At 61.9% G+C, this 54,287-nt stretch carries 58 protein-coding genes and 4 pseudogenes (1 of these 62 cut by a window edge); 35 read left to right on the top strand and 27 right to left on the bottom strand.

What is annotated here, in order from left to right:
- The first annotated feature begins 158 nt into the window (after positions 1 to 158).
- A complete protein-coding gene (locus tag HJC04_RS19275) occupies positions 159 to 2,165 on the top strand; it encodes a BTAD domain-containing putative transcriptional regulator (RefSeq protein ID WP_210628626.1) in 2,007 nt (668 codons plus the stop codon).
- A 346-nt stretch (positions 2,166 to 2,511) separates the two neighbouring features.
- Here the strand turns inward: HJC04_RS19275 and HJC04_RS19280 are convergent, their stop codons facing one another.
- Entirely contained in the window at positions 2,512 to 4,851 is a 2,340-nt protein-coding gene (locus tag HJC04_RS19280) for a glucose/quinate/shikimate family membrane-bound PQQ-dependent dehydrogenase (RefSeq protein ID WP_221146858.1), read from the bottom strand.
- 141 nt (positions 4,852 to 4,992) lie between these two features.
- Positions 4,993 to 6,495 (bottom strand): YdiU family protein, encoded by a 1,503-nt coding sequence (locus tag HJC04_RS19285; protein ID WP_221146859.1) that lies wholly within the window; start codon positions 6,493 to 6,495, stop codon positions 4,993 to 4,995.
- Between the two features lie 259 nt (positions 6,496 to 6,754).
- Between HJC04_RS19285 and HJC04_RS19290 the strand changes: the two genes are divergently transcribed.
- Entirely contained in the window at positions 6,755 to 8,212 is a 1,458-nt protein-coding gene (locus tag HJC04_RS19290; protein WP_221146860.1) for an MFS transporter, read from the top strand.
- Positions 8,213 to 8,246: 34 nt separating this feature from the next.
- Here HJC04_RS19290 and HJC04_RS19295 read toward each other — a convergent pair whose 3' ends face one another.
- Together HJC04_RS19295 and HJC04_RS19300 are read right to left on the bottom strand one after the other, a co-directional pair.
- On the bottom strand, positions 8,247 to 8,771 hold the full coding sequence (locus HJC04_RS19295; protein WP_221146861.1) for a DUF1697 domain-containing protein: 525 nt from the start codon (positions 8,769 to 8,771) through the stop codon (positions 8,247 to 8,249).
- 40 nt (positions 8,772 to 8,811) lie between these two features.
- Positions 8,812 to 10,920 carry a S9 family peptidase gene (locus HJC04_RS19300; RefSeq protein WP_221146862.1) on the bottom strand — a complete coding sequence of 703 codons (2,109 nt, stop codon included), beginning with the start codon at positions 10,918 to 10,920 and terminating at the stop codon, positions 8,812 to 8,814.
- A gap of 254 nt (positions 10,921 to 11,174) precedes the next feature.
- Between HJC04_RS19300 and HJC04_RS19305 the strand changes: the two genes are divergently transcribed.
- Together HJC04_RS19305 and HJC04_RS19310 are read left to right on the top strand one after the other, a co-directional pair.
- The gene (locus tag HJC04_RS19305; RefSeq protein ID WP_064801273.1) at positions 11,175 to 11,564 is read left to right on the top strand and encodes a DUF930 domain-containing protein; all 390 of its coding nucleotides are present in this window, start codon (positions 11,175 to 11,177) and stop codon (positions 11,562 to 11,564) included.
- Positions 11,565 to 11,665: 101 nt separating this feature from the next.
- Positions 11,666 to 12,451: a polysaccharide deacetylase family protein gene (locus HJC04_RS19310; protein WP_221122631.1), complete on the top strand. Its 786-nt coding sequence runs from the start codon at positions 11,666 to 11,668 to the stop codon at positions 12,449 to 12,451.
- A gap of 54 nt (positions 12,452 to 12,505) precedes the next feature.
- Here the strand turns inward: HJC04_RS19310 and HJC04_RS19315 are convergent, their stop codons facing one another.
- Both HJC04_RS19315 and HJC04_RS19320 read right to left on the bottom strand, forming a co-directional pair.
- Positions 12,506 to 13,798 carry an FAD-binding oxidoreductase gene (locus HJC04_RS19315; protein WP_210628619.1) on the bottom strand — a complete coding sequence of 431 codons (1,293 nt, stop codon included), beginning with the start codon at positions 13,796 to 13,798 and terminating at the stop codon, positions 12,506 to 12,508.
- A gap of 18 nt (positions 13,799 to 13,816) precedes the next feature.
- Positions 13,817 to 14,983, bottom strand: coding sequence for an AI-2E family transporter (locus tag HJC04_RS19320; RefSeq protein ID WP_210628618.1), 1,167 nt, complete (start codon positions 14,981 to 14,983; stop codon positions 13,817 to 13,819).
- A gap of 217 nt (positions 14,984 to 15,200) precedes the next feature.
- Here HJC04_RS19320 and HJC04_RS19325 point away from each other — a divergent pair, with 217 nt between their 5' ends.
- A complete protein-coding gene (locus HJC04_RS19325) occupies positions 15,201 to 15,584 on the top strand; it encodes a hypothetical protein (protein ID WP_221146863.1) in 384 nt (127 codons plus the stop codon).
- Positions 15,585 to 15,591: 7 nt separating this feature from the next.
- Here the strand turns inward: HJC04_RS19325 and HJC04_RS19330 are convergent, their stop codons facing one another.
- Positions 15,592 to 16,452, bottom strand: a complete 861-nt coding sequence (locus HJC04_RS19330; RefSeq protein WP_221146864.1) for a VOC family protein — start codon at positions 16,450 to 16,452, stop codon at positions 15,592 to 15,594.
- Positions 16,449 to 16,541 carry a twin-arginine translocation signal domain-containing protein gene (locus tag HJC04_RS19335; protein ID WP_221146865.1) on the bottom strand — a complete coding sequence of 31 codons (93 nt, stop codon included), beginning with the start codon at positions 16,539 to 16,541 and terminating at the stop codon, positions 16,449 to 16,451. The genes HJC04_RS19330 and HJC04_RS19335 overlap by 4 nt, the downstream gene beginning before the upstream one ends.
- 187 nt (positions 16,542 to 16,728) lie before the next feature.
- Here HJC04_RS19335 and HJC04_RS19340 point away from each other — a divergent pair, with 187 nt between their 5' ends.
- The 4 genes from HJC04_RS19340 to HJC04_RS19355 all read left to right on the top strand — a co-directional run bounded on the left by HJC04_RS19340 (position 16,729) and on the right by HJC04_RS19355 (position 19,481).
- Positions 16,729 to 17,148, top strand: a complete 420-nt coding sequence (locus tag HJC04_RS19340; protein WP_210628614.1) for a universal stress protein — start codon at positions 16,729 to 16,731, stop codon at positions 17,146 to 17,148.
- 161 nt (positions 17,149 to 17,309) lie between these two features.
- The gene (gene trhA, locus HJC04_RS19345) at positions 17,310 to 17,978 is read left to right on the top strand and encodes a PAQR family membrane homeostasis protein TrhA (protein WP_210628613.1); all 669 of its coding nucleotides are present in this window, start codon (positions 17,310 to 17,312) and stop codon (positions 17,976 to 17,978) included.
- Between the two features lie 76 nt (positions 17,979 to 18,054).
- Positions 18,055 to 18,606: a GNAT family N-acetyltransferase gene (locus tag HJC04_RS19350; protein WP_409078118.1), complete on the top strand. Its 552-nt coding sequence runs from the start codon at positions 18,055 to 18,057 to the stop codon at positions 18,604 to 18,606.
- A gap of 173 nt (positions 18,607 to 18,779) precedes the next feature.
- Entirely contained in the window at positions 18,780 to 19,481 is a 702-nt protein-coding gene (locus HJC04_RS19355) for a pentapeptide repeat-containing protein (protein ID WP_210628611.1), read from the top strand.
- Between the two features lie 63 nt (positions 19,482 to 19,544).
- On the opposite strand, the gene HJC04_RS19360 is transcribed toward HJC04_RS19355, so the two are convergent.
- Complete coding sequence (locus tag HJC04_RS19360) at positions 19,545 to 19,817, bottom strand: usg protein (protein ID WP_221146867.1); 273 nt, start codon at positions 19,815 to 19,817, stop codon at positions 19,545 to 19,547.
- Positions 19,818 to 20,098: 281 nt separating this feature from the next.
- Here HJC04_RS19360 and groES point away from each other — a divergent pair, with 281 nt between their 5' ends.
- The 5 genes from groES to HJC04_RS19380 all read left to right on the top strand — a co-directional run bounded on the left by groES (position 20,099) and on the right by HJC04_RS19380 (position 26,018).
- On the top strand, positions 20,099 to 20,413 hold the full coding sequence (gene groES, locus HJC04_RS19365; protein WP_210628610.1) for a co-chaperone GroES: 315 nt from the start codon (positions 20,099 to 20,101) through the stop codon (positions 20,411 to 20,413).
- 49 nt (positions 20,414 to 20,462) lie between these two features.
- Positions 20,463 to 22,091, top strand: coding sequence for a chaperonin GroEL (gene groL / locus HJC04_RS19370; protein WP_221146868.1), 1,629 nt, complete (start codon positions 20,463 to 20,465; stop codon positions 22,089 to 22,091).
- Positions 22,092 to 22,185: 94 nt separating this feature from the next.
- Positions 22,186 to 22,608: a hypothetical protein gene (locus HJC04_RS31830; RefSeq protein ID WP_221165067.1), complete on the top strand. Its 423-nt coding sequence runs from the start codon at positions 22,186 to 22,188 to the stop codon at positions 22,606 to 22,608.
- Between the two features lie 86 nt (positions 22,609 to 22,694).
- Entirely contained in the window at positions 22,695 to 23,789 is a 1,095-nt protein-coding gene (locus tag HJC04_RS19375; protein WP_210628607.1) for a glycosyltransferase family 4 protein, read from the top strand.
- Positions 23,790 to 23,807: 18 nt separating this feature from the next.
- Positions 23,808 to 26,018 carry an amylo-alpha-1,6-glucosidase gene (locus HJC04_RS19380; protein ID WP_221146869.1) on the top strand — a complete coding sequence of 737 codons (2,211 nt, stop codon included), beginning with the start codon at positions 23,808 to 23,810 and terminating at the stop codon, positions 26,016 to 26,018.
- A gap of 38 nt (positions 26,019 to 26,056) precedes the next feature.
- Here HJC04_RS19380 and HJC04_RS19385 read toward each other — a convergent pair whose 3' ends face one another.
- Positions 26,057 to 26,278 (bottom strand): hypothetical protein, encoded by a 222-nt coding sequence (locus HJC04_RS19385; RefSeq protein WP_210628605.1) that lies wholly within the window; start codon positions 26,276 to 26,278, stop codon positions 26,057 to 26,059.
- 214 nt (positions 26,279 to 26,492) lie between these two features.
- On the opposite strand from HJC04_RS19385, the gene HJC04_RS19390 reads away from it, so the two are divergent.
- From HJC04_RS19390 to HJC04_RS19405, 4 genes are all read left to right on the top strand, one after another.
- A complete protein-coding gene (locus HJC04_RS19390) occupies positions 26,493 to 26,969 on the top strand; it encodes an Hsp20 family protein (RefSeq protein WP_210628604.1) in 477 nt (158 codons plus the stop codon).
- A gap of 54 nt (positions 26,970 to 27,023) precedes the next feature.
- A complete protein-coding gene (locus HJC04_RS19395) occupies positions 27,024 to 27,533 on the top strand; it encodes an Hsp20/alpha crystallin family protein (protein WP_210628603.1) in 510 nt (169 codons plus the stop codon).
- Positions 27,534 to 27,597: 64 nt separating this feature from the next.
- Entirely contained in the window at positions 27,598 to 27,846 is a 249-nt protein-coding gene (locus HJC04_RS19400; RefSeq protein ID WP_210628602.1) for a hypothetical protein, read from the top strand.
- A 16-nt stretch (positions 27,847 to 27,862) separates the two neighbouring features.
- Complete coding sequence (locus tag HJC04_RS19405; protein WP_210628601.1) at positions 27,863 to 28,228, top strand: SPW repeat protein; 366 nt, start codon at positions 27,863 to 27,865, stop codon at positions 28,226 to 28,228.
- Positions 28,229 to 28,406: 178 nt separating this feature from the next.
- On the opposite strand, the gene msrB is transcribed toward HJC04_RS19405, so the two are convergent.
- Complete coding sequence (gene msrB / locus HJC04_RS19410) at positions 28,407 to 28,817, bottom strand: peptide-methionine (R)-S-oxide reductase MsrB (RefSeq protein WP_221146870.1); 411 nt, start codon at positions 28,815 to 28,817, stop codon at positions 28,407 to 28,409.
- Positions 28,818 to 29,004: 187 nt separating this feature from the next.
- On the opposite strand from msrB, the gene HJC04_RS19415 reads away from it, so the two are divergent.
- Both HJC04_RS19415 and HJC04_RS19420 read left to right on the top strand, forming a co-directional pair.
- Positions 29,005 to 29,220 carry a hypothetical protein gene (locus HJC04_RS19415; RefSeq protein ID WP_210628599.1) on the top strand — a complete coding sequence of 72 codons (216 nt, stop codon included), beginning with the start codon at positions 29,005 to 29,007 and terminating at the stop codon, positions 29,218 to 29,220.
- Positions 29,221 to 29,676: 456 nt separating this feature from the next.
- Complete coding sequence (locus tag HJC04_RS19420; RefSeq protein ID WP_010060045.1) at positions 29,677 to 30,108, top strand: MucR family transcriptional regulator; 432 nt, start codon at positions 29,677 to 29,679, stop codon at positions 30,106 to 30,108.
- Between the two features lie 377 nt (positions 30,109 to 30,485).
- On the opposite strand, the gene HJC04_RS19425 is transcribed toward HJC04_RS19420, so the two are convergent.
- Both HJC04_RS19425 and HJC04_RS19430 read right to left on the bottom strand, forming a co-directional pair.
- Positions 30,486 to 30,908, bottom strand: coding sequence for a SufE family protein (locus HJC04_RS19425; protein WP_210628598.1), 423 nt, complete (start codon positions 30,906 to 30,908; stop codon positions 30,486 to 30,488).
- A 497-nt stretch (positions 30,909 to 31,405) separates the two neighbouring features.
- Positions 31,406 to 31,894, bottom strand: a complete 489-nt coding sequence (locus tag HJC04_RS19430; RefSeq protein ID WP_221146871.1) for a DUF5330 domain-containing protein — start codon at positions 31,892 to 31,894, stop codon at positions 31,406 to 31,408.
- A gap of 452 nt (positions 31,895 to 32,346) precedes the next feature.
- Here HJC04_RS19430 and HJC04_RS19435 point away from each other — a divergent pair, with 452 nt between their 5' ends.
- The 4 genes from HJC04_RS19435 to HJC04_RS19450 all read left to right on the top strand — a co-directional run bounded on the left by HJC04_RS19435 (position 32,347) and on the right by HJC04_RS19450 (position 37,127).
- Positions 32,347 to 33,888: a HAMP domain-containing sensor histidine kinase gene (locus HJC04_RS19435; RefSeq protein ID WP_210628596.1), complete on the top strand. Its 1,542-nt coding sequence runs from the start codon at positions 32,347 to 32,349 to the stop codon at positions 33,886 to 33,888.
- A complete protein-coding gene (locus HJC04_RS19440; RefSeq protein WP_210628595.1) occupies positions 33,860 to 34,813 on the top strand; it encodes a peptidoglycan-binding domain-containing protein in 954 nt (317 codons plus the stop codon). The genes HJC04_RS19435 and HJC04_RS19440 overlap by 29 nt, the downstream gene beginning before the upstream one ends.
- A 106-nt stretch (positions 34,814 to 34,919) precedes the next feature.
- Positions 34,920 to 36,368 (top strand): methyl-accepting chemotaxis protein, encoded by a 1,449-nt coding sequence (locus HJC04_RS19445; protein WP_221122646.1) that lies wholly within the window; start codon positions 34,920 to 34,922, stop codon positions 36,366 to 36,368.
- A gap of 414 nt (positions 36,369 to 36,782) precedes the next feature.
- Entirely contained in the window at positions 36,783 to 37,127 is a 345-nt protein-coding gene (locus HJC04_RS19450) for a DUF1491 family protein (protein WP_210631667.1), read from the top strand.
- Between the two features lie 19 nt (positions 37,128 to 37,146).
- Here the strand turns inward: HJC04_RS19450 and HJC04_RS19455 are convergent, their stop codons facing one another.
- Positions 37,147 to 38,196 (bottom strand): hypothetical protein, encoded by a 1,050-nt coding sequence (locus HJC04_RS19455; protein ID WP_210628594.1) that lies wholly within the window; start codon positions 38,194 to 38,196, stop codon positions 37,147 to 37,149.
- A gap of 815 nt (positions 38,197 to 39,011) precedes the next feature.
- On the opposite strand from HJC04_RS19455, the gene HJC04_RS19460 reads away from it, so the two are divergent.
- Positions 39,012 to 39,179 (top strand): hypothetical protein, encoded by a 168-nt coding sequence (locus tag HJC04_RS19460; protein ID WP_221122637.1) that lies wholly within the window; start codon positions 39,012 to 39,014, stop codon positions 39,177 to 39,179.
- A 51-nt stretch (positions 39,180 to 39,230) separates the two neighbouring features.
- Here HJC04_RS19460 and HJC04_RS19465 read toward each other — a convergent pair whose 3' ends face one another.
- The 3 genes from HJC04_RS19465 to HJC04_RS19475 form a co-directional block, all read right to left on the bottom strand.
- Positions 39,231 to 39,782: a DUF1254 domain-containing protein gene (locus HJC04_RS19465; RefSeq protein ID WP_210628592.1), complete on the bottom strand. Its 552-nt coding sequence runs from the start codon at positions 39,780 to 39,782 to the stop codon at positions 39,231 to 39,233.
- Positions 39,775 to 40,362 (bottom strand): DUF1214 domain-containing protein, encoded by a 588-nt coding sequence (locus HJC04_RS19470; RefSeq protein ID WP_210628591.1) that lies wholly within the window; start codon positions 40,360 to 40,362, stop codon positions 39,775 to 39,777. Before HJC04_RS19470 ends, HJC04_RS19465 begins: the two co-directional genes overlap by 8 nt.
- Before the next feature lie 174 nt (positions 40,363 to 40,536).
- On the bottom strand, positions 40,537 to 42,723 hold the full coding sequence (locus HJC04_RS19475; RefSeq protein WP_221146872.1) for a transglycosylase domain-containing protein: 2,187 nt from the start codon (positions 42,721 to 42,723) through the stop codon (positions 40,537 to 40,539).
- A 194-nt stretch (positions 42,724 to 42,917) separates the two neighbouring features.
- On the opposite strand from HJC04_RS19475, the gene HJC04_RS19480 reads away from it, so the two are divergent.
- A complete protein-coding gene (locus HJC04_RS19480; protein ID WP_210628589.1) occupies positions 42,918 to 43,394 on the top strand; it encodes a YcgN family cysteine cluster protein in 477 nt (158 codons plus the stop codon).
- 6 nt (positions 43,395 to 43,400) lie between these two features.
- Here the strand turns inward: HJC04_RS19480 and HJC04_RS19485 are convergent, their stop codons facing one another.
- Positions 43,401 to 43,961, bottom strand: coding sequence for a TetR family transcriptional regulator (locus HJC04_RS19485; protein WP_221124235.1), 561 nt, complete (start codon positions 43,959 to 43,961; stop codon positions 43,401 to 43,403).
- A 106-nt stretch (positions 43,962 to 44,067) separates the two neighbouring features.
- Between HJC04_RS19485 and HJC04_RS19490 the strand changes: the two genes are divergently transcribed.
- Complete coding sequence (locus tag HJC04_RS19490) at positions 44,068 to 44,982, top strand: SDR family oxidoreductase (RefSeq protein ID WP_210628587.1); 915 nt, start codon at positions 44,068 to 44,070, stop codon at positions 44,980 to 44,982.
- Here HJC04_RS19490 and HJC04_RS19495 read toward each other — a convergent pair.
- Both HJC04_RS19495 and HJC04_RS19500 read right to left on the bottom strand, forming a co-directional pair.
- Complete coding sequence (locus tag HJC04_RS19495) at positions 44,973 to 45,137, bottom strand: hypothetical protein (RefSeq protein ID WP_176439425.1); 165 nt, start codon at positions 45,135 to 45,137, stop codon at positions 44,973 to 44,975. The genes HJC04_RS19490 and HJC04_RS19495 overlap by 10 nt on opposite strands.
- Positions 45,138 to 45,176: 39 nt before the next feature.
- Positions 45,177 to 45,494 (bottom strand): hypothetical protein, encoded by a 318-nt coding sequence (locus HJC04_RS19500; RefSeq protein ID WP_210628586.1) that lies wholly within the window; start codon positions 45,492 to 45,494, stop codon positions 45,177 to 45,179.
- A gap of 30 nt (positions 45,495 to 45,524) precedes the next feature.
- Here HJC04_RS19500 and HJC04_RS19505 point away from each other — a divergent pair, with 30 nt between their 5' ends.
- Positions 45,525 to 45,689 carry a hypothetical protein gene (locus HJC04_RS19505; RefSeq protein WP_221146873.1) on the top strand — a complete coding sequence of 55 codons (165 nt, stop codon included), beginning with the start codon at positions 45,525 to 45,527 and terminating at the stop codon, positions 45,687 to 45,689.
- A gap of 6 nt (positions 45,690 to 45,695) precedes the next feature.
- On the opposite strand, the gene HJC04_RS19510 is transcribed toward HJC04_RS19505, so the two are convergent.
- The 3 genes from HJC04_RS19510 to HJC04_RS19520 all read right to left on the bottom strand — a co-directional run bounded on the left by HJC04_RS19510 (position 45,696) and on the right by HJC04_RS19520 (position 48,240).
- Complete coding sequence (locus tag HJC04_RS19510) at positions 45,696 to 46,076, bottom strand: VOC family protein (RefSeq protein ID WP_210628584.1); 381 nt, start codon at positions 46,074 to 46,076, stop codon at positions 45,696 to 45,698.
- A gap of 164 nt (positions 46,077 to 46,240) precedes the next feature.
- Positions 46,241 to 47,146 (bottom strand): S1C family serine protease, encoded by a 906-nt coding sequence (locus HJC04_RS19515; RefSeq protein WP_221146874.1) that lies wholly within the window; start codon positions 47,144 to 47,146, stop codon positions 46,241 to 46,243.
- Positions 47,147 to 47,295: 149 nt separating this feature from the next.
- Entirely contained in the window at positions 47,296 to 48,240 is a 945-nt protein-coding gene (locus tag HJC04_RS19520) for an AraC family transcriptional regulator (RefSeq protein ID WP_221146875.1), read from the bottom strand.
- Between the two features lie 114 nt (positions 48,241 to 48,354).
- On the opposite strand from HJC04_RS19520, the gene HJC04_RS19525 reads away from it, so the two are divergent.
- The 3 genes from HJC04_RS19525 (at position 48,355) to HJC04_RS19535 (ending at position 51,421) form a co-directional block, all read left to right on the top strand.
- On the top strand, positions 48,355 to 49,320 hold the full coding sequence (locus HJC04_RS19525; RefSeq protein ID WP_210628581.1) for an SDR family NAD(P)-dependent oxidoreductase: 966 nt from the start codon (positions 48,355 to 48,357) through the stop codon (positions 49,318 to 49,320).
- A gap of 108 nt (positions 49,321 to 49,428) precedes the next feature.
- A complete protein-coding gene (locus tag HJC04_RS19530) occupies positions 49,429 to 50,832 on the top strand; it encodes a PLP-dependent aminotransferase family protein (protein WP_221146876.1) in 1,404 nt (467 codons plus the stop codon).
- Positions 50,833 to 51,052: 220 nt separating this feature from the next.
- A complete protein-coding gene (locus HJC04_RS19535; protein ID WP_210628579.1) occupies positions 51,053 to 51,421 on the top strand; it encodes a DUF983 domain-containing protein in 369 nt (122 codons plus the stop codon).
- 2 nt (positions 51,422 to 51,423) lie between these two features.
- Here the strand turns inward: HJC04_RS19535 and HJC04_RS19540 are convergent.
- Together HJC04_RS19540 and HJC04_RS19545 are read right to left on the bottom strand one after the other, a co-directional pair.
- Positions 51,424 to 51,579, bottom strand: a pseudogene (locus tag HJC04_RS19540) (LysR family transcriptional regulator); the annotation flags it as partial.
- A pseudogene (locus tag HJC04_RS19545) lies at positions 51,576 to 51,670 on the bottom strand (glutathione S-transferase); the annotation flags it as partial. The pseudogenes HJC04_RS19545 and HJC04_RS19540, both read right to left, overlap by 4 nt.
- Between HJC04_RS19545 and HJC04_RS19550 the strand changes: the two are divergent.
- Together HJC04_RS19550 and HJC04_RS19555 are read left to right on the top strand one after the other, a co-directional pair.
- Positions 51,667 to 51,924 (top strand): annotated as a pseudogene (locus tag HJC04_RS19550) (DUF1348 family protein); the annotation flags it as partial. The pseudogenes HJC04_RS19545 and HJC04_RS19550 sit on opposite strands and share 4 nt — an antisense overlap.
- A gap of 20 nt (positions 51,925 to 51,944) precedes the next feature.
- Complete coding sequence (locus HJC04_RS19555; protein ID WP_210628578.1) at positions 51,945 to 52,505, top strand: TetR/AcrR family transcriptional regulator; 561 nt, start codon at positions 51,945 to 51,947, stop codon at positions 52,503 to 52,505.
- 9 nt (positions 52,506 to 52,514) lie between these two features.
- On the opposite strand, the gene HJC04_RS19560 is transcribed toward HJC04_RS19555, so the two are convergent.
- On the bottom strand, positions 52,515 to 52,676 hold the full coding sequence (locus tag HJC04_RS19560) for a hypothetical protein (RefSeq protein WP_210631716.1): 162 nt from the start codon (positions 52,674 to 52,676) through the stop codon (positions 52,515 to 52,517).
- Positions 52,677 to 52,832: 156 nt separating this feature from the next.
- Between HJC04_RS19560 and HJC04_RS19565 the strand changes: the two are divergent.
- Together HJC04_RS19565 and HJC04_RS19570 are read left to right on the top strand one after the other, a co-directional pair.
- Positions 52,833 to 53,527, top strand: a pseudogene (locus HJC04_RS19565) (hypothetical protein).
- Between the two features lie 13 nt (positions 53,528 to 53,540).
- Complete coding sequence (locus HJC04_RS19570) at positions 53,541 to 53,846, top strand: Dabb family protein (protein WP_210628576.1); 306 nt, start codon at positions 53,541 to 53,543, stop codon at positions 53,844 to 53,846.
- Positions 53,847 to 54,108: 262 nt separating this feature from the next.
- Here HJC04_RS19570 and HJC04_RS19575 read toward each other — a convergent pair whose 3' ends face one another.
- Positions 54,109 to 54,287, bottom strand: partial view of an MFS transporter gene (locus HJC04_RS19575; protein WP_221146878.1) — the 3' end only. It continues 1,045 nt past the right edge of the window; 179 of the gene's 1,224 nt are visible here — the last part of the coding sequence; its start codon lies off the right edge, out of view; its stop codon occupies positions 54,109 to 54,111.

Here is a 54,287-nt window from a genome sequence, read left to right on the forward strand (position 1 = left end):
TGATGTGCAGGTGGAAATCTCCCATGCGGGCGTTTTCACCCTGTTCGGCTGAGCGTGAACGGGGAAGAAAACTTCGACAAGCCGCCGCTAAATCGGTGTTAAATCCGTCTTTCCCAAATGCTATTCTGCCAACGGCGGTCCAAAGCTGGAGGCTTTCTGTGCGCATCAGGATGCTAGGCGGTCTCGAGGTTATCTCCGGAGAGGGCCGGCAAGTCCGCTTCGCCACGCGCAAGACGTCGCTGCTGTTTGCGGCTCTCGCCCTGGCAGGCCGCCGCGGCTGTCGCAGGGAGGTGCTTTCGGAAGCCTTCTGGCCGGGGCGAAGCGATGAGCAGGCCCGCAACAGCTTGCGGCAGGCGCTGGTCGATATCAGGCGGTCGTTCCCGGCAAGCAGTGACGCCACCACCTATATCGAGGGGGATCAGGAGACGGTGGCGCTGATTGTCGCTCCCGATGAAGTCGACATTTCACTCTTCGACCGGAAGCTGGGGACGGGCTCGAGCGCAGATCTGGCCTCCGCGGCGGATCTCTACCGCGGCGACCTGCTTGAGGGCGAGTCCATTCCGGATGAGTTGGGTGAGTGGTTCGCACCTTACCGGAGCACATATCAGCGCAAGGCGCTGCAGCTCGTGGAACGTTTGAGCCTTGCCCTCTTCGAACCAGGTTCCGCGGAAGAATTGCCCTGCGAAGCGCTTGCCGCGAGACTACTCGCCTCCGACCCGACGGCGGAGGCTGCCCACAGGGCGCTGATGCGGATCCACGCTCTCCGCGGCCACGAGAACATGGCCTTGCGCCAGTTCGAGACCTGCCGGGCTCTCCTGAAGAAGCATCTGGACGTCGAACCCGAAGCGGAGACCTCGTCTCTGGCCGCCACGCTGCAACCGCGGCAGCGACCCGGTGATCGGCGGGCTGCGGCCGCAGTCGAGCCGCAGCTGCAAGTCTTCTCAGCCCCGGCCAAGCATCATGACCGTCCATCGGTTGCGGTGCTGTCCTTCCAAAATTTGAGCGGCGATGCGGAACAGGACTATTTTGCCGACGGCATCGTGGAGGATATCACGATCGCTCTCGCGCAGTTCCGCCACCTCTATGTCATCGCCCGCAATTCGAGCTTCACCTACAAGGGACAGGCCGTCGACATAAAGCGGGTCGGGCGCGAGCTGGACGTGGACTATGTGGTCGAGGGGAGCGTGCGCCGCGCGGGCGACCGGCTTCGTATCGCCGGACAACTCATCGACACCTCGACCGGCGCGTATCTCTGGGCAGACCGTTTCGACGGGACGCTGGCGAACCTGTTCGATCTGCAGGATCAGATTGCATCGAGCATTGTTGGCGCAATAACGCCGAAAGTGGAAGAGGCGGAGATCGAGCGCGCCAAACGCAAGCCGACCGAGAGCCTTGACGCCTATGACTATTATCTCCGCGGGCTGGCGGCCTTCGACCGGACGGTGACCAACAGATCGGTCGTCGACGAGGCCCTGCGGCTGTTCACGAAGGCGATTGAGCGCGATCCGGATTTTGCCATCGCCCATGCCCGGGCGGCGCGCTGCTATGCGACCCGGAAGAGCAACGGCTGGATGGTTGATCCCGGCACCGAGATTGAAGAAGCGACCCGATTGGCGAGAAGAGCCGTCGGACTCGGCTGGGACGATGCAGTCGCGCTCTCCTACGGGGGATATGTGCTCGGTTATGTCGGCGGCGATCTCGATGAAAGCGCTGCTTGTATCGATCGGGCCCTCTTCCTCAACCCGAACCTCGCCATTGCCCTGGGCGTCAGCAGCTGGGTGCGAGCCTGCCTGGGCGAGCCGGACAAGGCCATCGAACACGCCGCTCTGGCCATGCGCCTGAGCCCCTTGGATCCGCGCCTGTTTGCCTGGCAGTTCAACACTGGGCTGGCTCACTTCTGCGCCGGTCACTACGACGATTCCGCCGCCTGGGCGGCAAAATCCCTGCGCCACCAGCCGAACTACCCGAGCGCGATGCGTGTGATGGCGGCGGCCCACGCCATGGCCGGGCGGAGCGCGGAAGCAGGGGAAACGATTGCGCGACTGCACCTGCTGGATCCGGCGCTTCGGCTTTCGAATCTCGCCGACATTCTGCCACCGTTCCGGCGGCCGGATGACCGCAACCGCTATATCGAAGCCCTTCGTATGGCCGGATTGCCGGAGTAGGCATGCGGCGAAGGAGTTCAATCCGATCTTTGCCGAAGTCGGCCGCATGATTGTCGAGATGGTTTGAGGGAGGAGCATGCGAACGGTAGGATCGACAGATCTCCGGTGCGCCCGGAAAACTCCTCCCCAACCCCTCCCCACAAGGGGGAGGGGCTCACCCGCAGCGGGATTCTGCCACTAAAATATGCCGCCACATGCTGAGCCCTCGGGGATGAATTTCGACGGTGCAGCAGAGTAGTCTCTCCCCCTTGTGGGGAGGGGTTGGGGAGGGGTTTTCTCCCAGGTCAGTGTTTTCCTTATACCGCTCAATCGCGTTTGAATGCGGCTCAAGGCCCTGCCTCTCCCATCACGGCAGCGTGTAGGCGATCACATAATCACCGGGCTTGGTGCCGACCGAGCCGTGGCCGCCGGCGACCATGACGACATATTGCTTGTTGTCGTCGGTGGTATAGGTCATGGGCGTTGCCTGGCCGCCGGCCGGAAGGCGCGCCTGCCAGAGCTCGCGTCCGTTCGTCACGTCGTAGGCGCGAAGATAATTGTCGACCGCCGCACCGAGGAAGGCGACGCCGCCCTTGGTCAGCATCGGTCCGCCGATGCCGGGCACGCCGACCTTGAAGGGCAGCGGCAGCGGCGTCATGTCGTGGACCGTGCCGTTCTTGTGCATATAGGCGATCTTGCCGGTGCGCAGATCGACGCCGGCGACATAGCCCCAAGGCGGCGCCTGGCAGGGGATCTGCATCGGCCCGAGGAAGGGACCCATGAAGACACCGTAAGGCGCGCCGTCATTGCGGTTGAGCCCCTGTTCGCTGCCCTTCTCGTCCTGACCTCGCGGCGGAATGTCGGCCGCCGGCACCAGGCGCGAGGTGAAGGCGAGATAGGTCGGCATGCCGAACATGATCTGCCGCTCCGGATCCACCGCCACCGAGCCCCAGTTGAAAGTGCCGAAATTGCCGGGGTAGACGATCGTTCCCCCGAGAGACGGCGGCGTGTATCGGCCCTCATAGCGGTAGCGGTGGAAGTCGATACGGCAGAGGAGCTGGTCGAACAGCGACACGCCCCACATGTCCTTTTCCTTCAGCGGCTCGGGCGAAAAGGTGAGGTCGGAGATCGGCTGCGTCGGCGAGGTATGATCGCCGGTGACCGCGCCGCCGGGCGCCGGGATTTCCTTGACCGGGATGATCGGCTCGCCGCTGCGCCGGTCGAGCACATAGAGATCGCCCTGCTTCGTCGGGCCGACGAGGGCAGGAACCACGCTGCCGTCGGGTTTGGTCAGGTCGATCAGCGCCGGCTGGGCCGGCACATCCATGTCCCAGAGGTCGTGATGCACCGTCTGGCGCACCCAGCGCAGCTGGCCGCTGGCGATATCGAGCGCAACGATCGAAGAAGAGAATTTCTCGACATTGTCGCTGCGGCCGATGCCGATCTGATCGGGCACCTGGTTGCCGAGCGGGATATAGACCATGCCGAGCGCCTCATCGACGCTGAAGACCGACCAGCTGTTCGGCGAATTGGTCGTATAGGTCTGGCCATCGGCGATCGGCGTCGTTACGTCCGGGTTGCCGGAGTCCCAGTTCCAGATCAGCGCGCCGGTCTTGACGTCGAAGGCGCGGATGACGCCGGACTGCTCCTCGGTGGAATAATTATCGTTCACCGCCCCGCCGACGATGATCTTACCGGCCACCGCGACCGGCGGCGAGGTCGAATAATAATAGCCGGCCGGATTGAAGCGCATGCCGGTTTCCAGATGCAGCACGCCCTGATCGGCAAAGCTGGTGCAGATCTTCCCGTCGGCTGCATCGAGCGCGATCAGCCGGGCGTCTGAGGTCGGCAGATAGACGCGCTCGGCGCAGGGCTGGCCGGCGGCGACATCAGGATCGGCATAATAGGTGACGCCGCGGCAGGTCTGGTGCTGCCGGTTGGGATTCATGCCCGAATTGGCGTCGTATTTCCATTTCTCCTTGCCGGTCTTGGCGTCGAGCGCAATCGCCCAGTTATGCGGCGTGCAGAGATAGAGCGTGTCCTTCACCTTCAGCGGCGTCACCTGATAGGTCGTCTCGCTGATATCCTCCGGCCGTTTGACGTCGCCGGTCTGATATCGCCAGGCTTCCTTCAGAGTCGAGACATTCTCGACATTGATCTGGTCGAGCGGCGAATAGCGCTGGCCAAAGGGCGTGCGGCCATATTGATGCCATTCGCCGTCGGGCACGTTCCCGCCGAGGGCGGGGGTGGCGGCGGCCGCATCCTTCGGCAGATCGCCGGCCAGATCGTGCGGGTCCGTCGTCATCGAATAGACGGCGACGAGGATGGCGAGAATGACGGGCACGGCGAGCGGCCATGGATTGGCGCCGTAGGTGATGCCGGTCGGGCTGCGAAAGCCGAGCGGCCGGCGGATCCACGGCGTCAGCAGCCAGAGGCCGAGCAGGATGATGACGCCGCCGCGCGGACCGAGTTGCCACCAGTCGAAACCGACCTCCCAGACCGCCCAGGCGAGCGCTGCGACGACGAGCACCGCATAGACCCAGAGCGCCGCCGCCTTGCGCATTAACAGTAGTCCGGCGGTGATGAGGAACATCAGGCCGGCAAACAGATAGAAGATGCTGCCGCCGAGCGTGATGAGCCAGAGCCCCCCGCCACCGAGCGCGACCCCGATGATGATGAAGAGAATGGAGGTGATGACGAGCGCCATAAGGCTGTCTCCCGCTTGGGTTAGCCGGGTGGGGGATCAGCGGAAAAGTACCGCCGGTCAGGCAGATAGAGCGAGGGAGATGCTATTCAACGGCTGCATTTGCCGCAGGCGGGTGTCACGGTACGGTTGTATTGAAGCCGCTTACGTCCCGCAGAAAGTCTGCAGCACCCGTTCCTCCGGCTTCGGAGGTTCCATATAGACGGTGAAATCCGGCTGGTTTTCGTAGGGCTTCGACAGCACGGTCAGCAGCGCCTCGAACAGCGAGAAATCGCCGCGCTCGACCGCGGCCTCGAGCGCCTGTTCGACCCGGTGATTGCGGGGAATGAAGGCTGGATTGACGCGGCGCATGGCGCTGGCGCGTTCGACCGCCGTCTGCGGATCGCGCGACAGTCTCTCGCGCCACTGCATCAGCCAGGGCCGACAGGCCTCCGGTTCCCGGAAGCTCCTGGCAAAAGCGGGCTCCGCGCCGTCGTCGCCGGCAAGATCGGCGAGCCGCCGGAAGGCCAGGGTGAAATCGGCGCCCTGCGCCTGCATCAGCGACAGCAGCGCCTGGACGAGGTCGAGATCGCCGTCCTCTTGACCGGCAAGGCCGATCTTATCGCGCATGCCGGCCAGCCACGCAGCCTGGAACCGCTCGCCATAGGCCCGGATCACCGCATTGGCCTTGTCGACCCCCTTGTCCGGCTCGGTATCGACCAGCGGCAACAGCGTTTCGCCGAGTCGGGCAAGGTTCCACTGGCCGATGGCCGGCTGATTGGCATAGGCATAACGGCCATGCTGGTCGATCGACGAGAACACGGTCGCAGGGTTATAGACATCCATGAAGGCGCAGGGGCCGAAGTCGATCGTCTCGCCGGAAACCGTCATATTGTCCGTGTTCATCACGCCATGGATGAAGCCGACATGCAGCCAGCGGGCGATCAGCGCCGCTTGGCGCTCCGCGATTGCCGAGAACAGCGCGAGATAAGGTTCTTCGGCCGCCTTCAGTGCGGGATAGTGCCGGTCGATCACATAGTCGGCGAGGGCCCGCACACCGTCGGTGTCGCCTCTCGCCGCGAAATACTGGAAAGTGCCGACCCGGATATGGCTTGCCGCGACCCGGGTGAAGACGGCGCCTGGCAGCACCTCTTCGCGATAGACCGGGTCGCCCGTCGTCACGGCCGCCAGAGCCCTGGTGGCGGGAATGCCGAGCGCAAACATCGCCTCGCTTATGATGTATTCCCTGAGCACCGGTCCGATTGCCGCCCGCCCGTCGCCGCGCCGCGAAAAAGGCGTCGGTCCGGCGCCCTTCAGCTGGATGTCGAAACGATTGCCGCTGCGGTCGACCACCTCCCCGAGTAGGATCGCCCGCCCATCGCCGAGCTGCGGCGAGAAGCCGCCGAATTGGTGCCCGGCATAGGCCATCGCCAGCGGTTCGGCCCCTTCGGGAACGAGATTGCCGGAAAAGATCGCCGCGCCGTCGCGACGCAGCGCGTCGACGTCAAGCCCGAGCTCGGCGGCCAGCGGCTCGTTCAGCTTGATGAGCCAAGGTTCGGTTACCGGTGTCGGCGTTTGCGGCGCAAAGAAGCGCTCGGGCAAGCCGACATAGCTGTTGTCGAATGGAAAGGCCGCGCCGGACCGGATTTTCTGCGGGGTCGAGGTCATTGTTCATAGGTAGGGCCGGGGTGCCCCGCGCGCAAGCCGGTCTTGCGGCCGGATCGATCGGCCGTCACGCAGATTGCGCCGATGCAAGGAATCGTGATCCGCTTTTACCTCTCGTCAAAGCTGCTTTGCCATAAAGGACATAGCCCCGCCATGATCTCGGGCGTATAGCAGATCGTCTCCCCTTGGCCCTGCGCCATGTCATCCCCGCGGCCTTGCTGCTTCCTCTGCTCCGCCGCGCCACCGTGAGTGATTCCGGACGATGTCGGATCAGATTTACCAGGCGCCGATGGTTCGGCGCGCCGCGCCCAATTTCCGGGTGATCGCGATGATCGTCGCGAGTGCGATGCTGATGGAAAATATCGATGCGACCGTGCTGGCGACCGCGCTGCCCACCATGGCTCGCGATTTCGCTGTCAGCGCCCCGGCCATGTCGATCTCACTGACCTCCTATCTCCTCAGCCTGGCGATCTTCATTCCGGCCAGCGGCCGGATGGCCGACAGTTTCGGTTCGCGCACTGTCTTCAGGGCGGCGATTGCCGTCTTCGTCATCGGCTCCATTCTCTGTGCGCTCGCGCCGACGCTGCCCTTCCTGGTCCTGGCCCGGCTGCTGCAGGGCATGGGCGGCGCAATGATGATGCCGGTCGGCCGGCTGGTGCTGATGCGCAGCGTCGACCGCAAGGATATGGTCAGCGCCATGTCCTGGCTGCTGGTGCCCGCGCTGATCGGCCCGATCGTCGGCCCGCCGCTCGGCGGTTTCATCGTTACCTATCTTGACTGGCGCTGGATCTTCTACATCAACGTGCCGGTCGGCATTATCGGCATGATCTTCGTCTCGATCTATATCGACGAGGTGAAGGGCAAGGCGGCCGGCCCCTTCGATACGATCGGCTTCATCCTCTCTGGCATCTCGCTCGGCTCGCTGCTCTTCGGCTTCGAAATGTCGAGCCATGAAGGCGAGGGCGCTTTCTCGATCTTCCTGATATCAGTCGGCCTGCTCTTCGGCCTCGCCTATCTCAGGCATGCCCGCAGGCATCCATCGCCGATCATGGATTTTTCGCTGATGAAGGTGCCGAGCTTCGGCACCTCGGTCATCGCCGGTTCGCTGACGCGCATCACCCAGGGTGCGCAGCCTTTCCTGCTGCCGCTGCTCTTCCAGATCGGATTCGGCCTGTCGGCGGCTGCGGCCGGCCAGATCGTCATATCAACCGCGCTCGGCGCGCTCGCCATGAAACCGATGGCGCGGTTTGTTTTCAGGCGGCTCGGCTTCCGCAGAAGCCTCGTCGTCAACGGCATTCTCGGCACGGCCGGTTATGCCCTCTGCGCCGCCTTCCGGCCGGATTGGCCGATGCCGCTGATTTTCGTTGTCCTGGTGCTCAGCGCCTTCTTCCTGTCGTTCCAGTTCACCGCCTACAACACCATCGCCTATGACGAGATCGAAAAGGAGCGGATGAGCTCGGCCACCAGCTTCTACACCACCTTTCAGCAGCTGATGCTGTCGCTCGGCATCTGCATCGGGGCCTTGGCGCTGCACGGTTCGATGGCCTTCAACAATGTCGAAACGCCGTCGCTGGTCGATTTCTCCACCGCCTTCATCGTCGTCACCATCATCTCGATCACCGCTACCGTCTGGAACCTGCGTTTCTCGCCGACCGCTGGCGAGGAGATCAGCGGCTATAAGGCCAGAGGGATAAAGGTGCCTGGAGAAACAAAGGCTTGACGCGCGTCGCTTGAATCAAATTCTGAGCCAGCCTTCAGTCCTTATCCTCCATGTCAGCCGCCATTTCCGCGAGCTTGCGCACGGTGTTGAGATTGCGCGAGGTCCCGGGCTTCAGCGCCGGCAGCTTCAGTTTCGAGCGGCCGGACCCATTGGGATAATGCACATAGATCTCCCGTCCGGCCAGCTTCGCCTCCTCGCCATCGGGCGCCACCATTTTGTCAAGCGCATCGCCGGACGCCTTTTCGGGCAGGAAGTAGACGAGCAGGAAACTCGGCTTGGCGTCGGGGAAGGGCGCGTCGGCGGCAATCGCCTCGAGTTCTTTCCGGCTGCGCACCATCACGCCCGGCCGCTTGCCCATCTTCTGTCCGAGCGCCGCGTCGAGCTTTTCCTCGACTGCCGTTTCGGACGCATCCGAGCGGAACAGCACATTGCCGCTCTGGATGTAGGTTTTCACGTCGGTAAAGCCGAGGCCCTCGCAGATCGATCTTAGTTCAGCCATCGGCAGCGACCCGGTGCCGCCGACGTTTATGGCGCGGAGGAGGGCGATATAGACGGGCATTTCTGTCTCCTGGGCTGTGCCGTGTGGCATGCCCCAACCCTCACATCTTCCCCGCCACCTTGATCGCAAACGCATACTCGAACGCGATCTCTTCCAGCCGCTGGAAGCGCCCCGAAGCGCCGCCATGGCCAGCGTCCATATTGGTCTTGAGCAGGATCGGCGCTTCGCCGGTTGTCTTGTCGCGCAGTTTCGCCACCCATTTGGCCGGTTCCCAATAGGTGACGCGCGGGTCCGTCAGGCCCCCGAGCGCCAAGATCGGCGGGTAGGGTTTTGCGCCGACATTGTCATAGGGCGAATAGGCGGCGATCTGCTCGTATTCTTCCTTGCTGTCGATCGGGTTGCCCCATTCCGGCCATTCCGGCGGGGTGAGCGGCAGAGTGTCGTCGAGCATGGTGTTGAGCACGTCGACGAAGGGAACGGCGGCGATGATGCCGGCGAACTTCTCCGGCGCCATGTTGGCGACGGCGCCCATCAGCATGCCGCCGGCCGATCCGCCCTCGGCGATGATCTTCGCGTAAGAGGTGAACTTCTGTTGATTCAGATAATCCGCCGCGGCGACGAAGTCCTTGAACGTGTTCGTCTTCTTGTCCATCTTGCCGTCTTCGTACCAGGCAAAGCCCTTGTCCTTGCCGCCGCGGATATGGGCGATGGCATAAACGAAGCCGCGGTCGACGAGCGACAGGCAATTGGTGTTGAAGCCGGCCGGAATGGTAATGCCGTAGGCGCCATAGCCGTAGAGCAGGCAGGGTGCTGAGCCGTCGAGCGGCGTATCCTTGCGATAGAGCAGGGTGACCGGTACTCTCTCGCCGTCCCAGGCCGGGGCGAAGACGCGGCGGGTGACGTAGTCGTCGGGATTGTGGCCGGAGGGCACTTCCTGCGTCTTCAACAATGTGCGCTCGCGCGTCACCATATTGTAGTCGTAGAGCTGCGACGGCGTCGTCATCGAGGAATAGGAGAACCGGATGACATCCGTATCGTATTCCGCCGCGCCCGAAAGCCCCAGTGAATAGGCTTCTTCGGCAAAGGCGATCGCATGTTCCTCGCCGGTCGCCCGGTCGCGGATCATGATCCGCGGCAGCCCGTCCTTGCGCTCCAGCCACAGGAGGTGGCGGGCATAGGCCATGTGGCTGATGATCAAAGTCCCGGGCTTATGGGCGACGACTTCGCGCCAGTTTTCCTTGACCGGATTGTCGACCGGCGCTTCCATGATCTTGAAATCCTTGGCGCCGCCGTCATTGGTCAGGATGTAGAAGACATCGCCGCCTTCTGTCAGCGAATATTCTATGCCTTCCTCGCGCGCAGCCACCAGCTTCGGCTCGGCCGTCAGGTCCTTGGTCGACAGCAGCCGGTATTCGCTCGTTTCATGGTCGTGAATATCGATATAGATGAAGTCGTCGAGCAGCGAGCCGCCGACGCCCATGAAGAAGCCGGCATCGGCTTCCTCATAGACCAGCCGGTCTTCCGACTGCGGCCGGCCGACAATATGGTGGAAGACTTTCGACGGCCGGTGGTTCTCGTCGAGCGCTGAATAGAAGAAGCTCTTGCCGTCTGGCGCCCAGACGCCGCCGCCGCCGGTATTCTCGATCCGGTCCGTAAGATCTTCCCCGGTCGCGAGATCGCGCACCTTCAGCGTGAAGAACTCCGATCCCTTGTCGTCATAGCCCCAGATGCCGCGGCTGTGGTCGCTCGAATGGTCGAGGCCGGCGAGGCGGAAATAGGCCTTGCCGGCGGCTTCTTTGTCGCCGTCGAGCAGCACCGTGCGGATCGTCTCGTCGGCAACGTCGCCGTCACGGGGAATGCGGAAATAGCGCGGCTGTTCGCCGCCGGTGACATAGAACGTGCCATAGGCATAGGCGCCATCCTTCATCGGTACCGAGCTGTCGTCTTCCTTGATGCGGCCGCGCATTTCAGCAAACAGCGCTTTCTGCAGCGGCTTGGTGTCTTCCATCGCTGCGTTCATATAGGCGTTTTCGGCTTCGAGATGCCGGCGGATCTCGGGGTCGAGGATCGACGGATCCTTGAACATCGCCTGCCAGTTATCGGCGCGCAGCCAGGCATAGTCATCCGTGCTGGTAATGCCGTGGCGCGTATCGGAGAGGGGCTTTTTCGGTGCGGCGGGCGGTGTCGGCAGGCTCTTGAAAACGGACAAGGAATTGGCTCCGGTGGGAATGTCGGGTTGGCAAGAGATAGAGGCGCGCCGTCGCCGGATCAAGCGGCTAGGCTGTGCCAGGGGTGCAGACGGCCTTCCAGAGCCGAGGAGACGGCACCGCTCGCCCTGCCTTGATGTCACCACAATATTTAAGGAGGTCCGCTATCACAGAGCGAATTTTGCACGTGCCCAGCCCCCGGCAATCCGCCGGTGGCAGGATGAAGACTGTACAACAGTAAGGGATTTCCTCCGCAATGCCGAAACGCCTTCTCCTGTTTGTATCCCTGGCCGGCTTGGCTGCCCCCGCTTTTGCCGTCGACCCGGCCATCAAGAAGCAGCTGGAAAAACTTGATCCCTCCACCCGCCTGGAACAGAGCTGCGACACGGAAGCGATGAGCCGGATCAACAATGACAGCACCGGCTTCAAGCCCGACAAGGTGATCGCCTATACCTTCAAGGACCCGATCGCCGGCGACAATTCGCTGCAGGCGCCGGGCGCGGTCTTCCGCAGCAAGGGTGATTGGTATCATCTTTCCTACAATTGCATCACCGGCCCGCAGCATATCAACGTGCGCGAACTCGACTATCAGATCGGCGAGAAAGTGCCGCGCGAGAAATGGGACAAATATTATCTCTACGATTGATGCTGCTGCATCCGTCCGGGCTACTACGGTGACATCCGGCCACATGGCGGTATGCAAAAATACCCGCTAGAATCGCCGGATCGAACCTTAGAAGCCCTGATATGAACCGCATCCTCGTCGTTTCGGCGTTCCTTCTGGCCGCGATCTCAGCCGCATCGGCGGACGAGTTGTCGTTGGCGCCGCCAGCTGCTCCGCTCTCGAAGGCGCCGGCGATCAAACTTGTCGAGCCGCATCTGCATATCGCCCGTTCCAACATAGCGGGCCATGCCCGCATCGCGCTCACCTTCGACGCCTGCATGGGGCAGGCGGACGAACGCATCCTTTCGACTCTGGTGCGCGAGCGCATTCCGGCAACGATCTTCGTCACCGCCCGCTGGCTGAAGCGCAACCCGCAAGCCCTTGCCGTCTTCCTGCAGAATCCCAATCTCTTCGAGATCGAAAACCACGGCGAGAACCATATTCCGGCCATCGATACGCCGATGCTCGTCTATGGCATTGCCTCGGCCGGCTCGCCGCAGGCGGTGAAGCAGGAAGTCGAAGGCGGCGCCGCCGCCATGGTCGCATCCGGCATTCCCGCACCGCACTGGTTCCGCGGCTCCACGGCCAAATACGATCTTCCTGCCATCGGCGAGATCCGCGCCATGGGCTATCGCATCGCCGGCTACTCGGTGAACGGCGACGGTGGCTCGCTGCTCGGCGCTGTCATCACCGAAAAACGCATCGCCTCGGCCAAGGACGGCGATGTCGTCATCTCCCACATCAATCAGCCGACCCATGCGGCCGGGGAGGGAGTGGCAAAGGCGCTGGTTGATCTCAAGATGAAGGGCGCGGAGTTCGTTCGTCTGGAGGATGTCGAGGATATGGGCGACGACAAGACGACGGAATAGAGCTGCGGTTGAAGGTGTACCGTGTGGCACGGCACAATAGCCAAAGCGAAGCCTCTACCGCAACGCATCCCCAGTCCCCAACCTATCGTCACCAAACCGCCGTATCCCTGGTCCTTCCCGGTCGAGCGCGAAATCCTCGAACCAGTCGCGATGAATCCCAGCAATCATCGCCCCGACCATCTGGGCGGCGAGATAGGAGAAGGTGATGCCGTTGCCGCCATAGCCGTGGGCGGCGAAGACATGCGGCATCCCGGGCGTCGGGCCGATCAGCGGCAGGCCATCGGCCGTTTCGCCGAAGGTTCCGCCCCAGGCATGGGCGATGCGGGTATCGACTCTCGGCCATAACCGCTTCATCTTCTCCTGGACGGCGCTGATCTTGGCCGGCAACTTTCGGTCCCGCGCTGCGGCATCGGTCGTACCGTCGTCCTCGCCGCCGGCGACGATGCGATTGTCCGCGGTCGTGCGCATGTAGAGGTAGGGATGGCTGTCCTCCCATAGCAAAGCCCTGTCGCGCCAGAACGTGGCGGGGTTCTGCGGCACGGTGGCGAAGGCCCAGCTCGAACGTGTGCGGTGCAGTTTCGGCATGTCGAGGCCCGGCATCGAATAGCCGGTCGCCAGCACGACATGCCGCGCCTCGATGACATAGGCGCCGTCCGTCTCCGCCGTCACGCGATCGCCTTCGCTGTGCAGTGCGGTCACGGAGGCGCTGACCGGCTGCGCGCCGCGCCTGATGGCCATCGCGATCAGCGCCCAGGTGAGCAGCAGCGGATCGGCTTCCGCCGAACCCGGCGAATAGATCGCTCCATCCCGATCGAGCTCGAATTGCGTGAAGAGATCGGGATGTTCGAGATAGACGCCGGGCAGGCCCGCCCGTCGGCGAAGCTGGCGCTCTTCCCTGAGGTCGCGGGCGCCTTCCAGATTGCAGGCGAGATAAAGCGTGTTGCGCGGCCGGAAGCCGCAGGCCACTCCGTTCGCTGCGATCAGCTTCGAAAGACCGGCGACGGCAGCGGCGCTGCGGCGATAGATTCCCGCCGCTCGTTCGAAGCCGTAATAGGCCTCGAGCTGTGTGAGCGTGCTGTCGATTTCCCATTGCAGCATCGCGGTGCTGGCGGCGGTGCTGCCGAAGCCCGGCTCTTCCCGGTCGATGATAACAACGGAAAAGCCACGCGCCGTCAGATGATCTGCGATCAGCGCGCCGGTGATGCCGCCGCCGATCACCGCGACATCGGTCGAAAAGCTCTGCGCCATCGGCCGCCATTGCGGACGTATGGCATTCTTTCCCCAGAGCGAATGGCCGCTGACCATCTGGTCATGATCGGATTCGTCGAGATCGAGATCGGACGCCACTTATGTCTCCTCGCGTGATTACTTCGGCAATTGCGGCTGCGGTTTTTCCTCGATCAGCAGTTCCTCGATGATGGTCATGACGATCAGCGACAGCGGCAGCGCCAGCATTGCGCCGACGGCCCCCCACATCCAGGTCCAGAACAGGATGGCGAGGAAGACGATAAAGGGATTGATTTCAAGCCGCCGCCCCATCACCGCCGGGAAGATCAGGTTCTCCATGACGAGATGCACCGTGAAGAAGGCGGCCGCCGGCACCAGACCGACGATGAAGCCGTCATAGGTGATGATCCCGGCGATCGCGACGGAAAGCGTCATCAGCGTGATGCCGAGATAGGGGATGAAGCTCGACAGGAAGGCGAAGAAGCCCCAGAGCACCGGCGCCGACAGCCCACTTGCATAGGCGATGACGGTCATGACGACGCCAAGCCCGACATAGATCAGCGAGGCGGTGGCGAAATAGAAGCCGAGCACCTGCTCGACGCCATTGATGACGCGGATCGCCGCCAGCCGCTGCGGGCGGGTGCGGAAGGTCATGATGATGGTCTTGCGCAGATTGACGCGGCTGGCAAGAAAGAGCAGCAACGCGGCGAAGAAGATCAGCCCCTGTATCAGTGCCGGCGTCAGGCTGGTTGTCACCACATGCAGCACGTTGCCGGTGTTTTCGAGCAGCGCGCCAATCGACATCGGCCCGCTTTCGAATGTCGCCGGCGTGATGTGCAGCCATTCGATGCGCTCCAGATAGGGCATGATGCGGCTGATCATCCGCTCGATGAAGGCGGGGGCTTCGTTCGCAAGCGTCGCCAGCGGATCGGCAAGCGAACTGACCAGCAGGACGATGACCAAAGCGACTCCGCTTGAAAGAAGGAAAGCGTTGGCAAGCCTTGGCACACCCATTTTGCTGAGGTTTTCAGCGGCGAGGCCGAGGATCATGCCGACGACGACGGCAAGGGTGACCGGAATAAGAATCAGCGACATCATGTAGACGGCGGCAAGGCCGAGGATGGCGAAAATGCCGATGATCGCCCAGGCCATGCTGATGTCGAGCCCGTCCTTCTCAAGCCGATGCACCGGCGGCGACGGCAGTTCCTCCGCTGCCTCCTGCAACGACTGAGCCCAGGCGCTGGTTTGGCGTTCGCCGATGGCGATCTTCTTTGCGTGTTTGCGGATGCCGTTGGCGATGCCCATGTGGTGAGGTCCCCGAAGCCCCATTGCTTCGCCACAAAAACGCGCTGATGCGGTTCCGGTTCCGCGGCCATGGCGCTGTCGTAAAGACATCAGTCCGCCTGCAGGCAAGGGCGCTGATCGCGGAAGTGTCCGCTCCTTCTTCGGCTCGCGCCGATTTGATCCTGCCGCCGGAACAACCTCGCAGGCGCTGGCGTTCGGTCTCGGAAGGAGAGTGCTCATGATTGCAGATCCCGATCAGACGAAAACCACCGAGACCTATTCGACCGATCCCCCTTATGCGGACGAGGCGAGGTTGAAAGCCGCCGATCAGCGGCGTTGGTGGGTCTGGACCGTTCTTGCGGCGGGCGCGGCAGTTCTCATCATTGCCGGCGTGAGCGTTGCGATCTGGCCAAACCCCGGCAACAATGATCCGACCGCGACGGCTTCGACCAGGCCGGATCCGATCAACACGCAGCCCTCCGGTCCCGGCGCCTTCAACAACGACCCGGCCTCCGGCCCTGCACGACCGCCCGAAGCGACAGACCGGTCGCCAACGCCGAGCGGAAACGGCGGCGGACCGACGCAGGTGACGACGCCATCAGGAACCGAGAAGGTCCAATAGCACAGGCTCAGGACGAAAGCGTCAGGCCGATGCCCCAGGGATCTTTGAGGAAGACGCCGCCATCGCGCTTCTCGCTGTTGATCTCCAGCGCGTCGAACCTGGAGACCGCCGCGTCGAGCGTCGCCTTATCGTTGAAACGGATCCGGTAGTCGGAAAGCCCGGTCATATTGTCGGCGCGGGCGGTGGCGCCTCGGCTGTTCCAGATGTTGGCGGCGAGATGGTGGTGATAACCGCCGGTCGCAAAGAAGCTCGCGCCGGGATAACGGGCCATCAGCTTGAGGCCGAGCACGTCCCGGTAGAAGGCGTCGGCCTGCGGGATATCGCCGACCTGCAGGTGCAGATGGCCGATCGCCGTTCCCTCAGCCATGCCGTCCCAGCGATCACTGGGCGCGCTATCGTAGAGCGCCTGCAGGTCCAGACGCCGCGTCGCCATTTCGACCATGCCGTCCTGGTGGAATTTCCATTGCTCGTGCGGCCGGTCGGCATAGATTTCGATGCCGTTGCCCTCGGGGTCGGAAAGATAGATCGCCTCGCTGACGAGATGGTCCGAGGCGCCGTCGAGCACGACATTGTTGTGGGCGGCTTGACGCAGCCAGCGCGCCAGTTCGGTGCGATCGGGCATCAGGAAGGCTGTGTGGAAAAGGCCTGCGGCAGTCCGTGGCGCGACTGTCGCGTCCCTTGCCGTCGTCAGCGTCAGCAGCGGATGACCCCCGACCCCCAGCACTTCGCCGCTCGTCGTCTTCTCGATGACCTTCAGGCCGAGCATCGACTGATAGAAGCCGGAAACCAGGCCGAGGTCGGTAACGACGAGATGCGACTGGTCGATGTGAGCAGGCCGCGTCAGCGCATAGGATGTTTCTGTCATCAATGGGTCTCCTGCCTCTGCAGTTGAAGCGTACCGGCGGTGGCGGCAATCATGCCGCCCGTGGCAAATCCGAGGAAGTCTCGCCGGTTCATGCGCCTGGTCTCCTCGGTTGCCGTACTTGATCTCTATATGGTCTATCCAGATTGTTCACAGAAGGCTTGTTTTTGAGGATGAAGCGTTGAGCAGATGTTGACGATGACCTGCACCGGCTTGATCGGAGTCAATGCGCCCGTATCTTCATCTGAGCAAGCTTATGCATCTCAGTCATGGAGGGAAGCCATGTACAGGAAAATCATCGTGGCGATCGCGCTCGGCAGCCTCGACAGGGGAGAGAACATTCTCCGCAAGGCCGCCTCGCTGCTCGACGCGGGCGGCCAGATTGTCGCGCTCAACGTCGTCGAGGATGTGCCGACCTATGTTGCGATCGAACTGCCAGCCAATATGCTCGAGGACGCCATGAAGGACGGCCGCGAGAAGCTGGAAGCGCTGGTCGCCGCAACCGGGATCGCGGCGACGATCGACATCCGCAACGGCCCGCCGGCCAAGGCCATCATCGCGGCCGCCGAAAGCTACGGCGCCGACCTCATCATCCTCGCCTCGCATATTCCGGATTTTTCCAACTATTTTATCGGCGCCACGGCCGACCGCGTCGTACGGCACGCCAAGTGTTCAGTGCTGGTCGAGCGGCAGAAGATCTGAATCTTCGCCGCTCCATTTTCGAGTGCTCTTCCCAGTCGTCGAGGCGGGGCAGACCTCGCGCGGTCTGTCACGAAGATTTACTGCCCGCGCGATGCGCCGCAGTTGCGCCCCCGCCAGTTCGGTGCGACCATCGCAATCGGGTACGAAACGGGTTGGCGTGCATGGCCGAGTTCAACGGCATTCGCTGGGCTTACGACAGATACGAGTTGATCGCCGACGGCATCGTCCATGGCGTCGGTCTCGTGTTGGCGCTGATCGGCGCCACCGCTCTGATCTTTTACGCCACGGTTTGGAGCTCCCACGGCGCGCTCGCCGCCGCCTGGATCTATGGCGTCGGACTGGTGCTGACGCTTGCCATCTCCTTTTCCTACAATGTCTGGCCGGTCTCGCGCACCAAATGGTTCCTGCGCCGCTTCGATCATTCGGCGATCTTCATCCTGATCGCCGCCACCTATACGCCATTCCTCGAGCGCGGCGCCGACGATCCGCTGCTCTTCTTCATGCTGGTGGCGATATGGCTGTTCGCTGCCGTCGGCATCGTCCTGAAATGCGCCTTTCCCGGGCGCTACGACCGTCTCGCCATCCTGCTTTACCTCGCCATGGGCTGGAGCGGCGTGCTGGTGGCGGGGCCCGTCGCCGCGCGCATTCCCTCCGCTTCGATGCTGCTGATCATTATCGGCGGCGTCATCTATTCACTCGGCGTCATCTTCCATGTCTGGGAGAAACTGCGTTTCCAGAACGCCATCTGGCACGGTTTCGTCGTCATTGCAGCGGCCGTGCATTATTCCGCCGTCTTCGCTTGTTTCAGCCTGCCAATGCCGGGCTTCTGAGCTGCGGCCTGCCCGAGACCGTTCCGCAAGCCTTTCTCTGCCGTATCAGCCGTTTACATCTTTCGAACTGCGGCGTATGCCAACCCGCGCAGTCAATCCGAACCGGGTCATCATGACAGACGCCGTCCTCCTCCGCGACGCCACCGAAGCCGATCTTCCCGCCATCCGGGATATCTACAATCATGCCGTCGAGCACACGACGGCGATCTGGAACGAGACGCTCGTCGATCTCGAAAACCGACGGGAATGGCTGAGCGCGCGCAACGGCCGCGGCTTTCCGGTCATCGTCGCCGACAAGTCGGGTCAGGTCGCGGGCTATGCCTCCTATGGCGACTGGCGCGCCTTCGAGGGCTATCGCCACACGGTCGAACATTCCGTCTATGTCGAGAAAGATCATCGCAGCGCCGGCATCGGCGAGGCCCTGATGCGCGAATTGATTGCGCGTGCGGCGGCCGCCAATATCCATGTGATGATCGCCGGCATCGAGGCCGACAACACCGCCTCGATCCGGCTGCACGAAAAGCTCGGCTTCCGTATTGTCGGCAGATTTTCCGAGGTCGGCACCAAGTTCGGCCGTTGGCTGGACCTCACCTGCATGGAGCTTCGCCTGCCCGGCGAGGCCGATTGACCTACTTGCTCGGGCAAGGCCGACGGAGGATGAGCGCTCGCCGGACGGAGTGACCGGCAAATCATTGCCGGAGCGGTCACTATCTTTTTATTGTATTCTGAGCTGTGTAGAAAAGAGAGGCCGCCTGCTTCGCGAGAGGCGGCGTGATAAGCGTCATGGAGTTCAACAGTTCAATGGTAATGCATAGATCGCCGCTCGGCCTCCTTGCCTTCCTTCTTCTCGCCGCTGCTCCGATTTCCTCGCGTGCTGCCGATTGTGGCAGCACGGCCTCGCCGAAGCTCGACTGGCAGGAATGCACGAAGAAAAACCTGATGTTGCAGGGCAGTGACCTCCAAGGCGCCAATCTCTTCAGCACCGATTTCTCGCTGACCGATCTCAGCGGTTCGAATTTCAAATCCGCCAATCTGGAAAAGGCGAGCTTGGTGCGGGCCTCGCTTGAGGGGTCACATGCCGAAGGGGCCAACTTCGCCAAGGTCGAGGCCTATCGCGCCAGCTTCGCCAATATTGCCGCCGAAGGCGCTTCCTTTGCCGGCGCCGAGCTGCAGCGCGCCAATTTTGCCGGCGCCCGGCTCTCCGGCGCGAGCTTCGAAAAGGCCGAACTCGGCCGCGCCGATTTCGACAAGGCGGTGCTGACGGGGGTGAAATTCTCTTTCGCCAATCTCTCGCGCGCTGACCTTTCCCACGCCACCTTCGAAGGCCCGTTAATCTTCGAGCGCGCCTTCATGTTCTTGACTCGCATCGAAGGCCTCGACCTCTCGGCTGCCGCCGGGCTCGAACAGGCACAGATCGACCTCGCCTGCGGTGACGCCTCGACCAAACTGCCCGCCGGCCTCTCGGCGCCGCCGACATGGCCTTGTCCGGCTGAGCACGAGTGATTACCAGGCGACACTATACGCCTATGGCAACACGCACGTCTCTCTGGGATGGTTCGGTTCGACTTAGTGGAGTTTGAACTCGCCCATGACGCGGCGCCACTTGTTCGGCCCGATCAGCCGCTGGTGGGTGTAGCGAACAGAATGCAACGGCCCGTCGAGGGAGGACTGCCAGAACTCGAGAAACTTATGCATCTCCGGAAAGTCCGGGGCAAGATCGTAATCCTGCCAGACATAGGTCTGCAACACGGATTCAAAATCAGGAATGCGATAGAGGATATGTGCAGTGGTCAGCCCATAGCCGTTCAGCTGACGTTCCAGATCTGAGGAAAATCGCATACTTCATCTCCGTTTCGTGACGCTCGAAAGGTGGCGCAAAATTTTGCAGCCATCAACGGATTTCTGAAACGCGTCCACCGTGTTTATTGTTCCTTTACAGGATGTTAGCAGCCACTTCGCACGAGTGCTAATTTTTTTATGGCGCCCTCTTGAAATGGAAAAACCGCAAAACCAGATCATTGCGCGCAGAACGCTCGATCGAGGTTTTGCACCCGCCCGGACTGGTCATCCGGTCCGGCCAGGGGAATAACATCACTATTGTTTGTCCATTGGAGGAAAACATGTCGTTCCGACCGCTTCATGATCGCATTCTCGTCCGCCGCGTCGATTCCGAGGAAAAGACCAAGGGCGGCATCATCATTCCCGACACTGCCAAGGAAAAGCCGCAGGAAGGCGAGGTCATCGCCGTCGGGCCCGGTGCACGCAACGAGGCCGGCCAGATCCAGGCGCTCGACGTCAAGGTCGGCGATCGCGTTCTGTTCGGCAAGTGGTCCGGCACTGAGATCAAGATCAACGGCGAGGACCTGCTGATCATGAAGGAAAGCGATGTCATGGGCATTATTGAAGCCCAGGCGGCCGAAAAGATCGCCGCCTGAGGCATGTCCGCGCATGAGTCAAAAAGCTGCCTATTGAAGGAGTGAAAGAATGGCTGCGAAAGAAGTGAAATTTCATAGCGATGCCCGTGAACGCATGCTGCGTGGGGTCGATGTGCTGGCCAATGCCGTGAAGGTGACGCTGGGCCCGAAAGGCCGCAACGTCGTGATCGACAAGTCCTTCGGCGCGCCGCGCATCACCAAGGACGGCGTTTCGGTTGCCAAGGAAATCGAGCTCGAAGACAAGTTCGAAAACATGGGCGCGCAGATGCTGCGCGAAGTCGCATCGAAGACCAACGACCTCGCCGGCGACGGCACCACGACTGCGACGGTGCTCGCCCAGGCGATTGTCAAGGAGGGCGCCAAGGCGGTCGCCTCCGGCATGAACCCGATGGACCTGAAACGCGGCATCGATCTCGCCGTCGACGCTGTCGTCGCGGAACTGAAAACTAACGCCCGCAAGATCTCCAACAATTCCGAAATTGCCCAGGTCGGCACGATCTCCGCCAATGGTGATTCCGAGATCGGCCGCTACCTTGCCGAAGCAATGGAGAAGGTTGGCAACGAAGGCGTCATCACCGTTGAAGAGGCCAAGACTGCCGAAACCGAACTCGAGGTCGTCGAAGGCATGCAATTCGACCGCGGTTATCTGAGCCCCTATTTCGTCACCAATCAGGACAAGATGCGGGTCGAACTGGAGGATCCCTATATCCTCATTCATGAGAAGAAGCTGTCGAACCTGCAGTCGATGCTGCCGGTTCTCGAAGCCGTGGTTCAGTCCGGCAAGCCGCTCCTCATCATTGCTGAAGACGTCGAAGGAGAAGCCCTTGCGACCTTGGTCGTCAACAAGCTGCGCGGCGGCCTGAAGATCGCTGCCGTCAAGGCGCCTGGCTTCGGCGACCGCCGCAAGGCCATGCTTGAAGACATCGCCATCCTGACCGGCGGCACCGTCATCTCCGAAGATCTCGGCATCAAGCTTGAGAATGTGACGCTCAATATGCTCGGCCGGGCAAAGAAGGTGGCCATCGAAAAGGAAAATACCACCATCATCGACGGTGCTGGTTCGAAAGCGGAACTCGACGGTCGCACCGCTCAGATCCGCGCGCAGATCGAAGAAACCACCTCCGACTATGATCGCGAGAAGCTGCAGGAACGTCTTGCCAAGCTCGCCGGCGGTGTTGCCGTCATCCGCGTCGGCGGCTCGACGGAAGTCGAAGTGAAGGAGAAGAAGGATCGCGTCGACGACGCGCTGCATGCAACACGCGCGGCGGTCGAGGAAGGCACCCTGCCCGGTGGAGGTGTGGCGCTGCTGCGCGCGGTCAAGGCGCTCGACAATTTGAAGACTGCCAATGACGACCAGCGGGTCGGCGTTGAAATCGTGCGCCGGGCGATCGAAGCCCCGGTTCGCCAGATCGCCGAAAACGCCGGCGCCGAAGGCTCCATCATCGTCGGCAAGCTGCGTGAAAAGAGCGAATTTTCCTATGGCTGGAACGCCCAGACCGGTGAATATGGCGATCTCTACGCGCAGGGCGTCATCGATCCGGCCAAGGTCGTTCGCACCGCACTTCAGGATGCAGCTTCGGTTGCCGGCCTGCTGGTGACGACGGAAGCGATGATCGCCGAAAAGCCGAAGAAGGAAGCTGCTCCGGCCATGCCCGCCGGCGCCGGCATGGACTTCTAAGCGATCGCTCGGCCCGCTCTGCCCTCGGGGCGGGCCGTGCTACGCACTACCGAATGAAACAAGTTCCATCGGTCGACATCAATGGAGCCAAGCTATGAGAAAGGAAAACATCAGCAATTCCATACAGCAGAATGCCGTGGCAGCTATCAGTGCGGCGCATCTGCTTCATCCGGCGAAGCATTTCGGTCACCCGCGTGACGTGCTTGCCGCCGCCGAGATCGACAACGACGAGAAGCGGGCAATTCTCGCTTCATGGGCATCCGATATCTTCGCAGTCGAATCCGTACCAGCCCTCCGCCTTTACCCTGGGGCCGAAAGAGCTGTATCCTATGACGAGATCCTTGAAGCGCTGAAGGCTTTGGATAATGGCGATCGCCCATCCGCGAGGCAGGATACGTCCGCTTCCCTGAGTTCCCACAGGACCCGTCGTCGAAAACCACCCACCCCCCGATTTCCCGGCCTTTGCTTGTGCAGCTATTGGAAAGGAGGACGGCGCCGACCGCTGTTCGAAACCTGACTCTCCGTCTGGCCTGCCGTGTGCCTCTCGAAGACGCAGGCATGATTTTTGCCGACGGCTCTTTGCTCAACTGAGGAGTTTTGCCGATGAAGATCGCTCAGATTGCACCGCTCGCCGAGAGCGTTCCCCCAAAGCTGTACGGCGGGACGGAGCGGATCGTTTCCTACCTTACTGAAGAACTCGTGGCAAAGGGACATGAGGTCACGCTCTTTGCCAGCGGCGATTCCGTCACACGGGCGACACTCGTGTCGTGTGCGGACGTCGCCTTGCGGCTCAACCCTGCGGTCAGGGACCATCTACCGCATCAGGTCGTGATGCTCGAGGAGATCCGGAGGCGGGCGCATGAGTTCGACGTGCTGCATTTCCACATCGACCTGCTGCATTTCCCGCTGATCCGCGATTTCGCCGATCGCACCGTGACCACGCTGCACGGGCGGCTCGACTTGCCGGATCTCAAGCCGTTCTACGCCGCTTTCCCCGATATTCCATTGGTGTCGATCTCCAATGATCAGCGTCACCCGATGCCACCAGTCGACTGGCGCGGGACGGTCTATCATGGTCTCCCGGCCGATCTTCTTCCATTCACGGAGAACCCTAGGGGTAACTACCTGGCCTTCCTTGGTCGGATCTCTCCGGAAAAGCGCCCCGACCGAGCCATTCAGATCGCGGCAAAAGTCGGCATGCCTCTGAAGATCGCCGCCAAGATCGATAATGCCGACAAGGTCTATTGGGAAACCGTCATCGAGCCGATCGTTAAGAGCCATCCGCATGTAGAATTTATCGGCGAGATCGACGAACGTGAGAAAGCTGACTTCCTCGGAAATGCAGGCGCTCTGCTCTTCCCGATCGACTGGCCGGAGCCCTTCGGGCTGGTGATGATCGAGGCCATGGCCTGCGGCACGCCGGTCATCGCTTTCGGCTGTGGCTCGGTTCCCGAGGTCATTGACAATGGCATCTCCGGCATCCTGGTCGACAGCGTCACCGAGGCGGCCGAAAATGTCGAATGGGCGCTGCGCCTCGATCGGCGCAAGGTGCGGGCCGCGTTTGAAAAGCGCTTCACCGCACAGCGAATGGCGTGCGACTATCTCGACATCTATCGCAACCTGCCGGGCGTTCGCATCAAAGCCGCGCCCCTCCGCCGGTCGAATGGTCAAGCGCTCGACCTGCAGGCTGTCGCCTGAGGCAAGGAGGAGGAGACCATGTCGAACGTATCTGCGGACAGCAACCCCGCCACAGCATCGTCAGGCGTGGTGGCGCCCGTCGCTCAGTTCTTCATTCCGGCCGCCGCATCGCTGCAGGAGCGCCGGCCGCGTACATTGAAGCACGGCGATACTTTCGCCGTCTTCGACCATAATGGCGATGCTCTTTCCGGTCCCGGCAGCCCGGAAGGCCTTTTTCACCGGGACACTCGTCATCTCTCGCATCTTTACCTGACGATCAACGAACAGCGGCCGATGCTGCTGTCGTCGACGCTGCGGGACGACAATGCGACGCTGACCTGCGATCTCACCAATCCTGATCAGTTCGATGAGAAAGGAAGGCTGGTTCTGGGCCATGACGTGATTCATCTGCGCAGATCGCGCTTTCTCTGGAATGCCAGTTGTTATGAACGGCTGGCTGTGAGGAATTATGACGAGCGGCGGCAACAAGTTCGCATTCAGATCTCGTTCGGGGCCGATTTCGCCGATCTTTTTGAAGTCCGCGGCACCGCAAGGGCAAGGCGAGGGCGCCATCTTCCCGCCGTCGTAGAACAGGATTGGATCCTGCTTTCCTATATCGGCCTGGACGGTCGCAAGCGGTCGACGCGCCTTTCCTTCATGCCGGAACCGGCCGAGGTTCGTAGCGATCTCGTCACTTATGACCTCCATCTGGAGCCGCACGAGACCAAATCGCTCTTCATCCAGATCGCCTGCGACCATACGTCCGCCGATCGACTGAGCCGTCTTTCCTTCTTCCTTACCTTGCGGGATGCCCGCCGCGCGTTGCGTGCCTCCTCCTCGCGCGCGGCGTCGGTCACAACCTCCAACGAGATCTTCAACGAAGTCGCGCGACGCAGCGCCTCCGATCTTTACATGCTGATCACCGACAAGCCGGAAGGCCCCTATCCCTATGCTGGTATTCCCTGGTTCAGCACTGTTTTCGGCCGCGACGCCCTGATCACGGCGCTTCAGACGCTTTGGCTCGATCCGGAGATCGCCCGCGGGGTTCTCGGTCATCTTGCAGCCAATCAGGCGACGGACGTCGATCCTGCTTCAGACGCCGAGCCGGGCAAGATCCTGCACGAAGTGCGTTGCGGCGAAATGGCCGAACTCGGCGAGGTTCCATTCCGGCGTTACTACGGCAGCATCGACTCGACGCCGCTCTTCGTGATGCTGGCCGGCGACTATCTCAAACGAACCGGTGATCTTGCGACCATCGACCGTATCCTGCCGCATGTCGAAGCGGCACTGACCTGGATCGACGAACATGGGGATCGCGATGGAGACGGCTTCGTCGAATACGGGCGGCTGACGGAAGAAGGACTGATCAATCAGGCGTGGAAGGATAGCAACGACTCGGTCTTCCATGCCGATGGCACATTGGCCCGAGGCCCGATCGCGATCGCCGAAGTCCAGGCCTATGTCTACGGCGCTTGGCAAAGTGCTGCCGAAATCTTCCGGTGGAGGGGCAAGCCGGAACGCGCGGCGAGCTTTCTCGCGCGCGCGGAGGGACTGCGCCGCGCCTTCGACATGAGCTTCTTCGATGAGGAACTCGGCACCTATGTGTTGGCTCTCGACGGGGATAAACGGCCTTGCCGGGTCCGATCCTCCAATGCCGGCCACGCTCTGTTCACCGGTATTGCTTATCCCGAACGGGTCGCACAGGTGACCCGCACCCTTATGAATGCGTCGTCCTTCTGTGGCTGGGGCATCCGGACGATTCCCTCGACTGAAGCACGTTACAATCCTATGAGCTACCACAATGGCTCGATCTGGCCACATGACAATGCCATGATCGCCAGTGGTCTTGCCCGCTATGGCTATCGCGCCGAAGCCGCGCGAATCTTCGAGGGGCTGTTTGCCGCTGCGACCTATATCGACCTGCGGCGGCTTCCCGAACTGCTCTGCGGCCTGCCGCGTCAGCGCGCACGCGGACCGACCTCTTATCCGGTTGCCTGCTCGCCGCAAGCATGGGCAGCAGCAGCCCCTTTGTCGCTGCTGCAATCCTGCCTCGGTCTCGACTTCGATCCGAATAGTTTGCAGATCAGCTTCAGCGTGCCGCGGCTTCCTTCTTTCCTCGATGAGGTGATCTTACAGCGCCTGCTGATCGGCAATTGCTCGGCTGACGTGGCCATCCGCCGGTCGAGACACCAGGTCGTGGTCGATGTCATCAATCGACAGGGCAATGTCAGCGTGCTCACCACGGCCTGATGAAGGACCGTGCAGGAAAGACGGGTCGACCGCCTTTTCTAATCCGGTTCCTCTTCGTCCGACCTCAGCAGGTCAACAAGCGCAGCAACCCTGCCGGTCGGTAGATGCCGCCCTTCACCCACCAGGGCCTCGTCATTGTTGGCCCATGCAAACGCCTCGACAAGCTCGGTTTGGGTTGCACCTGTCGCGATGATCTCGGCCACAAGCGTTTTGTCTGCAGGTCCAAGGACGGCGACGACGTCGTGTGAAGTCATTGTCATAACCATTGCTCCTCGCTCAAGCTCCAAAACATATGGTGGCGTCTTCGAAAAGATCAATTTTTCTCGTTAAGAAATTCGATCCCCTTGAAACTGTAAGACACTGAATTATATCAGTATTGTCGATCGCCCAATAGGGATCGGCAGAAAGTCCAGGAGACGCCGGTCGCTCTTGGCGTCTCCTTGTGTCCATGTTGCTTGCAAGGAGGATATGGCTATGAGGACAAACCTCGATTTCTCTCCCCTGTTCCGGTCGAGCATCGGCTTCGAGCGAATGTTGAACGCGCTTGAGGCTGCAGGCCGCGCCGAGACAATCGACAACTGGCCGCCTTACGATATCGTCAAGGCTGGTGAGAACGACTACCGCATTGCCATGGCAGTGGCGGGCTTTTCGCAGGACGAGCTGGCAATCACGCAAGAGCAGAACATGCTCATGGTATCGGGGCAGAGGGCAGAGAGCGAAGATGTTCAATACCTGCATCGCGGAATTGCCGGACGCTCGTTCCAGCGCCGGTTCGAACTGGCCGATCATGTGAAGGTTGTCGACGCCGGTCTTGCCAACGGTCTGCTGACCATCGATCTCAAGCACGAAATTCCTGAAGAGATGAAGCCGCGCCAAATCGAGATCGGAACTGGTCACGTAATGCCGAAGGCCGAGACGAAGCAGATCGAGGGCGAGACACAGGCGGCCTGAGCGTGGCGCCAGACGCCGTCTGGCGCCCATGAACCATCAGAAAGGAGTAGAGCCATGAGTGTTCGTGATTTGATTCCCTGGGGCCGCAACAACGGCAATCAGATGCCGAGTCTCCTTCGCGACGACGACCGCGATCCTTTCCTGTCGCTCCACCGCGAGGTCAACCGGCTGTTCGACGACGTTTTCCGCGGTTTCGGTTCCAGCTTGCCGTCACTTCGCGGCGCCAGCGGCTTTGGTGCCGGCTGGCCGAGCGTGGAGATCTCAGACACCGACAAGGACATCAAGGTGACGGCCGAAATACCCGGCCTTGAGGAAAAGGACATCGAGGTCTTACTCAATGACGGCGTACTGACCCTGAAGGGTGAGAAGCGTTCGGAAACGGAAGACAAGGAGAAGCAGTTCTCGGAGCGCTACTATGGCCGCTTCGAGCGACGCATCCCGCTCGGCACCGAGGTCAAGGAGGACCAGGTCGACGCCACCTTCAAGAACGGCATCCTCACCGTCACTTTGCCCAAGACCGAAAAGGCGCAGTCACAGGTCAAGCGCATCGCCATCAGAAGCTGACGAGCGCGGCGGCCGACACCTGGCCGGCCGCCGCTCATCCTTCACCAGTTGGGAAGGATAAACGATGAAGATTATCGGACGTACACACCGCGAAAACACAGCACCGATCTCCCGCTTCCGCGCCTCGAACGACGATCGGCGCAGCCGTCTTCCTTTCACAGTTCCGCAGTTCCAAGAGAACAGCGTCGCCCGCATCTCATTTCTGGCTTCCCACTACACCGTGACCGAGTTTTGCGGCGACGGCGATTCAAGCGCCGTCGCCGCAACCGTCTTCTGCCCGCAGGAGGCGGCCATTGATGATGCAACCAACTAAGAAGGAGAAATGATCGATGCTGAAGTCTCTGTCTTCCAACAACCGGACGGCTTTCGATATCGTCAATATCGTTGCCGGTCTTGGCCTCTTCATCTCGCCCTGGCTGTTCGGTTTCTCCGCTGAGACCTATGCCGCCTGGAATGCATGGATCGTTGGCGCGGCCATCACCCTGATCGCCGTTGCCGCTCTCTATGCTTTCTATGAGGCCGAGGAATGGTGCAACCTGGTCCTCGGGCTATGGGCTGTGATCGCTCCTTGGCTCCTCGGCTTTTCAGCCGTGGCAGCGGCCATGTGGGCGCATGTGATTGTCGGCCTGGTCGTCGCTGCCCTCGCAGCGGGCAGCATCTGGTTCAGTCATAACCATCCGTTGTCGACCGCATGACTGAATGCGAACGGGCTCGGGCGTCCGGGCCCGTTCGCCTTACCACTCCGCCCGCCGCCCCTGGAGGAGAGGCTTGGCGGCCGATCAGACTGGTTGACGACCGCGACGCGGTGATCGCCATCGATGGGTGCGCGGCTCTCCGTGCAAGGGCGGCGGATCGACGATCATTGGTTCAGCGCTATTCGGGCTCGAACACCATGGCATGGCCATTGATGCAGTAACGCAGACCGGTTGGCTGCGGGCCGTCGGGGAAGACATGGCCGAGATGGGCGTCGCAGGTGCCGCAGCGGATTTCGGTGCGCACCATGCCGTAGCTGGTGTCGCGATGCTCGGTCACCGCATCGGGAGAGACCGCTTCGAAATAGCTCGGCCAGCCGCAGCCGGCGTCGAATTTCGTGTCGGAGCGGAAAAGCGGGGCGTTGCAGCCGACGCAGCGGTAAAGCCCCGTCTCGAAGGAATCCCAGTAAGGGCCCGTGAAGGCGCGTTCGGTGCCGTGCTGGCGGGTGATGCGGTATTGCTCGGGCGTGAGCTGCTCTTTCCATTCGGCGTCTGATTTATGGATCTTGGCGGTGGTTGCAGTTTCGGACATGACGTGCTCCTTTCGCCGAAGGGCGGTTCCGTTTCGCCAGAAATGTGGTGCGCCGTCTTTGTTTCATCAAGCCTCCGGCGCCGGGCCGCGGGAATCGCGGCATGCAGCTATCAGGAAAGACGTCCGCTTTTACATCTATTAAGGGTTTTCTGTTAGGGTTAATGTTACGTGCATTGAGGAGCCATTGGTGTTTGAAGCCGCAATCGTCCTGCTCTACGGCCTCGTGGCCGTGACCGCCATGGCGGTCACGCTGCTGGAGGGCTGGGCCAATCACGCCGGTTTGACGTTTCATCGTCTCGCCGGACTTGTCGCCTGCCTGCTCTGGCCGCTGACGCTTCTGCTCTTCGTCCTGCACGGCTCGGTCGTCCGGCTGCTGACGCGTCTCTCCCGCTCGCTGGCCTGATCACGGCAACTCTCTGAGCCCGGCAATTGGCGTCTTAACCTGTTTTACGCCGAACTTATGCACAGGAAGCTGTGAGTAAAGCTTGGCCTAAAGTCCTATAATTCTTCATCAGCCATTTTTTCTCAAGAAAAACCACAAATAATAATTGGCCTTTCGGCCAAACGATGGTATTTGAAAATGCAAGTAGAATTCTGATTGTGAATTACAATCCTACTGCTTCCAAGTCCCTCAGTTTTGATTTTTCAATGTCTAACTGGGGCCATCGCCTGGAGCAAGACGGTAGTGGTTTTCGGTCAGGCAGTATAAGAACAGGTCTCGGACTTCGGAATCTAGGGGTGGATTTCACGTTTTTCGAAACAGAAGATTGCTTCCTGTGCTTTTGCTGTTCGCTTCTACGAGGCGGGTCTTTGGCGTGACAGTCAAAGATCGTTTGAGCATGCTAACAGGAGAAAAAATATGACGGATATGGCGACCGGCAATGGGCCGGAGCTGCTTGTGGAACTGACGGCCGACATCGTCGCGGCTTATGTCAGCAACCATGTTGTCCCGGTCAGCGACCTGGCAAATCTGATTTCCGACGTGCATTCGGCACTTAGCAACACATCCGTACCGCAGCCCGCTGCGGCTGTCGTCGAAAAGCAGAAGCCAGCAGTCTCTGTCCGCAAGTCCGTACAGGACGAGCAGATTACGTGCCTGGAATGCGGCGGCAACTTCAAGTCCCTCAAGCGTCACCTCATGACGCATCACAGTCTCTCGCCGGAAGAATACCGTGAGAAATGGGACCTGCCGACCGACTACCCGATGGTAGCGCCCGCTTATGCCGAAGCGCGTTCGCGCCTGGCGAAGGAGATGGGCTTGGGTCAGCGCCGCAAGCGCGGCCGCGGCTGAGCTTTTCCGCTGTCAATGACAAAAGCCGGGTCTTGTGCCCGGCTTTTCTGTCTGTACCGCAAACCTGAAACCGAAAACCGGAAGCCGTTTCCGGGCGCTATCCTGGTCCGGCCCGTTAAATGAAAGCAAGATTCAGACTTTAGTTCGGACGACCCCAGAGTTCATCCTGTTCCGGATGAGGATAATAATCTCCCCGACTATTCCGCCGCTATCGCAAGTCATGCACGGGGCAGACGGGATATTATCAGGGAACCTATCTTACGCTTTGGAGCGCGACGTAGAATGTATTCCTATACTATAAGAAAGTGTTAATATAGTCGGTTGGCCGTTTCCGCAAATGCCCAATCCGCCGCGCTCGCCGACCGAATCAATGACGTTCACGCCGCGGCGCGGACTATCGCCTCTTCCCGGATTCGCTTCACCATCGAGCGCAGCCCGTTCGAGCGCTGCGACGACAGGTTCTCCACCAGACCGATCTTCGAGAAGATCTCGAAGGCATCAAGCGCAGCGATTTCGGAAGCCCGCTTACCGGAATAGGTGGCAAGCACGATGGCGACGAGGCCGCGCACGATATGCGCGTCGGAATCGCCCTCGAAACTCATGATTGGGTTTTCCGGATCGCCCGACGTATGCGTCACCAGCCACACCTGGCTGGCGCAGCCCATCACCTTGTTCTCCGAGGTGCGTTTTTCCTCGGCGAGCTCGGGCAGCGCCTTGCCGAGTTCGATGACATAGCGGTAGCGGTCTTCCCAATCGTCCAGGAAGGCGAAGTCATCGATGATCTGGTCGAGGGATGCCATAAAAAGCCTTTCACCTTTTTGCATGCTGGCAAAACGACACGGCAATTTTGCGTCCGGACATGCTCTAGGACTGCATATAGGTGATAGACCGACAGATTTGAACCGCTAAAGCGCGCCGTCTTTTTGATGCGGCGCTTCAGCTTTTGTTTTTACGCATGTCGTTATCGAAATCCACCGCACATTCTTGTGCGACATGCTCTCAAAAGAAACGCCGTGAGGGATGGGCATCCTCACGGCGCAGCAATCTGCTGAATTAAACAGGGCAGGCACGTCAGGCATGGGGCATTTCCGCGTCATGCGGACCACCGATGCAAGCTCTAAAGCATGTCGCGCAAAAGTGTGCAGCGGTTTTGCGTGAACGACATGCGGAAAACCAAGGGCCTAAAGCGCGGCAGGCGAATCTCAAAGATCGCACCGCGCTTTAGAATTCCAGTGTGACGCAGTCCCGCGTCCGAACGTTGCTTATGTGCGGCGGGCCGGTTGCCCGCGCAATTTCGTCAGATCGCCGGCTTCGGCGTCGGCAGCGGGATCGCGCCGGTTACCACGGTCTCGGCTTCATCGTCGACCGGCGGCCGGTAAGGCATCGGCTGGTTGAGCGCAGCCTTTGCCTCGCGCACCTTCTCCTGGACGGAAGGGGAGGCAAGCGAGGGCATGGCGGGCGATGTCCGGTTTGCCGGCTCGGCAAGCCTTGCGGGCGTCGTCGGTTCGTCGGTGAATTGGCTGTCGAGAAGTTCGTAAGCGACACGGGCGCCCTCACGGGCCCGGTAGCCGAGCGCCGTCAGGGTCTCGGCGCCTTTGGCGCAGACATCCGGCTTTTCCGAGCACATGCCGGTGAGATAGTCATAGGCGCCGCTCGCCGCCGTAAACGCGTCTGAGAGCTGCAATTGTGGGCCGCCGGCAAGCTTGTCGGATCCCTCCGTGCTGAAGACGGAAAGAAGCACGAGCACTAGGCCAAACCAGAAGGATCCTTTGATCAGAAACCACATTGTCGTTGCCCATCCTGTTTTCCCGTCCGGTTCTTATCGCCGAATCAGGCCGGTTGTCCGGTGTGCTCTCACCCTATCGGCAAGTTGCGAATGCCGCTTTTCAAAACTCGCGCGCATTTGCGGCAAATTTAACTCAAATTTTAGCGAAGCGCATTTGAGCGGCATTTAAGTCAAATGCGAGCGATTGTTGTTAAGCATCAGGGCAGCACCTGCCTGCAATTGCAGGGCTTTTGCCGGCTCGCCTTGCCACAGGAGTTAACGCAGTGCTGAAATATGAAGGAAATCCGCCGCTTACCGGCCATTAACCACAAGAAGCGAAGGAGCTCTCAGATGCTTCAAAACGGGAATTTCTGCTCTTTCTGGCTGTGAACAGCGCCTTTGCCTTATCCTTTCCTTAAGTCGCGGGGGCCTATTGTCCGGATCGACAGACAGCCTCTTTGGGCGGGTATTGCGTGCGAGTATTGAGTGACATTGGCGGCTGGGCGACGGCCCTCGTAGACCGGGCGGCGACAAGCTGGCTTTCCCGGACGGGTGGCGGCGAAGCCGTGCGCCAGCGCGAGCTTGCGATTCTGCGGCGCCTCGTGCTGCTCTCCTCGGCCGCTCTCGTCGCCGCGCCGGTCGGGCTTTCGGCGGTCACCAGCCCCGCCGTCGCACTGCCGGCCGGCGTCGCCATGGTCTGCGCCGCCTTTCTCTTTTCCGCCGTCGGCAGCATTGCACTTGCCCGCCAGGGCTCGTCGGCCGGCATTGCCACACAGTCGGCCGAGGACTTCTTCCTCGACGTCACCCCCGGCCTCGTCTTTTTCCTGGATCCACACGGCAGCGTCGCCACCATAGGCGGCCGCGACCGGCGCGATTTCCTTGCCTGGATGCGCGATCCGAAGGGCAGGGGCTTCCTGGAGCAGGTGCATGTCTCCGACCGCATCCTGTTCCTGCAGGCGCTCGATGAGCTCAGGCGCGGCGAAGATGCCGCAAGCGTCGATCTGCGCCTCGACCGGCCTTCGATCTCGCGCGATCAGCGCCAGTTCGCCTATCTGAGAATGGACATGACGGCTCGCCGTGATGCCGATGGCGAGCTTGCCGCCGTCATCGCCCAATTGCGCGATGTCTCCGTCGAGCAGCAGCTGCGGGCCGAAGCCCAGAACCGTGCGGCCGACGCCGAATCGGCAAACGACGCCAAGTCGCGCTTCCTCGCCGCGGTCAGCCACGAGCTGCGCACGCCGCTGAACGCCATTCTCGGCTTCTCCGATATTCTGATCGGCGAATATTTCGGCAAGTTCGAAAATGACCGCCAGCGCGAATATGTCGGTCTCGTCCGCGAGTCCGGCGCGCATCTGCTCTCGGTCGTCAATACCATGCTCGACATGAGCAAGATTGAAGCCGGCCGCTACGAACTGATTCTGGATGCCTTCGATATTTCAAGCTCCGTCAGATCCTGCGAATCGATGCTGGCATTGCAGGCCAAGACCAAGGGCGTCACGCTGACGAGCCGGATTCAGCGTGGGCTTGGCGAGATCGTCGCCGATCAGCGCGCCATCCAGCAGATCCTCATCAATCTCGTCGGCAACGCCGTGAAATTCACCGAAGCCGGCGGCGTCGTCTCGGTCGATGCGGCGGCGCGTGACGGCATCCTGAAGCTGACGGTCAGCGATACCGGCATCGGCATTGCCGCCGATAAGCTGGCGATGCTCGGCCAGCCTTTTGTCCAGATCCAGAACGATTACACCCGCCGCTTCGAGGGCAGCGGTCTCGGCCTCTCGCTGGTCAAGGGGCTGGTGGCGCTGCATGGCGGGAATTTTGCCATTGCCAGCCAGCCGGGCGAAGGTACGATCATCACCGTCGAGATTGCGGTGGATGGCTCGGGCGCCCGGCGCGCCGAACACGCCGGTCATGGCGCGACCGTCGAATTTCCGCCGCGGCTGAAGGACGCGGTCGGTACCGGAGCAGAACTGGAAGAGGGGCTTTTCGATGGCCGCGCGCAAGCGAAAATCGCCTAAGGGAAAGAAGCGACGGCAGCAGCCGGGCCTTGTCGTGTCCGGTGCGGCCGCTCTCGGCGGCCTCGGCCTGCAGGGCGCATCCGCGCTGGGTGGTCTCGGGCTGCAGGGGGCGTCCGCGCTCGGCGGCGTCATTGGCCGCAATCCGTCGGTCGCCGGCGGCATGATCGCCTTCTTCGTCATCTTCTCCTTCGTTGCGGCCAATGCCCTCTGGTATCAGCCTGGCCTGCATCCGCACCCGATTTTCCGCACCCGCGACCCGCAGTCCCCAAACGTGCTCGGCGCGCGCCGTCCGGCCGACGAACAACCGGCTGACGTCACCACCTTCCGGATCGAACGGCCGGAGGATGCCGCCACCACCAGCGGGACGCCGGTGCCGGCCGCACCCGCTCAGCAGCCGAGCGAGCTGGTCATGGACATCCAGCAGCAGCTGGTGCGCCGCGGCCTCTATAACGGCATCGCTGACGGCATCATCGGCCCCCGCACCAGTGCCGCCATCCTGTTCTTCCAGGAGACCGTCGGCATGGCCCAGACCGGGGAAGCGACGCCGGAGGTGCTGGCCGCGCTGAAGACCGACGCTGCCGGCCCCTCGACCGTGCCCGTGGAAAAACCGCGTGAGGATGTCACCTCGAAGGCGGCGGCGGAGGACCCGGTCGCTGCTGCGATCCGCAGCGCCGAAAAGACCGTCAAGACGGCTCCGTCAGCCGCAAAGCAGCTTCCATCGAGCGAGCTTGCCACCGTCGATCTGGTGCTGAAGATCCAGAAGGGCCTTTCCAATATGGCCTATGCCAACGTTGGCGTCGACGGTGTGGCCGGCGAGCAGACTCGCGCCGCCATCCGCCACTTCCAGAAGCACTACAACCTCCCCGAAAACGGCGAGCCGAACGAGGCGGTGCTGAAGAAGTTGAAGGAAATCGGTGCGATCTAAGGCGTTCGCGCCATAGTACAACCTAAGTCTAAGACCCCAGCTTCGTTTGCAACTTGTTAACCATGTTGTCCGAAGCTTTGCCAATTGCGGCGGGGGAATGTCGGTCATGCATGCGCTGAAGGCGATAGACGATCTGACCGGAGAACCGACGGTCGAAGCGGAAAGCCCTGATCGCGAGGGATTGCGCCACATCCTGCAGCGCCTTGCCGAAGAAGCCTCCACCCTTGGCATCGATCTCGTCGATATTGCCGGCGCCATCCAGGACATGGCGGCGATGTCGGCGCGCCACGCCTCCGCCTTCGATCATGTCACCAGCACCGCACTTTCGATTGCCGAGACCAATCGCTCGGTAGCCCTGTCGCTGCGCGAGACCGATCGCACGGCGGCCGAAGCCCGCCAGATGCTGAAGGAGTCGGCCGACCGCATGTCCGGTTCCGTTGCCGAGATCGGCCATATGGTTCAGTCCTCCAACGTCATCGGTGCTGAAATCGCCAGCTTCTCGAAATCGCTTGCCGATGTCGACAAGATTGCCGAGGAGATCAGCACCATAGCCCGCCAGACCAACCTCCTGGCGCTGAACGCCGCGATCGAGGCGGCGCGCGCCGGCGATGCGGGCAAGGGTTTTGCCGTCGTCGCCGCCGAAGTGCGCGCTCTTTCGCTGCAGACTTCGAAGGCGACGGGCTCCATTCAGGACACGCTGGATGGGCTTCGGGTGAAGATCGACCGGCTGTCGGCGGTCGGCGGCGATGCCCGCGACAGTGCCGCCGGCGTGCGCGACAAGTCGGAGGCGATGCGCGGCGCCTTCGAAAGCATGGAACATGTCATCACCCGCATTCTCGACAGTTCGACCGTCATGGCCAACACCACCGAGGCGGTCGACCAACAATGCGCCGGTTTCGTCCAGAAGCTCGGCGAAATGTCCGGCGAGATCGCCGGTTCGAATGTCAGGCTGCAGCAGGCGGCAAAGCGCGTCGACAGCGTCGTCGGCCTCTCGGAAACGCTGATTCAGCTGACGGCGAGCGCCGGCGTCAAGACCGCCGACAGCCGTTGGATCGAGGAAGCACAATCCGTGGCAAGGCAGATATCAGGCGTTTTCGAACGCGCCGTCGCCGACGGTCAGATCGGTTTCGACGCCCTCTTCGACCGGCGCTACCGGCCGATGGCTGGCACCGATCCGGTTCAGATGATGGCTGCCTTCACCGAACTCACCGACCGTCTGCTGCCGCCGATCCAGGAGCCCGTCGTCGCCCTGGACGAGCGCGTCGCCTTCTGCGCGGCGGTCGACGAAAACGGTTATCTGCCGACTCATAACCGGAAGTTCTCGCAGCCGCAGCGGCCGGGCGACATCGTCTGGAACACCGCCAACTGCCGCAACCGCCGCATCTTCGCCGATCGCGTCGGCCTTGCCGCCGGCCGCAGCACCGCACCTTTCCTCGTCCAGACCTACCGGCGCGACATGGGCGGCGGCAATTTCGTGATGATGAAGGATATCTCCGCGCCGATCACCGTCAGGGGCCGCCATTGGGGCGGCTTGCGGTTGGCGGTCAAGGTCTGACGCATCCGCCAAAGCTCGGTTGCGGATTGCCGGCCCCGGCGCGCCGGTCTTGGAGGTTTTCCGGGTTAGATTGAAGCATTCTGCCGGAGCAGGTTTTCGTCAGGGCAAAGGCGATTGGCGACGGGCATACCCCAGGTACGTCCGAGCCGATCGCCTTTGATCCTGGCGGAAACATGCCCGGCCCACCGGCCGCACCGCTTCGCAGTGGCGAAGCGACAAGTGGGTCCGGCGATTCCAAAGTCTTGCAGTTTTGCCAGGCAAATCTGCGGGATGTTGGCTGAAACGGGCCGGCTGATCGACCGGCCGGCTTCGCCGCAGAGTTGGGCTACGACGCACGCCGGCCGGTCGACCATCCTCTCCGTTTGAGCCAACAGAATGCTTCAATCTAACTCGGAAAGGCTCTATACCGCCCCGATGAGATTACGCGCCGATATCTTCGTTTCCTCGCTTCTGCGCCGCGTCTTCGCAAGCGGCGATTTCGCCGCTGTGGAGAAGAAGGGCGCGGAGGAGGCGGGCGCGATCTTCATCCGCCAACACTTTCGCGATGGTCTGGAAACGCTCTATGCGCCGGCGCCGCAGACCGCCTTCGGCGAAGACGAGATCCGCGACCGGCTGTTCGAAGTCCGCCTCGCGCGCAGCGAGCCGCAAGCGGTGCGGGCGATGCTGGATCGCGAACGCCGCTTCGACCCCGATCTCTGGATCGTCGAGCTGGAGGCGGAGGAATTGGGGGACATAATCCCGCTGGCGGGGGATCGCTGAGAGTCAGGTCTTCTTCAACTCAACGCGACCGCCGCCCCAGCGCGCGTATGTCGCGCTGCACCGGCGCCTGGCGGGCGAAGCGGTGGGTTTCGGTTTCCCGAGATGTGCGCGAATCGGTGGTCTCGGCCTTGTAGGTGTAGCGATCGGCGCGCCGCCAGGCCTCCACCCTTTCGTGGCATTCTTCCGGATCGAGCGCATCGAGCACCATCCAGCCGCGCGTCACATTATGCTGTTGTTCGGCAAGATGCGGATAGAATCGTTCCAGCACGAAGACAGCGTCGAGAAAGCCCATGCCGAGGCTCGTCAGCGTCGTGGCGAGCTGCTGGCCGGAGAGGTCGAGCATGATGCGTTCGGCAAGCCAGCGGCTGGCGGAAAGCGCATCGGCGAGTGCGGTGGCGAAATGCGTCGCCTCGTGCGAGCGGGCGAAGCGCACCAGCAGCGCCTCCTGAATGTCGGTGAGGGTGCGCAGGCCGAGCCTGTCTTGATCGTCGCGGCCGAGATGGCCGGCAAGATCGAGGATGCGACCGCGCAAGGCCTCTTCATTGGCGACCCGCTGTTCCTCCAGCGCTTCGGCCTCGTTGCTCTCCACCTGGACTGGCGAAAGCGGGACGGCCAGCGCTTCCGTGATCGGCGCCGAAGCGGTGGCGGAGCGCGGCTGGGTCTGGCGCAGCGCCACCAGCGCGTCGATGACCTTCGGTGAGAGCGAATCGCGGCTGACGATCGCCTTGACATGCGCCGCACCCTGCATGCGGGCGATGGTGATCAGCGTGTCGTCGGCAACGGCCTTCGAGGCGATAAGGAAAGGCGCGGCGATTTCGATCGGCTGATTGCCGATGAACAGCGCCACGGCTGCCGGCATGGTCTCGCATTGGGAAAGGGCGGCGACTGCCTGGCGCTTGGCTTCGTCGGAGGAAGCTTGGAACAGCGGTGTGAAAAGCTCGGCGAATTGGCGCAGTTCGGATCGTGTCGGATGAGACAGGCTCTCGAAACTGCTCACAGTCGCCATCAACACCACGTCCTTTTTCCTGACGGCCAACGGGCCCTCTAGGTCTCGAAACCGGTCACGCACAAGCACACCCTGAAAACGCAGAACCAAGGGAAACCATGGGGCCGATAGCGCTGGCGGGGACGCCTCTCGGACCACACGGATATGAACAAATCCTACACTTGTACGGTTAATGGATGCTGAAGATTTTATTAAAATGATACAGAAATATACCCGAGGAACCTGCGAATAATGGTTAGCCGGCAATGGAAAGGCTATGGGCTCCGAAAGGGCGCTGCGGCGGCAAGCAAACCGGTCCTCCTCCTGATCGGGTCCGGCGATGCGCCATCGCTTGCAGCAGTTATCACCATGCCGCAACGAGAAAGCCGCTTCGCGGACGGCGGGAATTGCAATCGGCGCGCCTCTAAAACGAGTGGGCACCCAGGATAAACCGAAGCCCGCGCTGATCTGCCACAACAAATATTTCTGTGCCGCATATTTGCAACAGCGGCTCTGGATAGATCGCTGTATCGTCGTCAACTATATGAATTTCTTGTAATTTTATATTGCTCGCTGCCTTCCGGTCTTTCAGCGGGGCATGAAACCAAATCGACTCCTCAAGCGTTGAAGAGGAAGTTACGGAAACTGTGTTTGGCATCCGCTGAATATTAGTAAACTGTTAACTGTCATGTGTCTCAATTCGGACAGGAACGACGCGATTTGAGTATTTGGATCGTCGAAACTCCGCATCACGGTATTTCAATCAGGTGCCGTGGGAAAGGCGCGAATGCCCTCGGTCCGGCCATGCCGGCACCGCAGGACGCGCCGGCTCGCAGAGTGGCGGGCAGGGTGAAATCCATCGCAAGTTCATCCGTCTCGGGCAGTGCATGGAGACGAGAATGGCAATAGTAGTCGCATTGGCGGATCGGCGGCCGCGGGCGCCGCGTCGCCTGGACAAGGAACCGCGCGAAGCCAAGATTCTCTGGTTCACGGGGGTCCGCTATGAGCGGCTCGCCGAGAGCCCTAGACATGGTCCGGCGCCCGCGCCGCGCGCCAGAAAGAAGTAAGCGCCTCTTCAACCCCGGAGCGTGATGCCGAATTGAGAACAGACATTCCGCTTAATTGCCGGGGGTGAATTGCTCACAGCCCGCTTCCGTCAGGAAGTTGCGTGCTGCTTCATCGAAGCTTGCCTGCGGTGCCAGCGTCCGTAGCACGGCATAACCATCCGGCCTCGCCATTTCCACCAGGATCGCTTGGTCCAGTTCCTGCGGCAGGTTCTTGCGCAGGTCCGTCAACTGGATCGGGCCGCCCGCCAGAACGTCGAGCGCGCCGCCCACCGAGGTCCGGTCGTTCATGCTGAACACCTCGTTGGAGGCGCTGTCGTAGATCGCGATCGACCAGAAGGGGACGTTGCCCTTGGCGGTGAAATGCACCGGCGCATCCTCGACGTCGAAGGAGCAGACGGCGGTCCGCAGGAAGGGGTCGCCATTGGCGAGACCAGCCTCGTCGTACTGCTCGCCGAGCAGATAGAAATTGTTGAGATCGCCTTCCGCCGCCACGCGGGTCGCCGCATCCCTGCCGGTGAAATGCGGCAGGGACAGGATGATGACGAGATGCAGGAGCGCTGCGCCGAAAAGACCGGTCAGGACGGCGAAGAAGATCCTAAGCATTGCCGCATCCGGTCTTGGTGAGCTTCGGCATGGCGAGATCGATCACGCCGGAGCTGCCGGCGGTTGGCGTGTCGAACAGCGTCAGCACCAGCCGGAAAGTACCGGCCTGCGGCAAGGCCAGCCAGTTGCCCGGCTGAGCGGCGGCGGAGATCTCGATCGAAAAGCTGCTGTCGGGCTGGCGCAGCACCGTCCAGGAATTGAGCGCCGCCGGAAGCCCGGTCTTCACCGCCGCCGGATTGCCGCCATTGTCGGCGGTAAAGAGCGTCCAGAGCCGGGCGGGCGGCGTCTGCCCGCTGAGGCTGTAGCGGCAGCCGGCGTTCAGCCGTGCACCGTCGTCGTCGACGCTCGCCGTGAAGGTCAGCCCCTCGGCGCTGCCGTAGAGCAACTTGCCGGCGCGTGCCCGGTGCGATTTGGCGTAAGGATCGGCATCGACCGTCTGCAACGCCGGAAAGGCCTCCCAGGCGCCAAGCTTGATCGCCCCGAAACCCTGTGTCGCATCCAGCGCATAAAGCGAAATCATGATGCCGCCGCCGAAGGCGACGATCAGCGTGATCAGGATGAAAAGGGGGAATCGAAACACGTCATGACCTTGGAAACCGGGATGACAGGGTTAGCACTGATTCTGGCAGGGTGGAATGCCGCGCCATGACATGGACGTCGATCTGTCCAGATCGCGGGGCACGCGCGTTGGACGCGGATGAGGGGCGGGTCTCGCCGATCTCCGACACGAACGAGCGCAGCGACCACGCAGCGTCTACTCCGAGCTTGCCACCTTCGCCGGCGTCAATGGCGCGGCGGCCTTCAGCTTCCCTCCGAGCTTCTTAAGGATATCAGTCGATTGGACCGAGAGCATGCGCGGCCGGATGAGCTGCGGCAGTCCGTCCTGCGGCTTGGCGGCGACGGTCTTGGCAAGATCCTTTTCCGAGAGCAGGGGGTTTTCGACGCCGGGGATGGGGCGCAACGTCACACCCTGATGGGCGTAGTCCATGGCGCGCTTGAAGGTCATTGCCGGCAGTGAGCCGCCCGTCATGTTGTTGGTCGAGGTATAGTCGTCATTGCCGAACCAGACGGCGCAGGTGTAATTGCCGGTGAAGCCGACAAACCAGGCATCGCGATAGGCCTGGGTCGTGCCGGTCTTGCCAGCTGTCAGGATGCCGTTGTCGAGGGCCGCCTTGCGCGCCGTGCCGACATAGGGAACGCGCGATAGCATCTGGTTCATATAGACATCGGCCTGTTCGGACAGCACGCGTTTCGGCGCCGGCTCGTCGTGGTCGAAATCGTAGAGCACATCGCCTTCGTAATCGAGGATCTGGGTAATGCCGTGGCGGCGCGACTGATAGCCGCCGGCCGGGAAGGTGGCATAGGCCGTCGCCTGGTCGAGCACCGTCACCTCCGATGTCCCGATCGGGATGGTGACGTCGTCGCGGATCGGCGTTTCGACGCCGAGATTCTTCGCCATTGCCCGGATCGGCTGGATGCCGAGCTTTTCCTTGGCAAGCCGCACCGGCACGGTATTGATCGACTGGGCGATCGCCGTCTCGAGTGTGATGCGGCCGACATAGCGGTTCGCATAATTGTGCGGGCTCCAGTTGCCCCACGAAATCGGGGCGTCGACGATCGTCGTCTGCGGTGTCATCCCGCTCTCCATCGCCAGCGCGTAGGTATAGACCTTGAAGGAGGAGCCCGGCTGGCGCAGCGCCTTGGTGGCGCGGTTGAACTGGCTCTCGCCGTAATCCCGCCCGCCGACCATGGCCCTGACGGCGCCGCCGTTCTCGATCATCACCATGGCGCCCTGCTTGGCGTGATAGGCCTCGCCAAATTCACGCAGCGATGTCTCGACCGAATCTTCGGCCGCCTTCTGGATGCCCATGTCGATCGTCGTGCGCACGATCAGCGAATGCTGGTGGAAGCGCGGCGAAAGACGTTGCACTTCGTCGAAGGCCCAGTCGAGGAAGAAATCCGGCGATTCCACCTCGTTGCGGTCGACGACGGTCGCCGGATTGCGCCGGGCGGCGATCACCTGGCCCTCCGTCATCAGCCCACTCTGCACGAGATTGGTCAGCACCTCGTTGGCGCGGGCACGCGCGGCTGGCAGGTTGACATGCGGCGCATATTTGGCCGGCGCCTTGAACAGGCCGGCAAGCATTGCCGACTCGGCAAGGTTCACATCGGTAATGTTCTTGCCGAAATAGAATTGCGCCGCTGCCGCGGCACCAAAGGTGCCGCCGCCCATATAGGCGCGGTCGAGATAGGTGGAGAGGATTTCCTTCTTGGAGAGATTGGCTTCGAGCCATAGGGCCAGGAAGGCTTCGGTGATCTTGCGGTCGATCGAGCGCTCGTTGGAGAGAAACAGGTTCTTGGCGAGCTGTTGCGTCAGCGTCGAGCCGCCTTGCACCACTTCGCCGGCCTGGGCGTTGGTGACCATGGCGCGGAAGAGGCCGATCGCGTCGATGCCGAAATGGTCGAAGAAACGCCGGTCTTCGGTCGCGAGGACGGATTTGATCAGGGAATCCGGCAGCTCGTCGATCGGGACGGAATTCTGGTGGATGACGCCGCGATGGCCGATGACGTTGCCGTAGCGGTCGGTGAAGGTGACGGCGAAATCGCCGCGATTGCGCCAGTCCTCCTTGGTCGCCTCGAAGGCTGGCTGGGCAAGCACCAGCATCAGCACCGCGCCGGCCGCCCCGAGGGTCAGCCCTTCGCCGGCAAGTTCGAAGATCATGCGTTTCCAGCCGCGAACGCGAAAGCGGCGGAAGAAGATGGTGGTGTCTTCCCAGATCTCGGCGGCGCGGAAGCCGGCGTTCCAGACGGTCGAATCGATCCATGAATCGATGCGCAACAGAATGTGGCGGCTCTTCGGCGGCCGCCTGCCCGCCGCGTCACCGGTTCGTTTGTCTGATTCCCTTTCAGGCCCTTTTTCAGGGTTGTCCGGATCCTGCACGTCCTGTATTCCCGCCTGATCGCGCTTGCCTCATGTCCGGCCGCCGGAAAGCGACGAAAGCGCGAGGCCCTCAAGGCCCGAAAAGCTCTCCGATACCAGGAGCATGCTGAAGAATTGATTGATTTTATGGCGGATAACAAGAGAGATAGAGCGGCGGTCACGTGAAATTGGGCCGCTGTTGCAAGAAACGGACGATGACCGATCTGCCCTTCTGGAAGAAGAAGACCCTTGCCGAAATGAGCCCCGCCGAATGGGAAAGCCTCTGCGACGGCTGCGGCCTCTGTTGCCTCAACAAGCTCGAGGAGTGGGAGAGCGGCGATATCTATTTCACCTCGGTCAGCTGCAAACTGCTCGACGGCCAAAGCTGTCGCTGCTCCAGCTATCAGAACCGGTGGGATTTCGTGCCTGACTGCGTGCAGCTGACCAGGGAGAACGTGCCTGAGATCGCCTGGCTGCCGCCGACCTGCGGCTACCGGCTGATTAATGAGGGCCGCGATCTCTACTGGTGGCATCCGCTTGTCTCCGGCGATCCCGAGACCGTCCATGCCGCCGGCATTTCCGCCCGCGGCCGCACGATCAATGAAACCGAGATCGATATCGATGATCTCGAGGATTATGTCGTCGACTGGCCGCTGACCGTGGGTGCGGAAAAGGATGAAGAAGAAGCGTGAGCGGGGTCAGGATTTCACCGCAGTCAGGAAGCGCCGCAATTCCGTCTCCACATAGGCGGCCACCGGGCCGCCCGCGCCAAATCCCCACCAGGTGAGCGATCCCTGCCATTGCGCCAGCATCAGCCGGGCGATCGTTTCCGGCGCCTTCGCCGAGCCGAAACAGCGCGCGATCGCCGCTGTCAACGCCGTTCCCCAAGCCGCCCCGCGGGCGCGCAGCACCGGATCGCGAAAATCTTCGCGCAGCACTAGCAATCCCTCGCCATAGGCGGCGGCATCATCGCCATATTCATGCGACAGGCCGACGAGCAGCGCGACGGCGCCGTCCGGCGTCTTCGGCACGGCGCCGGCAAGGCGCGCCGTCTCCGCATCCAGCCGGTCCCAGGCGTAAAGCAGCGCGGCGCGCAGCATCGCCGCCTTTGTCCCGAAACGCTGAACCAGGGTTGAACCGGAAAGACCGCTCGCCTTCGCCACCGCGGCAAACGTCGCCGCATCCGGCCCTTCCGCATGAATCAGCGCCAGCACCATGGCGAGAAGCTGTTCGTCGGACAGGGTGCGGCGGCGCGGCATGAAATTCCTCTTGCGTTCATTTTGAATATGAACGAACATTCGTTTATATTCAACCAAAGCCAGTCGCAGTCGGCCGGCTCCCGGTTCTAGCGTGGAGGATGGAGACGTGACAGCGGACTTGCGCGAAAAAGTGGCCTTGGTGGCGGGCGCCACGCGTGGCGCCGGCCGAGGCATTGCGGTCGAACTCGGTGCTGCCGGCGCCACCGTCTATGTCACCGGCCGCACGACACGCGCCCAGCAGTCCGACTATGCCCGGCCCGAGACGATCGAGGAAACGGCCGAACTGGTGACGTCGGCGGGCGGCAAGGGCATTGCCGTACAGGTCGATCATCTCGTTCCGCATGAGGTCGAGGCGCTCGTCGCGCGCATCCGCGCGGAAGCCGGCCGGCTCGACATCCTCGTCAACGACATCTGGGGCTGCGAGAAGCTGTTCGAATGGGACAAGGCGGTCTGGGAGCATTCGCTGGACAAGGGCCTGCGCATGCTGCGGCTCGGCATCGAGACGCATTTGATCACCGCCCATTACGCGCTGGCGCTGATGATCGAGCGGCCGGGCGGGCTGCTGGTGGAGGTAACCGACGGCACGGCCGAATACAACGCCGCGCATTACCGGCTCTCGCCGTTCTACGACCTCGTCAAGACCGGCGTCACCCGCATGGCCTGGGCGCATGCCCAGGATCTGGCCAGACACGGCGCCACCGCCGTTTCGATCACGCCCGGCTGGCTGCGCTCCGAAATGATGCTGGAGGCCTATGGCGTGAGCGAGGAGAATTGGCGCGACGCGACCGGGGTGCAGCCGCATTTTGCCATTTCTGAAACCCCGCGTTTCGTCGGCCGTGCGGTAGCGGCCCTGTCAGCCGATCCCGACCGCGCCCGCTGGAACGGCCAGTCGCTGTCGAGCGGCGGGGTGGCGAAGGCCTATGGTTTCGACGATGTTGACGGTTCGCGGCCGGATTGTTGGCGTTACCTAGTGGAAGTGCAGGAACGGGACAAACCGGCTGACGTAACTGGCTACCGGTGAGGCTGACCGCCGCCCTTGGGCGCGCTGCTGCCATGAGGCGCCGTTTGGGCCGCCGTCTTCATCTGCCCGGCGAAGCTGGTTTCCGGCTTCGTCGCCAGCTTGTCCTTCTTCGGCTTGCGGGCCTCGCGATTGCTTCTCAGCTGTCCCTTTGCCATGGATGGATCTCCCTTTAGATCGGAATTGAAAGCCACGCACTACCGGCCTGCGGAATTGCCCGGCCGCGTCGGTCGGCGCTCGCGGGGCAATCCCTGGATCGCGTAGCGGTTACAGACGGGGGTGACCGGTTTCTGTTGCTTCTTCGGTCTGCCGAAATGGTATTCGAGCGCCCGCAAGAGCATGGCCGGCGAGGTGACGCCCTCCTGGAACAGCTTGATCAGCAGCATGGCTGCGGCGTTGCAGGTCTGTTCGTCGCCGGCCGGTATTCTTGCTTTGTAGCCCGCGGTGTCGAGCACACCCTGAAGCATATCGAGATCGGATGACGTCAAATAGGGCTTATCGGAAGTGGAAGACATCGAAGTCCTCCTTTCGTCGGGGCGGGGGTTATGAAACCCTCAGTCGGCAGCGCCCGTGCGATGGCTGCCGAAGCCGAAACAATGCGCCTTTCGCTGGGGCAACGCAACGCGATTTTTGCGGCTGGCGGACGGGTGAGGGCTGCCCTCGGCCCGGCGGCCGCAAGGGTGATGGCGATCTCCAGAGCTACGGCCTGACGGCCGTTATATCTCGCCTTTGTGGAAATAGGCTTCGAGGCGATAGCCGTCCGGATCGATGACGAAGGCGGCGTAATAGAAGCGGCCGTAATCCGGGCGGATACCCGGTTCACCGTTATCCGTGCCGCCGGATTCGATCGCAGCCGCATAAAACGCGTCGACCGCGGCCTCGTTCGGGGCGACGAAGCAGAAATGCAGCCCGGATTGCATGTCGGCCACAACGGGATGGGCAACCTGCATCACCCAAAGGCCGACCTGTTCCGAACCGTAGCCGATCATGCCGTCGGAATTCGACAGGCGCTCATATCCGAGCGGCGCCAGCGCTGCGTCGTAGAAGCGGCGGGCTCTTTCGAGATCTTTGACGCCGATGGAGATATGATCGAACATGGACCGCAAACTCCGTTGATCCCAGGATTGACGGCAGCATCTTTCAATGGCAGTTCCGAGTCAACGAACGAACTTGGCTCGCTCGTAGGTGGGCCGCATAACGGACCGGCCTGTGAAGCCAGCCGCGGTTTCAGTCTTCGACGGCAGTCACGCGCGATGCGGCCCTATTGCAGCTGCGGCTTTTTCAGAAAGCTGTTGCGGTCGGCGGATTTGATCCGCAGCCAGGCTTCCCGGCCGTTGCGCAGAATTCGCATCGGAATCTCGGCGCCGGCCGGGCCGCTGCTCCAGAGCTTTCGGTAGAAATCGGCCAGGCCATCGACCTCCTCGTCGCGGATTTCCGAAATGATGTCGCCCTGACGTAGGCCGGCCTCGGCGGCCGGACCGCCTCCGGCGACGCTCATCACCACCACGCCACCACTGCTTTCGGCGGAGAATGCGCCGAGCCAGGGCCGCGGCGGCTTGTTGACCTGGCCGCGGTTCAAGAGATCGTCCAGGATCGGCGGCAGTAGATCAATCGGAACGACCATGTTGATATCGGCGACCTCGCCGTCCTGGCTCATCTGCAGGCGAAGCGAACCGATGCCGAGAAGCTTGCCGTCCGCGCCGATCAGGGCTGCGCCGCCCCATGCGGGATGGGCCGGCGCAGTAAAAATCGCCTCCTCCAGCAGATATTCCCAATAACCGGCGAATTCCTGTCGGGCCACGATACTTGCCTGGACATATTCGCCGATGCCGTCGGCAAGCACGACGGGATCGCCGGGCTTTGCCGCGGCCGCATCGCCAAAATCCACTGCTGGCGCGTTCAGGACGCCGAGCGCCTGCACCAGCCCGAACCCGCTCTCCTGGTCATAGGCAAGCGGATGGGCGGGAACCACCCGGCCGTCCAGCGTCGTCAACCAGACTTCGTCGGCCTCGGTGATGAGGTAACCAATCGTCAGCACCAATCCATTGTCGCGGATGACCACGCCGCTGCCCTCACGGATGGTTCCCAGCGTCTCCGCCGTGAAGGCATCTTCCGGAATGGAGGAGCGGATGCCCACGATTGACCGCAAGATGGGATTGATATTCATGCTTTCATCCTAATGGAGTGCCGGTACGGAATAAGACCGGCACATTCATACTTGGATAGGTAAGAGAGTGGGCGACGGGTGCAAGACCGTGTCAAACGGAATCTCCGCCGGCCGATGCGCGATTGCCCGCTAATGGCACACGATCAGGTTCATCGAGCGCCAACCTCATTTCGCATGGTATCGCCGACCTGCTGAGCGGCACCATATTGCCGAGGTGAGCACCCCATGACCCGTTTGAAAGCGGTGCTGAAGGCGCTTTCCGAATCATAACCGAGCGACAGGCCGACGCTCGCAATTGCTTCGGCCGGATTTGCCAGCCGGTCTGCCGCGACAAGCATGCGCCAGCGCGTCAAATAATCCATCGGCGCCAGCCCGACCTTTGCCTTGAAATGGAGGGCAAAGGTGGACCGAGACATCGACGCCCGTTCGGCCAGCAACTGCAACGTCCATTTGCGTGCCGGATCGGCATGCATGGCCGCGAGCGCCGCTCCGATCCGCCTGTCGGTGAGTGCGAAAAGCCAGCCGACGCCGCGGGCATCCGGCGATGCGATATAGAGGCGCAACACCTGCATGAGCATCACATGCGCGAAATGCTCTGCCATCAGAAAACCGCCGGGTTGTCGGTCGCGCAGTTCGCGCGTCATCCGATCGAGCGACCAGCGCAGCACGGCGGCGTGATCGGAATCCCTTTTCACATGAACGATTGGCGGGAGGATGCCGAGAAGGATGTCGGAGTTTCCTCCCGAAAAGGAAAAACGGCTGCCAATCAGGAAGAAATCGCCCCCGCCGTTGCAGGTCGCAATTCCATCGCGGGCAATCGAATAGATCGCCTCGCATGGCATCGCTTCGACAGATGGATCACTGGCGAGACGAAAAGCCCGGCGGCTTGTCAGGAGAAAGCAGTCGCCTTCCTCCAGCCGGACGGACTCGGCAACGCCATCGACGCTGAGCCAGCACGCCCCGGAAATGACCGCGTTGAACTTGATGCCTTCAGGAGGTGGAAAATCGAGCGCCCAGGCGCCGCCGGCATTCAGTCCCGCGGAGACATAGCTTCGAGGTTTGAGCAATGCGAGGACATTGGATAAAGGGTCCATGCGGAAATTCCGGACGATAACGAAGAGGTGACGGACTCTAGCGCATGGATCGTCTGATCGCCACGCCCTATCCTCGCGACTGTCCTACTAGAAACGTTAATGAAGGCAATTATCATGAATGATAAGCAAGTCCCTATCGGCTCCGGCTTCGGAGCCCGCACGACCGCTGTCGAGGTCGTGGCCGGCCTTGATCTTTCCCGCAAGTGCGCCGTCATCACGGGCGGCCATTCCGGCCTCGGGCTGGAGACCACACGCGCTCTGGCTGGCGCCGGCGCTAGGGTAATCATCGGGGCAAGGAACATTGACGCGGCCCGAGACGCCGTTGCCGGCATCGATGGCGTACAGGTCGAACGGCTGGATCTCTCCAATCTGGAAAGCGTCCGCCGCTTCGCCCAGCGCATCGTCACGGCCGGCCGCAGCATCGATATTCTGATCAACAGCGCCGGCATCATGGCCTGCCCGGAGACCCGCGTCGGCGATGGCTGGGAGGCGCAATTCGCAACGAATCATCTGGGCCATTTCGCTTTGGTTAACAGCCTTTGGCCGGCATTGTCGCGGAATGCGCGTATCGTTTCGGTTTCATCAGGCGGCCATCGGATCTCCGGCATCCGATGGGACGACCTGCAGTTCGAGACTGGCTACGACAAATGGCAAGCCTATGGGCAGTCGAAGACAGCCAATGCGCTTTTCGCCCTGCATCTGGACAGGCTCGCGCGCGGCGTTGGTATCCGCGCGTTTTCGCTGCACCCGGGCAAGATCCTCACGCCACTGCAGCGGTATCTTTCACGAGAGGAAATGGTGGGTGCGGGGTGGATCGACTCGAACGGCAATCCGATCGACCCGACATTCAAGACGCCGTCGCAAGGCGCCGCTACCCAGCTATGGGCGGCGACCTCACCTCAGCTCGAGGGTATGGGAGGCCTCTATTGCGAAGATTGCGATGTGGCGAACAGGGCGATCGATGGGAAGCCGGGCGGCGTGAGCGATCACGCCGTTGACCCCGAGCAGGCCGAGCGGCTGTGGGCCCTGTCGGCCAGGCTGAGCGGCATCGACGCCTTCGCGTCACCATCAATGCGGTGAGACATCCAGTCGGCGTCGGCTTCCGTCGCGGAGGCTGACTTTTTTCGTGACAGTGGGGAGATGCAACAATATACGGTCAATGCTTCCATTATGTTGATCGGATCAAGAATGAAAGACTGGCATCCCGACCTGAGCCGCAGCAGCAGCCCGCGTTACATGGCGATCGCCGATCTGATCGAAATGGATCTGCGCAGCGGGCATCTGGCGGTCGGTGACCGGCTGCCGCCGCAGCGCGAACTTGCCAAACGGCTGAACGTCGATTTCACTACGGTGGCGAGAGGTTACGTCGAGGCGCAGAAGCGCGGCCTGGTGGATTCCCATGTCGGCCGAGGCACTTTCGTCACCGGCGCGGCGATCAAACACCGCCAGGACTGGGGCGTCGGCGCCGCACCCGACCCCCGGCGAGCGGCCGTCGTCGACTTCTCGATGAACCTGCCGCCGGAACCTGACGATCCGGAACTGATCGCCCGCATGCGCGAGGGCATGTCGGCGGTGGCGGCGAGCCTGATCCCGCTTCTGCGTTATCAAGGCTTCGGCGGTTCCGGCATGGACAAGGAGGCCGCCGCCGCCTGGCTCGGCCGCCGCGGTCTGACGCCTTCGCAGGAGCGGATCTTCGTCACGCCGGGCGCCCATCCGGCCCTTCTGGCGATCTTCGGCCTCCTGGCAAAGCCCGGCGAGACCGTGATTTCGGAAATCGTCACCTATCCCGGCATGCGCTCGATCGCAGCCCAGTTGCGGCTCAATCTTGCCGGCCTGCCGATGGACGGAGACGGGATCCGGCCCGATGCTTTGGCCTCGGCCTGCGAGCGGTTGAAGCCGAAGGCGCTCTACCTCAATCCGACGCTGCAGAACCCGACGACGTTGACGATTCCAGCTGGCCGCCGCGAGGAAATCGCAGCTGTCGCCCGCAAATATCGTCTGCCGATCGTCGAGGACGATGCCTACGGCTTCATTCCGCAGGAAGGGCCTGCGCCGCTTGCGGCAACGGCGCCCGAGCTGACCTGGCATATCGGCGGCCTGGCGAAATGCCTCGGCGCCGGCCTGCGCCTTGCTTATGTCGTGGCTCCGGACACCAGGGCAGTGTGGCCCTTCGTCGGCGCCATGCGCGCCAACAATGTCATGGCCTCGCCGTTGAATATGGCGCTCGCCACCCGCTGGATCGAGGACGGCACGGCCGATGCGATCCTCCGCTTCATCCGCGCCGAGGCGGGCGCCCGCCAACAGATGGTTGCCGCCATCCTGCCCGCCGGCAGCTACCGCGCCGATCCGATCAGCTTCAATATCTGGCTGCCTTTGGCCCACGGCTGGACCCGTTCCACGTTCGGCAGCCATATGCATTCCTCCGGCATCGGCGTGGTGGCAAGCGATGCCTTCGCGGTCGAGGGCGCCGCACCCGAGGCCGTCCGCGTCTGCCTCGGCGGCCCGATCGCCCGGGCAAAATTGCAGGGCTCATTGGAGTTCATGGCCCATGCGCTGGAAGGCCCGCCGGAAATGGCGGGTTCGTTCTTCTGATCCGGCGATATCGCGGCTGAGCCTGCTAGAAGAAAAACGGAATTGGTCTAGGCGGGACGCTCTTCGAATGGATTTACGACAAGCCGCGACCGGTCCTTGACCGGTCGACTTGCTTGTGCGGCAATCTGGCAGATTGATTGGTCTATTCCATATAATGTATTTATATTGAATGCACTCATTATGCGGCATTGACTGAGCCGCGAGATAGGACAAGGTCATCATGGATACCGAATATCCCCCGCTTCCTCCGATGCAGACCGGCATCAGGGGACGCTGCCCGCGCTGCGGCCAAGGCCATATGTTCAAAGGCTTCCTGACGCTGCAGCCGCAGTGCGAAGCCTGCAGTCTCGATTATTCTTTCGCCGATCCGGCCGACGGCCCGGCCTTTTTCGTCATCTGCTTCGCCTGCATCCCGAGCGTGCTGCTCGGCGTCTGGCTGGAGGTGGCATTCGCGGCGCCGATCTGGGTGCAGCTTCTCGTCACCGGTCCCTTCATGCTCGCCACCTGCATTCCGCCGCTCCGGCCGCTGAAAGGCTGGCTGGTCGCCAGCCAGTATTTCTACAAGGCGGAAGAAGGCAGGCTTGCCTAATGCTATTTCAGCGTTGCGCGCAGGCGCGGCGTTGCGAAATTGATGAGGGCGCGCAGTTTCAGCGGCACCAACCCCCGCGAGGGATAGACAAGATGCACCGGCGCCGGCTGCGGTTCGAAATCGGCAAGCAGCGGCACCAGCAGGCCTGCCTTCGCGGCACCTGACCAAAGGGATTGAGCTTGCGGAAATCCGGCGTCTTGTGGGCGCACCTGCCGCCAAATCGACCTCGACCATTTCATAGGGCACACCAGCTGATCAAGGAAATCTGGGCCTTTGCCGATAATCGCATCGCCGTGCGCTTTGCCTATGAATGGCACGAGGACAGCGGCAACTGGTTTCGCTCCTACGGCAATGAGAATTGGGAATTCGACGCCACCGGCTTGATGCAGCGCCGTTTTGCCTGCATCAACGATCTGCCGATCCGGGAAACGGAGCGCAAATATCACTGGCCGCTTGGCCGGCGGCCGGACGACCCTCCCGGCCTGACCGGGCTCGGCCTTTAGAATGGGATGAACTTGGACCGGTGAAGACCGTCTACGAACGCGCCGACATCGTACCGCTGCTCGCGGAAGCCTTCCGCGAGCTCGGCTATGAGGGCGCCACGCTCAGCCGCATCACCGAACGCACCGGAATTGGCAAGGGCAGCCTTTATCACTTCTTCCCCGGCGGCAAGGAGGAGATGGCCGGCGCCGTGCTCGCCGATGTCGGTGCCTGGTTCGAGCAGGCGATCTATCGGCCGCTGAGGAATGACGACGCCCGCCAGGCGATTGCGGCGATGTGGATCAATGTCAATGACTACTTCCGCGCCGGCGGCCGCATCTGCCTCGTCGGTGCCTTCGCGCTCGACGACACCCGCGATCGGTTTTCGTCTGCGATCGCCGATTATTTCTTCCGCTGGATCGAGGCGTTGAGTTCGGCGCTGACGCGGGCTGGCTGTGCTGAAACAGAGGCGCAGACGCTTGCTGAGGAAGGCGTCTGCGGCATTCAAGGCGCGCTGGTGCTGTCGCGCGCGCTCAGAGATGGAACGGTCTTCGCCCGGTCGCTGGAAACGCTGGCGAGCCGGCTTGAGGCTGCGACGCGATGAGGGCAGGCCTTACATCTGCACCGCTTTGCCTGTATCTCTCAGCGCTGTTGTTGAGGCTCCCGGATCGGGGCGGGCATTCTCGCGCTCAAGGCGAATCTGGCGCCACTCATTTTCCATCTGGTCGAGGACATGCTGGGGAATGGTGGTCTGTGTGTTGGCCGGCGCCTGCATCGGAAGTCTCCTCTTGTGGTGGTAAGGCTTCAGGGCAAGAAAATGCATTGCACAAGACAAAACGGGTGTAAATCAGGGGCTTAGGCACTTCAAACGATTAAGTTTATTTTAATCGATTAAGACGGTTTTAACCGTGGTGTTCACGGGGAGCGCGGAATGGTTGTCCACATGGACCGGGTATTCTTTTTTGATGCGGTGCAGCAAGAGCTCTTCAAAGGAGAGCTGACTCAGCCTCAGGTAGTGGGGATGACGGCGATTCTCGATGCCTGGGAAAAGCGCTCTGTTGAGGCCGACCGCCGGTGGCTCGCCTATATCCTCGCTACCGCCTTTCATGAGACCGCCTATACGATGCAGCCGGTGCGTGAGACGCTGGCGGAAAGCGATATGCGCGCGGTCGAGATATTAGAGGCAGCCTTTGCCGCAGGCCGGCTCTCCTGGGTGGAGACACCCTACTGGCGGCCGGATGAGGATGGCCGCTGCTGGCTCGGACGCGGCCTGGTGCAGCTCACCCACAAACGAAATTATGAGGCGATGAGCGTGCTGACCGGCATCGATCTGGTTGCCGATCCCGATCGGGCGATGGAGATGGAGGCGGCGGTGACGATCCTGATCGAAGGCATGCTGCAGGGCAGCTTTACCGGCCACAAACTCGCCGATCACCTGAATGCGACGACCGAGGACTGGGTCAATGCGCGCCGCATCGTCAACGGCACCGACCGGGCCGAGAAGCTTGCGGGTTACGCCCTGGCCTTCCATGCGGCACTGCGTCCGGATGCCGCGCAGGGCCGGCCGCGCGGTTGAAGGCCCGCCGCGCGCATGTTATCGCGCGGGCAAACCCCTCTGGAATCTGACAGGAGCTTCCGCGTGATCCGCCATATCGTCTTCTTCACCGTGCAGGAGGAACATCTGGAGGAGGTGAGGGCGGGTCTTTCGATCCTGACCGCCATTCCATACCCGCGCCTGCTGGAAATCGGCACCAATGTGAAGACCGATCAGCTCGGCACCGAGATCGATCTCGTGGTCTATGGCGAATTCGACGATGAGGCGGCTCTCGCTGCTTATAAGGCGCACCCCGATTACCAGCGTTCGATCGAGCGCGTGCGCCCGCTCCGGGAAAAACGCATCGCTGCCGATTACGACAGCCGCACGGCCGTGACGCGGCCGCTCTGACGCCGGCCATCTTCCGGTCGCCGCGCTTGGGGCGATCGTGGAAATCGCCGTTTGTTTTCAGAGAGATGAGCGATTTTTCGGATTCAAGTCGTTGCGACACGGACCGACCTTCTGAGACACCGGAATCACTTTTCGAGAAACCCGCCGCAAGGGACTCAAAAGACTCGCCGATCGCGACGGGCATGGCTCGTCGGAACAGCTGCAGCGGTCCGAAGATGCTGATCGAGAGATGTTCGGAACCGCTGACTTCCAGGCCCGAGCCTCACGAAACGACCGGGCTCGGCTCCGGTGCCCCGGCGCCCCGCACCAGCGTCATCAGCATCAGCACGAGAGTGAGCGCGAAAGCTGAGAGAACGGCGCAGGCGAGCAGCGCCGGACCGGTGCCGGCGCGATCTAGAATGGCGGTGAAGACGACGGGAGCGATGGCGTTGGCGAGGTTCT

Origin of the sequence: Rhizobium sp. NLR8a (assembly GCF_019685235.1) — a bacterium.
GTDB lineage: Bacteria > Pseudomonadota > Alphaproteobacteria > Rhizobiales > Rhizobiaceae > Rhizobium.

What these genes read in the sequence shown, in the direction of transcription:
- HJC04_RS19445 (WP_221122646.1), top strand. Translation starts at nt 34,920, where the DNA reads ATGCATGCGCTGAAGGCGATAGACGATCTGACCGGAGAACCGACGGTC.
- HJC04_RS19385 (WP_210628605.1), bottom strand. Translation starts at nt 26,278, where the DNA reads ATGACAATGACTTCACACGACGTCGTCGCCGTCCTTGGACCTGCAGAC.
- HJC04_RS19335 (WP_221146865.1), bottom strand. Translation starts at nt 16,541, where the DNA reads ATGAACCGGCGAGACTTCCTCGGATTTGCCACGGGCGGCATGATTGCC.
- trhA (WP_210628613.1), top strand. Translation starts at nt 17,310, where the DNA reads ATGGCCGAGTTCAACGGCATTCGCTGGGCTTACGACAGATACGAGTTG.
- HJC04_RS19520 (WP_221146875.1), bottom strand. Translation starts at nt 48,240, where the DNA reads ATGGACCCTTTATCCAATGTCCTCGCATTGCTCAAACCTCGAAGCTAT.
- groES (WP_210628610.1), top strand. Translation starts at nt 20,099, where the DNA reads ATGTCGTTCCGACCGCTTCATGATCGCATTCTCGTCCGCCGCGTCGAT.
- HJC04_RS19515 (WP_221146874.1), bottom strand. Translation starts at nt 47,146, where the DNA reads ATGAATATCAATCCCATCTTGCGGTCAATCGTGGGCATCCGCTCCTCC.
- HJC04_RS19305 (WP_064801273.1), top strand. Translation starts at nt 11,175, where the DNA reads ATGCCGAAACGCCTTCTCCTGTTTGTATCCCTGGCCGGCTTGGCTGCC.
- HJC04_RS31830 (WP_221165067.1), top strand. Translation starts at nt 22,186, where the DNA reads ATGAGAAAGGAAAACATCAGCAATTCCATACAGCAGAATGCCGTGGCA.
- HJC04_RS19560 (WP_210631716.1), bottom strand. Translation starts at nt 52,676, where the DNA reads ATGCAGGCGCCGGCCAACACACAGACCACCATTCCCCAGCATGTCCTC.
- HJC04_RS19390 (WP_210628604.1), top strand. Translation starts at nt 26,493, where the DNA reads ATGAGGACAAACCTCGATTTCTCTCCCCTGTTCCGGTCGAGCATCGGC.
- HJC04_RS19495 (WP_176439425.1), bottom strand. Translation starts at nt 45,137, where the DNA reads ATGGCAAAGGGACAGCTGAGAAGCAATCGCGAGGCCCGCAAGCCGAAG.
- HJC04_RS19285 (WP_221146859.1), bottom strand. Translation starts at nt 6,495, where the DNA reads ATGACCTCGACCCCGCAGAAAATCCGGTCCGGCGCGGCCTTTCCATTC.
- HJC04_RS19450 (WP_210631667.1), top strand. Translation starts at nt 36,783, where the DNA reads ATGAGATTACGCGCCGATATCTTCGTTTCCTCGCTTCTGCGCCGCGTC.
- HJC04_RS19310 (WP_221122631.1), top strand. Translation starts at nt 11,666, where the DNA reads ATGAACCGCATCCTCGTCGTTTCGGCGTTCCTTCTGGCCGCGATCTCA.
- HJC04_RS19480 (WP_210628589.1), top strand. Translation starts at nt 42,918, where the DNA reads ATGACCGATCTGCCCTTCTGGAAGAAGAAGACCCTTGCCGAAATGAGC.
- HJC04_RS19380 (WP_221146869.1), top strand. Translation starts at nt 23,808, where the DNA reads ATGTCGAACGTATCTGCGGACAGCAACCCCGCCACAGCATCGTCAGGC.
- HJC04_RS19340 (WP_210628614.1), top strand. Translation starts at nt 16,729, where the DNA reads ATGTACAGGAAAATCATCGTGGCGATCGCGCTCGGCAGCCTCGACAGG.
- HJC04_RS19405 (WP_210628601.1), top strand. Translation starts at nt 27,863, where the DNA reads ATGCTGAAGTCTCTGTCTTCCAACAACCGGACGGCTTTCGATATCGTC.
- HJC04_RS19500 (WP_210628586.1), bottom strand. Translation starts at nt 45,494, where the DNA reads ATGTCTTCCACTTCCGATAAGCCCTATTTGACGTCATCCGATCTCGAT.
- HJC04_RS19295 (WP_221146861.1), bottom strand. Translation starts at nt 8,771, where the DNA reads ATGCCCGTCTATATCGCCCTCCTCCGCGCCATAAACGTCGGCGGCACC.
- groL (WP_221146868.1), top strand. Translation starts at nt 20,463, where the DNA reads ATGGCTGCGAAAGAAGTGAAATTTCATAGCGATGCCCGTGAACGCATG.
- HJC04_RS19360 (WP_221146867.1), bottom strand. Translation starts at nt 19,817, where the DNA reads ATGCGATTTTCCTCAGATCTGGAACGTCAGCTGAACGGCTATGGGCTG.
- HJC04_RS19485 (WP_221124235.1), bottom strand. Translation starts at nt 43,961, where the DNA reads ATGCCGCGCCGCCGCACCCTGTCCGACGAACAGCTTCTCGCCATGGTG.
- HJC04_RS19535 (WP_210628579.1), top strand. Translation starts at nt 51,053, where the DNA reads ATGGATACCGAATATCCCCCGCTTCCTCCGATGCAGACCGGCATCAGG.
- HJC04_RS19280 (WP_221146858.1), bottom strand. Translation starts at nt 4,851, where the DNA reads ATGGCGCTCGTCATCACCTCCATTCTCTTCATCATCATCGGGGTCGCG.
- HJC04_RS19395 (WP_210628603.1), top strand. Translation starts at nt 27,024, where the DNA reads ATGAGTGTTCGTGATTTGATTCCCTGGGGCCGCAACAACGGCAATCAG.
- HJC04_RS19430 (WP_221146871.1), bottom strand. Translation starts at nt 31,894, where the DNA reads ATGTGGTTTCTGATCAAAGGATCCTTCTGGTTTGGCCTAGTGCTCGTG.
- HJC04_RS19525 (WP_210628581.1), top strand. Translation starts at nt 48,355, where the DNA reads ATGAATGATAAGCAAGTCCCTATCGGCTCCGGCTTCGGAGCCCGCACG.
- HJC04_RS19375 (WP_210628607.1), top strand. Translation starts at nt 22,695, where the DNA reads ATGAAGATCGCTCAGATTGCACCGCTCGCCGAGAGCGTTCCCCCAAAG.
- HJC04_RS19290 (WP_221146860.1), top strand. Translation starts at nt 6,755, where the DNA reads ATGTCGGATCAGATTTACCAGGCGCCGATGGTTCGGCGCGCCGCGCCC.
- HJC04_RS19350 (WP_409078118.1), top strand. Translation starts at nt 18,055, where the DNA reads ATGCCAACCCGCGCAGTCAATCCGAACCGGGTCATCATGACAGACGCC.
- HJC04_RS19320 (WP_210628618.1), bottom strand. Translation starts at nt 14,983, where the DNA reads ATGGGCATCGCCAACGGCATCCGCAAACACGCAAAGAAGATCGCCATC.
- HJC04_RS19530 (WP_221146876.1), top strand. Translation starts at nt 49,429, where the DNA reads ATGAAAGACTGGCATCCCGACCTGAGCCGCAGCAGCAGCCCGCGTTAC.
- HJC04_RS19425 (WP_210628598.1), bottom strand. Translation starts at nt 30,908, where the DNA reads ATGGCATCCCTCGACCAGATCATCGATGACTTCGCCTTCCTGGACGAT.
- HJC04_RS19460 (WP_221122637.1), top strand. Translation starts at nt 39,012, where the DNA reads ATGGCAATAGTAGTCGCATTGGCGGATCGGCGGCCGCGGGCGCCGCGT.
- HJC04_RS19510 (WP_210628584.1), bottom strand. Translation starts at nt 46,076, where the DNA reads ATGTTCGATCATATCTCCATCGGCGTCAAAGATCTCGAAAGAGCCCGC.
- HJC04_RS19465 (WP_210628592.1), bottom strand. Translation starts at nt 39,782, where the DNA reads ATGCTTAGGATCTTCTTCGCCGTCCTGACCGGTCTTTTCGGCGCAGCG.
- HJC04_RS19325 (WP_221146863.1), top strand. Translation starts at nt 15,201, where the DNA reads ATGATTGCAGATCCCGATCAGACGAAAACCACCGAGACCTATTCGACC.
- msrB (WP_221146870.1), bottom strand. Translation starts at nt 28,817, where the DNA reads ATGTCCGAAACTGCAACCACCGCCAAGATCCATAAATCAGACGCCGAA.
- HJC04_RS19355 (WP_210628611.1), top strand. Translation starts at nt 18,780, where the DNA reads ATGGTAATGCATAGATCGCCGCTCGGCCTCCTTGCCTTCCTTCTTCTC.
- HJC04_RS19400 (WP_210628602.1), top strand. Translation starts at nt 27,598, where the DNA reads ATGAAGATTATCGGACGTACACACCGCGAAAACACAGCACCGATCTCC.
- HJC04_RS19420 (WP_010060045.1), top strand. Translation starts at nt 29,677, where the DNA reads ATGACGGATATGGCGACCGGCAATGGGCCGGAGCTGCTTGTGGAACTG.
- HJC04_RS19505 (WP_221146873.1), top strand. Translation starts at nt 45,525, where the DNA reads ATGAAACCCTCAGTCGGCAGCGCCCGTGCGATGGCTGCCGAAGCCGAA.
- HJC04_RS19440 (WP_210628595.1), top strand. Translation starts at nt 33,860, where the DNA reads ATGGCCGCGCGCAAGCGAAAATCGCCTAAGGGAAAGAAGCGACGGCAG.